Source organism: Pseudoflavonifractor gallinarum, assembly GCF_014982855.1.
Classification (GTDB): Bacteria; Bacillota; Clostridia; order Oscillospirales; family Oscillospiraceae; genus Pseudoflavonifractor_A; species Pseudoflavonifractor_A gallinarum.
This window is the reverse complement of sequence record NZ_JADCKF010000002.1, coordinates 229,534-286,274: the sequence shown is the minus strand read 5'-3', so window position 1 is coordinate 286,274 and position 56,741 is coordinate 229,534. Positions and strand designations below refer to the sequence as shown.

Here is a 56,741-nt window from a genome sequence, read left to right as displayed (position 1 = left end):
ATACTCCTCCATGCGTCCCTTCTCCCGGGAGAGCTTTTCCACCATCCCGTGGAGAATGTTGGCACGGGGATCGGACAGGGAGTAGACCGCGTGGCCCATGCCGTAGATCAGGCCGGACTTGTCAAAGGCCCGCTTGTCCAGCAGGGCCCGGAGATAGGCCCGCACCTCGTCCTCGTCCTTCCAGTCCCGGACCACCTGCTTCATGTCCTCAAACATCTGGATGACCTTGATGTTGGCGCCGCCGTGCCGGGGGCCCTTCAGGGAGGCCAGGGCGGCTGCGATGCAGGAATAGGTGTCGGTCCCCGAGGAGGTGACCACGTGGGTGGTAAAGGTGGAGTTGTTGCCGCCGCCGTGCTCGGCGTGGAGCATCAGGCAGATGTCCAGCACGTGGGCCTCCCAGTAGGAGTAGGCCGAATCGGGCCGCAGGAGGGCCAGGATGCTCTCGGCGGTGGAGTGCTCGGGCTGGGGGGCGTGGATGTACAGGCTGCTGCCGCTCTTGTAGTTGTAGGCCTGATAGCCGTACACCGCCAGCATGGGAAAGACCGCCAGCAGCTGGAGGCACTGGCGCATCACATTGGGCAGGGAGATGTCGTCGGCGTCCTCGTCATAGGAGGCCAGGTTGAGCACGCTCCGGGCCAGGGAGTTCATAATGTCCCAGCTGGGGGCCTTGAGGATGATGTCCCGCACAAAGTTGTTGGGCAGAGTGCGGTAGTAGGAGAGCTGCCCGCGGAACTCCCGGAGCTGGGCCTCATTGGGCAGCTGGCCCAGCATCAGAAGGTACGCCGTCTCCTCAAAGCCGTAGCGCCCCTCCTTCAGCACGCCCTGTACCAGGTCTTCCACATTGATGCCCCGGTAATAGAGCTTGCCCTCACAGGGGACGCTCTCACCGTTGACCACCTGCTTGGCCACAATATCAGAAATCTCTGTCAGACCGGCCACGACGCCCTTGCCGTTCAGGTCTCGCAGACCGCGCTTGACGTCATAACGCACGTAGTCATCCGGGTTGATGCAACTATTCTCTTGGGTCAGGGCCGCCAAGCGCCGGATCTCTTCGGTCACGACGCCGTAATTCGGATTGCTCGCCATACAAAAACCTCCATTCTATGCGCACTTTTTCCACGGCACCATACACTTTTGCCTCCTATGGCGCAATTGTTTGAGATCTATTGTAGCATGAAAATGTTACCATATTATGAATGGTCCTGTAAATTTTCCTGCAAAACCGTTTTACCGCCCCGCCGTCTCCTCCAGGCCGAGAAAGTCCCGGATCTCCTCCATGCGCTCCATGGCCTGGTCATAGCCGGACTGCCAGAGGGCGCGGATCTTGTCCACATCCCGCTCCACCCGGGAGAATCCACGGGTGTCCTCGGGGGCCAGCAGCAGGACCTTTCCCTCCCGCTCCAGGCGGAAGAGCTCCTCCCGGTCGGCATTGTAGGTCTCGGCCCGGCGGCGCATGGTCTCGCAGAAATGGGGATACTTGTGATAGCGCAGGTCGATGAGGGGCTGGAGCTTCTCCGGCTGTCGGCGGTAGCTCCGCTCCCGGGTGAGGACCACCACCACCCGGTCGCATCCCTGCTGGAAGGCCCGCCGGAAGGGGATGGCGTCGGCCGCCCCGCCGTCCAGGCACTTGATCCCGTTCAGCTCGTAGATGGGAAAGAGCAGTGGCATGGCGCAGGTGGCCTGTAAGAGCAGGAACTGGTCGTCCCGGCGGGGGACCTCCAGGTACTCGGGCCGCCCGGTCTCCAGGTTGGTGACCACCGCCTCGGCCTTTCCGGGCCAGGCGGCAAAGGTCTCATAGTCAAAGGGGACCAGGCGGTTGGGAATCTCCTCATAGGTAAAGCGCAGGCCGAAGTAGCAGTGGTTGCCCGGACGGAGGAGGTTGCGCTTGCTCATATACCGCTTATCGTTGGCATAGCGGGTCAGAATCTCCAGATTCCGCCCGAACTGCCCCGAGAGGTAGCTCACCCCGTAGGCGATCCCGGCGGAGACCCCCACCACATAGGAGAAGTCCACCCCGCCCCGCAGCAGGCCGTCCGTCACGCCGCTGGAGAAGATGGTGCGCAGCGCTCCGCCCTCCAGCACGATTCCCGTTTTCATGGTTTCATTCCTTCTTTCTATCCCACGGCTGGGACCGTCCTACAGACGGCAGAGGTCTGGCCCGGGGGCCCTTCCCTCCGGTGCTGTCCATCCCAGTAGGACAGCGCGCCCACCAAAAGTGCCAGCAGCACCAGGACCAGGACGATTTGAAGACTCTGCCGTTGTTTCATGAAGTGTTCCCCCTTCTTTTCTTACATCCGCCGGGTGCGGAAACAGAAGGTCAGCGCAAAATAGATCGCCAGATAGAGGGTGATGCACGCGCCGGTGGAGGCCCCCACCTGATAGGAGGTCAAGAGCCCCGCAATTCCGGCCGCCAGGGCGCCCACCACCGAGAAGAGATGATACTGCCGCAGGTTCCGGGCCAGATTCCGCCCCGCCGCCGCGGGCAGCACCAGAAGTGAGTTGATGACCAGCAGGCCCACCCAAGTCATGGACACCGTCACCACCACGGCGATGGCGGCGGCAAAGAGGCTCTCCTGCCAGAACACCCGGATGCCCCGGCTGTCGGCCAGGGCCGGATGGACCGAGGCCAGCATCAGCTGGTTGAAGGAGCACACCCACAGCACGACCACCACCAGCAGGATGGCCGCCAGGAGGCCGATCTTTCCCGGCTCCACGCTCAGGATATCGCCCACCAGCAGGGCGTTGAATTTGGTAAAGCTTCCCCCGCCCAGGGTGGCGATGAAGATGCCCAGGGCCACCGCCGTGGAGGAAAAGACCCCGATCACCGTGTCGCTGGCCAGGTTGGTGTGCCGGCGGACGTAGGTAAACAGCACGGCAAAGATCACCGCAAAGACCACCGCGCACCACATGGGCTCGGCCAGACCGCACAGGGACCCGATGGCGATCCCGGTAAAGGCCGAGTGGCCCAGCGCGTCGGAGAAGAAGGACATCCGGCTCTCCACCACCATCGTGGAGAGCAGGCCGAAGAGGGGCGAGATCACCAGGATGGCCAGCAGCGCGTTTTTCATGAAATACATGCTGTCCGGCTGGGCCCACTCAAAGGGGAGCAGCTCTACCAGAGCATACCACAGCTCCATGTTACATCCCCTCCTTTCGCAGATCCAGATGGAATACCTCCCGGAACTCCGGCGAGGTGAGGACCTCCCGGGGCGGGCCCACCCGCAGCACGCTGCTCTTGAGGAGGACCACCTTGTCGGCAAACTGCTCCAGGGTGGCAAAGTCGTGGGTGGAGAGGAGGATGGAGAGATCATAGCTGCGCCGGATCTCATCCAGCATGTCCAGGAGCTGCCGCTCCCCGTCGATGTCCACGCCGGAGAGGGGCTCGTCCAGGATCAGGATGTGGGGCAGCGGCTCCAGCGCCAGGGCCAGCAGCACCCGCTGGAGCTCACCGCCCGAGAGGGCCCCCAGGCGCTTGTCGATGAGGGAGGCCCCGTGGACCCGCTCCAGACAGCCGCGCACCCGCTCCCGCAGCCGGCGGGGTGTGGGCAGAAAGACCGGCCAGTCCGAGATGGCCGCCGCAAAAAAGTCCAGCACGCTCACCGGGTCCCCCCGGTCAAAGCTGGGGCTCTGGGGCACATAGCCGATGAGGGGGCGGGTCCGGCTCCCGCCGGCCTGCTGGAAGTCGATGCTGCCGGTGTGGCCGATCTGCCCCAGGATGGCCCGGAATAGAGAGCTCTTTCCCGCGCCGTTGGGCCCGATGAGGGCCACGATCTCCCCGCAGTGGAGGTGGAAGCTCACGTCGTGGAGAATGGAGTCTCCGCCGATGTCCACCCCCAGCTTGTCCAGCCGGAGACAGCAGGCGCCCGTGCACCCCTCTCCGGCATTCTGATGTTTCTGTACGCTCATGCAAGTGCCTCCAAAATGGTCTCAAGATTGGATTCCATGGCCTCCAGGTAGGGGTCCAGGCCGCTCCCCTCTCCGCTCATGATCATGGTGAGGGGGGCGCTGGTCACCCCTGTCTCCCGGGAGAGCGCCCGGGCCGTGGCGTCCGAGCCGTTGACCTCGGTGAAGACCGCCGGGATCTCCTCGGCGCGGATGAGCTCCACCAGCTCCTTGAACTCCCGGGCGGAGGTCTCGCTCCCCTCCTCCTCCTCAATGGCCTTGAGGATGTGCAGGTCAAAGGCCTCGGCAAAATAGCCAAAGCCGTCGTGGAAGGTGATGAGCTCCCGATTGGTCAGGCCGGACAGGGTCTCCCGCCCCTCCTCCGCCAGAGCGCACAGCTTCTCCTGGGCCGCCTGGGCGTTGGTATAGTAGGTCTCGGCATGGTCCGGGTCCCACTGGGCCAGGGCCTGGGCGATGGTCCCGGTCATCACGGCGGCCCGCTCCGGGTCCATCCAGATGTGGGGGTCATACTCGCCGTGGTCATGGCTCTCGTGTTCCTCGTGGACATGGCCCTCCTCGTCCTCGTCCAGGTGGCGCAGCTCCACACCGGCGGAGCAGTCCACCACCGGCGTTCTGGACGCGGCCACGGCATCCGCCATGAAGTCCTCCATCTCCACGCCGTTTTCCAGGATCAGGTCGGCCCCGTCCAGGGCCTTCATGTCCCGGATGGACAAGGTATAGTCATGGAGACAGCTCATGGGCTGATTCACCACCGGCACCACCCGGATCTCCTCCACGCCCTCCGCCACCGCGGAGGCAAAGCAGTAGACCGGCCAGGTGGTGGCCGCTACGGTGGGCAGATCCTGCTTCCCCTCCCCCGCAGGCGCGCAGGAGGTCAGCAGGAGTGCGCAGGCCGCCAGGCCTGCCAGGTAAGTTTTTTTCACGCAAGCACCTCAGAATCTAGGTCTTATAGGGAATTATAGGGATTTATAACACTTTATTATATCCTATTTGCCCGGATTTGTAAAATCCTGATTTAGGGTCCAAATATGCTCCAACAGGTGCACTCAAGTCATATTTTACGATATAAAAAAACCACAGATACAGGATCACTCCCCATATCCGCAGTTCATTCTTCGTCTAAATATTCCAATATATCTTCTACTTTGCATTGAAGTAATTTACATAACTGGTTTAATGTGTGTGTAGATATATTCTCACCACGCTTCATAGCATAATAATTCGATAAGGGAAATCCCATTTTTCCCAAACGATAGGATGTGATCCCCTTTTCCTTCATTGTCCGAAATAACGGTTCATAGCTGATCATCTACCAGTACCTCCTATTACTATGAAGTATAGGAGGTATGTGCGATTTTTAATATATACGATAATTCATATATACGATTATTGACATATATTTTTAAACTTGGTATACTGAACCCAAATGTGGCGAGAAAAGAAATGCTGAGCTGTATGTTTGTCTGGTAATATTGGAGTTATTTTCATGCCACAAGATGCAAAGTAAAGGAGAAGAGAACATGAAAAGAGTTTTAGCCGCTATCCTTTCCCTCGTCATCGTGATGTCCTTCGCCGCCTGCGGAGATTCTTCCGGTGGAGAAATCAAAGACGCTTCCTCTGTTACGACTGGAAACAGCGGTGCAGAAGCACAGCCGAGCGAGCAGGCAGGAAAAACGGAGCCGGAAGAAGTGACGATTCCTGAAACGGTACTTCTGGAGGAATCCGGAGTAAAAATCACAGCAAAAAGCCTCGAAATGGACGGAATCTTTGGACCGGAGATTAAACTCCTTATTGAGAACAATTCCGGTAAAGACTTAACCTTTCAATGTAAAAATGCCTGCGTGAACGGATACATGGCAGAAACGATGATGTCTGTGGATGTTGTGAATGGCAAAAAAGCCAACGACAGTTTAATTTTTGCGGCATCAAGTTTTGAAGCCTGCGGTATTGATGCAATCGCTGATATGGAGATTGCATTCCACATCTTTGATACGGCCGAATGGGAGACCTACCTCGATACCGATGCAATCCAGCTTAAAACTTCCATCGCGGATACTTATGAATACACTTTTGACGACAGCGGCAGTTTAGCCTATGATGGAAATGGTGTAAAAATTGTCATCAAGGGCCTTGCAGAGGATGAATCCATCTTTGGCCCAAGCATCGTAGTTTATATGGAAAACAACAGCGACAAGGATATCACGGTGCAGACCAGGGACGTATCCATCAACGGTTTTATGGTGAATGCTATGTTCTCCTGCAATGTGGTTGCAGGAAAGAAAGCGGTGGATACCATCACATTTATGGAATCCGATCTGAGTGAAAACGACATCACGGCAATCAATGATGTGGAATTGTCGTTCCATGTGTTCGACTTCGAGAACTGGGAAACCATTGTGGATACCGAAGTTGTGAATATTACTTTCTGAGGACCATGTGAAGAGAACCTCCACGAGGCATTGAAAATCTCGTGGAGGTTTTTATCTGTACCCCTTCCGATTTGGAACATAGAATTCCCATTTCATCGAAATCAGTCTAAATGGTAAAAGGGCATTTGCAATTTCCTCCCCCGTTGTCTCGGGGCGCGATCTGTGCTACAATAGCAACGATTGTTCGAGTGCAGACAGGAGGGGTCCCCCATGTCCTATAAACTGGAGATGCTCCAGGCCTATTTTGGATACCGCGGCTTTCTTCCCGGCCAGGAGCGGGCGGTGGACGCCCTGCTGGAGGGGCGGGACGTGCTCTCCATCATGCCCACCGGCGCGGGCAAATCCCTGTGCTTCCAGCTCCCGGCCATCATGCTCCCGGGAGTGGCGCTGGTGATCTCCCCCCTCATCTCCCTGATGAAGGACCAGGTGGGGAGCCTGGTGCAGGCCGGCATCCCGGCGGCCTATCTCAACCGCTCCCTCACCGAGCGGCAGTATGCCCTGGCCCTGGAGCGGGCCTGGCAGGGCCGCTATAAGATCATCTATGTGGCCCCCGAGCGGCTGGAGAGCCCCGGCTTTCTCCGCTTCGCCCAGCAGGCCCAGATCTCCATGGTGGCGGTGGACGAGGCCCACTGCGTCTCCCAGTGGGGCACCGACTTCCGGCCCAGCTATCTGAAGATCCCCGCCTTTCTGGATTCCCTGCCCAAGCGCCCCGCCCTGGGAGCCTTTACCGCCACCGCCACCCCCGAGGTGCGGGAGGACATCCTGCAAAAGCTCTCCCTCCAGGACCCGGTGACCACCACCACCGGCTTTGACCGGAAAAACCTCTATTTCGAGGTGCGCCATCCCCAGAACCGGAAGGACGAGCTCCTCTCCATCCTCCTGCGGCGGCAGAATGAGAGCGGCGTGGTCTACTGCTCCACCCGCAAGGCGGTGGAGGAGGTCTGCGCCTTTCTCCAGGCCCACGGCGTGGCCGCCACCCGCTATCACGCCGGACTGAGCCCCGAGGAACGGCAGGCCAACCAGGACGCCTTTGCCACCGACGAGTGCCCCGTCATGGTGGCCACCAACGCCTTCGGCATGGGCATCGACAAATCCAACGTCCGCTATGTGGTCCACTACAACATGCCCCTGGATCTGGAAGGGTACTACCAGGAGGCGGGCCGGGCCGGACGGGACGGCAGTCCCGCCGACTGCATCCTCCTGTACAGCGGGCGGGACGTGATCACGAACCGCTACCTCATCGACCAGTCCCAGGCCCCCGAGGGGGTGGAGGAGGAGGCCCTCTCCGCCCTGCGCCAGCGGCAGATGGACCGGCTCAAGACCATGACCTTCTACGCCACCACCAACGACTGCCTGCGCCATTTCATCCTCCGCTACTTTGGGGAGGAGCCCCCGTCCCCCTCCTGCGGCCACTGTTCCAACTGCACCGAGGGATGGGAGGATGTGGACATCACCAAGGAGGCCCGGGCCATCCTCTCCGCCGTGGATGAGTGCGGCGGGCGCTTCGGCGTGACCACCATCGCAGACCTTCTCTGCGGCCGGGAGAACGAGCGCACCCTCCGCTGGGATCTGGACCGGCGGCGCTCCTTCGGGCTCCTGTCCCACCGGAAGGTGGAGCAGGTCAAGGCCCAGATCCGCCACCTGGTGGACCAGGGGTATCTGGCCCTCAGCGACGGGGACTACCCCGTCCTTTCCCAGGGTCCCCGGGCCCGGGAGCTCTCCGCCGGAAGTACGCAGGTCACCATGCGCATGAAGGCCGGACAGTCCCGTACCGCCCGCCGGGAGCGGCCTCAGCCCCTCCCCGGAGGACCGGTGGACGAGACCCTCTTCCAGAACCTGCGGGCCCTGCGGGGAGAGCTGGCCCGGAAAAAGAGTCTGCCCGCCTACGTCATCTTCACCGACCGCACCCTGCGGGAGATGGCGGCCCGCAAGCCCGCCACCCTCTCCGAGATGGAGCGGGTCCCCGGCGTGGGCAGCCACAAGCTGGCCCAGTACGGCAAGCAGTTCCTGGCCGTCATCCAGGGAAACCACACCTGACGCAAAGAGGCCGCGAAACCGTTGTTGGTTTCGCGGCCTCAGACTGTCAAAATAACGTGTATTTCTGCGATTTGTGCTGCAAGAGCCTCGCAGAGTTCCGCCGTCCACAGACGGCGGAAGAGGGTCAAATCGTGTTTTCCGGCGGCGTGTACGTCGGAAAACACTCTTCTCAGGCCACAAGTGTGCGAGCGAAAGCGAGTGCGCGCCGAGGCCTGCATCCCCTCGAAAAAATGCAAGCATTTTTGAGAAGCGTGTCGAACTTGTTCGACACGCTGAAGGCCGCCGCGAAACCAAAATGGTTTCGCGGCGGCCTTTCCATTGACACGCGCTTAACGGCCCTTTCCGGGCTTGGCGTTCTTCTTGCTCTTGGGTTTGGCCCAGCCGGCCTTTCGCTTGGCGTGGGACTCGTTGTGCTCCACCCGGAGGCCCGCCTGCTTGAGCTTGGGCTTGCCGCCCCGGCTCTTCTCCCCGGCGCGGCCCTTCCCGGCGCTCTTCCGGCCCTCCGGCGGTCCGCCGGCAGGCGCTCCGTGGACGGGACGGAGCAGGCACTCCTTCCCATAGCCGATGAGATCCTCCCGGCCCGCCTTCCGCAGGGCCTCCAGTACCAGGGGGCGCTTGTCCGGGCGCTTCCACTGCATGAGCGCCCGCTGCATGGCCTTGTCGTGGGGATCGGTGGGAACATAGACCGGCTCCATGGTGCGGGGATCGATGCCGGTATAGTACATGCAGGTGGACAGGGTGCCCGGCGTGGGATAGAAATCCTGGACCTGCTCGGGCTGGCGTCCGGTCTTGTTGAGCCACTCGGCCAGCTTCACCGCGTCCTGAAGGGTACATCCCGGATGGGAGGACATGAGGTAGGGCACCACATACTGCTCCTTGCCGTACTTCTGGTTCAGGCGGTCGTACTTCTGCTTGAACTTCTCATAGACCTGGATATGGGGCTTGCCCATATAGTCCAGCACGCCGTTGACGCAGTGCTCCGGGGCCACCTTGAGCTGGCCGGAGACATGGTGCTTGACCAGCTCGGCAAAGAACTCCCCGTTCTTGTCCTCCAGCATATAGTCAAAGCGTATGCCCGAGCGGATGAAGATCTTCTTGATGCCCGGGATGGCGCGCAGCTCCCGCAGGAGCTTTAAATAGTCGCTGTGGTCAGCGTCCAGGTTGGGGCAGGGCGTGGGGGCCAGACAGGCCCGCTTTTTGCACAGGCCGTGCTCCAGCTGCTTGGCGCAGGAGGGGTGGCGGAAGTTGGCGGTGGGGCCGCCCACGTCGTGGATATAGCCCTTGAAGCCCGGATGCTTCGTGAGCATCTCCACCTCCCGGATGACGCTCTCATGGCTGCGGGAGGTGATCATCCGCCCCTGGTGGAAGGCCAGGGAGCAGAAGTTGCACGCCCCGAAGCAGCCCCGGTTGTGGGCCACCGAGAAGCGCACCTCCTCGATGGCGGGCACGCCGCCCATGGCATCGTACATGGGATGGGGCTCCCGCACATAGGGGAGCTCCGCCACCGCGTCCAGCTCCGCCGTATTCAGGGGCATGGCGGGCGGGTTGGCGATGACATAGGCATCCCCGTGGCGCTGGACGATGGCCCGGCCCCGGATGGGGTCGTGCTCCTCATACTCCACCTGGTTGGCCAGGGCGTAGGCCCGCTTGTCCCGGGCCACCTCCTCAAAGGAGGCCACCTCCACCTTGGGATAGGCGCACGCATCGGCGCTGCGGGCCAGGAAGCAGGTGCCCTTCACATCGGTGATGGAGGAGATGGGCTCCTTTTTCGCCAGCCGCCTGGCGATCTCCCGGGTAGCCCGCTCGCCCATGCCGTAGGTCAGAAGGTCGGCCTGGCTGTCCACCAGGATGGAGCGGCGCACCTTGTCCTCCCAGTAGTCGTAGTGGGCATACCGGCGCAGGGACGCCTCCAGGCCGCCGATGATGAGGGGGATGTCCCTAAAGGCCTCCCGCACCCGGTTGGAGTAGACGATGGTGGCCCGGTCGGGACGGCGTCCGGCCTGATTGCCGGGGGAATAGGCGTCGTCGTGCCGGCGGCGCTTGGCGGCGGTGTAGTGGGCCACCATGGAGTCGATGTTGCCCGCCGAGAGGAGCACTCCCAGCCGGGGACGCCCCATGGCGGCAAAGGCGTCGGCGCTGTGCCAGTCGGGCTGGGCCAGCACGGCCACCCGGTAGCCCTCCGCCTCCAGCACCCGGGAGATGATGGCCGGGCCGAAGGTGGGGTGGTCCACATAGGCGTCGCCAGTGATGACCAGAAAGTCATACCAGTACCAGCCGCGCTCCACCATTTCCTCTTTGGATACGGGTAAAAACTGATTCATAAAAACCTCGTCTTGTCTTAAAATGGGCCCCGTCAGAGGAGCCCTCCCCGGGCGTCCGGACGATAGCCGATGTATTTTTCCATCTGATCCAGACTCCCCCGGTGTCCGGGCTGAGCCGCGATGGTGCGGAAGCCGTGGCGGTCATAGAACCGCCGGGCCCGCTCATTTTTCGGCGCGCACAGCAGGCGCAGCCGGTCCCGGCCCATGCCCCGGTAGACCGACACGGCCTGCCCCAGGAGCTGGGGGGCCAGCCCCTTCCCCCGCCGCTCGGGGGCCAGGGCCAGGAAGCGGATGTGGCCCGCCCCCTGGGCCTCATCCCGGGCGAGGTCCAGCTGTACCATCCCGGCCGCCTCCTCCCGCAGCATAGCCACGCTCACCGCCCGGGCATCCCGCCCGGCCCACTCCAGCGCGTCCCGGAAGAAGGCTCCCGCGTCATAGCCGGACTCGGCGCCGTACAGCCCGGTCCAGGTCTCCCGGTGGAGGGAGCAGTAAAAGGCCTCATCCGCAGCGGTGAGGGGACGGAACCAGAAGTTGGCGTCCCCCATGGTGTTGCGCACGTCCTTCCACCACCGCTGGCGGGCCAGGGTGGAGCACTCCTCCGGCAGGTGGGAGTTGTCGTTCTGGAAGAGGAGCTCCATCCGCTCTCCCTCCACCCGCAGGGCGGTCACGCCGGTGTTGTCGCAGTGCCCCAGGGAGGGCATCTCCTCCACCGGCACCCCCAGCACCTCGGCCTGGAGACAGCGGATGATGTCCCCGTGGCAGACCACGGCCACCTGTTCGCCCGGATGCCGGGCGGCAATGTCCAGGATGGCGGCGCGGATGCGGCGGCGGCCCTCCTGCCGGGACTCGCCCCCCTCGTTCTTCCACCCGGGGTCACAGGTGCTGTACCGGAGATAGTGCTCCGGCTGGAAGTGGGCCACCTCGCCCCAGGTGTGGTCCTCCCACACGCCCATGGAGAGCTCCCGCAGGTCGGCCCGGGTCTGGAGCGCCAGCCCCTTGGGGCGGTAGATGGCCCCGGCGGTCGTCTTGGTGCGGAAGAGATCGCTGGAGTACACCGCGTCCACCGGAATGTCCCGGAAGCGCTCCTCCAGCGCGGCGATCTGGCGATAGCCGTTGTCGGTGATGAGGGAATCATACCAGCCGTGGATGCGGCGGTAGAGATTCCCCTCCGCCTCGGCGTGGCGGACGATATACAGTGTACAAGCCATGGGACTCCTCCCCCTCTCTCAGTCTCTCCGGCCTCAGAGCCGGTATGCCTCCAGGGCACGGTGGACGGCGTCCTCAAAGCTGCCCGCCGCGCCCCAGTCAAAGCGGAACAGGCCCTCGCCCCCGCCCCCGCCGGCACAGTGGACCTGCGTCACGTCGGTTCCGGCAAAGTCGTCCAGCACCACGGTGAGGGTGAGGCGGTTGCCCGCCCGCCAGTAGTGCTTCTCGTAGACCAGCACCACGCAGGTCCCGCCCTTGGGATGGGGGACCTCATACCGGTCGATGAGCTCGCCGGTGATGCTGCCGGTGACGGCGGCGTGGACCCGGTCGATGCACTCCTCCAGGCTCAGGGATACATAGTAGTGGTCCTCCATGTTCCGCGCCTCCTCTCCGCGTCTTACCAGGGCTTTACGCCGCCGGTGAGCTCCGACACGGCGGAGAGTCCCTGCCTGGCGGCGATCTCAGCCAGGCCGTCCCGCACCTTGAGCGGGGCGTAGGGATCGGCAAAGCAGGCGGTACCCACCGCCACGGCGGTGGCGCCGGCCAGCATCATCTGGGCCGCGTCCTCGCCCTTGGAGACGCCGCCCATGCCCAGCACGGGGATCTTGACGGCGTTGGAGACCTCCCACACCATGCGCACCGCAACGGGGAGCACGGCGGGACCGGACATGCCGCCGGTGTTCATCTTCAGGATGGGGCGGCGGGTGTTCACGTCGATCCGCATGCCCCGCAGGGTGTTGATGAGGGAGAGGGCGTCCGCCCCCGCGCCCTCCACCGCCCGGGCGATCTCGGTGATGTCGGTGACGTTGGGGGAGAGCTTTACCATCACGGGCACCTGCCCGGCGTGGGCCTTGGCCACCTCGGTGACCTCGGCGGCCAGCTCGGGCCGGGTGCCGTAGGCCAGGCCCCCCGCCTTTACATTGGGGCAGGAGATGTTGACCTCGATCATATCCACCCCGGCCTCGGCCAGCTTCTCGCACATCACGCCGTACTCCTCGGGGCTGTTGCCCGAGATGTTGGCGATGACCTTCACGTCATACTGCCGCAGGAAGGGGAGCTCAGTGGCGATAAAGGCGTCCACACCGGGGTTCTGAAGGCCCACGGAGTTGAGGATGCCCATAGGGGTCTCGGCGATGCGGGGACCGGGGTTGCCCTCCCGCCGGTGGAGGGTCAGGCCCTTGGCGCAGATGCCGCCCAGTTCCGAGAGGTCATAGAACTCCCCGTACTCCCGGCCGAAGCCGAAGGTACCGGAGGCCACCACCACCGGGTTTTTCATGGTCATCCCGGCCAGGGTGACCGACAGATCCACATTATGCATCCCAGTCCACCTCCTTGGAATCAAACACCGGGCCGTCCTTGCAGGCGTGCTTGCGGGTGCCGTCCTTCATGTCGCACACGCACACCAGGCAGGCGCCCACGCCGCAGCCCATCCGCTCCTCCATGGAGACCTGGCAGGGCACGCCGAACTCCTCGGCCACCTTCGCCACGTTGCGCAGCATGGGCTTGGGGCCGCAGGCCAGCACCGCGTCGTAGTTTTTGTCCTCGCTCAGCTCCTGGCGCACCAGGGCGTCCACAAAGCCGTGGTAGCCCAGGGAGCCGTCGTCGGTGGCGACGAGCACCTTGGCGCACTCGTCCTGGAAGCAGTTTTGCAGGATGACCTTGTCCGCCGACCGGCCGCCCAGGATGGCGGTGGAGCGGCCCTGGGTGTACTGGGCGCAGCCCCGCATGGGGGGGATGCCGATGCCGCCGCCCACCAGCAGGTAGCGGCCCTCAGGCCGGACCTGGAATCCGTTGCCCAGCAGGCCCAGCACATCCAGGGTATCTCCCACCTGGCGCTCAGAGAGCCACGCGGTGCCCTCGCCCCGCACCTCAAAGGCGATGGCCAGGGTGTCCTCCGGCTCGTCCTCCATACAGGAGCACACCGAGATGGGACGGCGCAGCAGCAGGCCGTCGCCGCACTTCACATGGACGAACTGGCCCGGTCCCTTGCAGGAAGTGCGCACCATGTCGCCCACCTCCAGGACCATATACACCGCGTCCTGGTTGAGCCACTCCTTGGATACAATCTTACACTTGCGTTCCACTTTCATTGGTATCACGCCCTTGTCTCTTCTATGTTATGTTCATGGATCGGCGGAAAAGAGCGCCATCACGTGCCCGCAGGCCGGGCAGTACCAGGCGTCGGGACAGGTCTGGCTCTGCATCCCGCTGATGACGGACAGCTGCTTCCCCACGGCGGGCAGGATGGCGCCCAGTCCGCGCTTCTCGGATGCCTTCCGGGGATACCATGTGAGGGTGGTCCGGCTGCTCATAAATCCCCCCAGCGTCCGGAGCTTCACGCTCCCGGGCTCCATGGCTCTGTGACAGATGGGACATTCCATATGCACACGCTCCTTCCGCAGAATGGCGCTCTCTTTGCCTCTTTATTCGATGGTGATGAAACGGCAGATGTCGTCCCGCATGGCGATGGCGGCGTTGCGGGCGGCCTCCTGGTAGTCCTCGCCGTTGTGGCCCGTCTTCTTCCAGGCGCAGATGATGCCGCGGGAGGAGTTGACGATGGCGCCCTTGCCGCCCTGGTGGAAGGCGTACTGCACATCCTCGGCGGTGCCGCCCTGAGCGCCGTAGCCGGGCACCAGCAGGAAGGTGTGGGGCATCCGGGCACGGATCTGCCGCAGCTCCTCGGGATGGGTGGCGCCTGCCACCGCACCGGCCATGGTGTAGCCGTACTTGCCCTCGGTGCCCGCGCCCCACTTCTCGATGAGGTCGGCCATCAGACCGTAGACCGTGTCGTTCTCCCCGGCGGAGACGTTCTGCAGCTCGCCGGAGCCGGGGTTGGAGGTCTTGACCAGCACGAAGCAGCTCTTTCCATACTCCTTGCAGGTGTTCAGGAAGGGATTGACGCTGTCGGCGCCCATGTAGCCGTTGAGGGTCACACAGTCGGCGTCAAACACGGTGCAGCTCTGCTCGCCCACCTGAGTGGCGCCCAGCCAGCCGTCGCTGTAGGCCTCCGCGGTGGAGCCGATGTCGCCCCGCTTGATGTCGGCGATGACGTACATGCCCTTCTCCTTGGCGTAGCGGATGGTGCGCTCCATGACCTCCATGCCACGCCAGCCCAGGCGCTCATAGTAGGCGCTCTGGGGCTTGACCGAGGGGACGATGTCGCACAGGGCGTCGATCAGGCCCTTGTTGAACTGCCAGATGGCCTCGGCGGCGCCGGCCAGGGTCTCGCCGTGGGCGGCGTAGGCGGCCTTGCGGATGTGCTCAGGCACATACTCGGGCTTGGGGTCCAGGCCGGCCACGGTGGGGTTCTTTACCGCAAGGATCTTCTCCTGAAGTGCATCAAAAGACATGTGAATGTTCTCCTTCTGTTCTATTTTCTCTCTTCCGGGGCGGGATCTGCCGGGCTTACGCGTCCTGGTAGACGATCTTCCCGCCCACGATGGTATACTTTACCTTGCCCTTGAGCTTGTGGCCGCTGAAGGGCGTGTTGCGGCCCTTGGAGGCAAACTGCTCCGGGTCCACCGTCCACTCCTCATCGGGATCGAAGATCACCATGTCGGCGTCCCCGCCGATGGCGAGACGGCCCTTGTTGATCCGCAGGATGCAGGCCGGGTTCAGGGTCATCTTCCGCAGGATATCGGACAGGGGCATGTGCTTGGTGTGGTAGAGGTAGGTCAGGGTCACGCCCAGAGCGGTCTCCAGGCCCACCATGCCGCTGGGGGCCTCCTCCAGAAGGCGGGCCTTCTCCTCGGCGGAGTGGGGGGCGTGGTCAGTGGCAATGGCGTCGATGGTGCCGTCCTTGAGGCCCTCAATGATGGCCTCCACATCGGCGCGGGTGCGCAGAGGGGGATTCACCCGGGCCATGGCTCCCTGCTCCAGCACCTCGTCCTCGGTGAGGGAGAAATACTGGGGGCAGGTCTCACAGGTGATGTGGACCCCCTTCTTCTTGTAGCGGCGCACGATGGCCACCGCCTTGGCCGTGCTGATGTGGCAGATGTGGACGGCTGCGCCGGTCTCCTCCGCCAGCATGGCGTCCCGGGCCACCATGATCTCCTCCGCAATGGCGGGACGGCCGGGCAGACGCAGCTGCCGGGAGACCCGTCCCTCGTTGACGGCATAGTTTTTCACCATGTCGGCGTCCTCGCAGTGGGAGAGGACGGTCAGGTCCTGCCGGTGGGCCAGGATGAGGGCGTCCCGCATGAGATTGGCGTTCTGCACCGGCATCCCGTCGTCCGAGAGGGCCACCGCGCCCGCCTGCTTGAGCTCCTCAAAATCGGTGAGGGCCTCGCCCTTCTCCCCCTGGCTCACCGCGCCGATGGGCCAGACGTTGACCCCGCAGGCCTCCTCCGCCTTGCGCTTGACATAGGAAATCTGCTCCGCGCAGTCAATGGCCGGACGGGTATTGGGCATACAGGCCACCGAGGTAAAGCCTCCCCGGGCGGCCGCCCGGGTGCCGGTCTCGATGGTCTCCTTATACTCCTGTCCCGGGTCCCGCAGGTGGACGTGCATATCCACCAGGCCGGCACAGATGGTCAATCCGCGGGCGTCCAGCACCTCGGCCTCCGGATCACGGATGTCGCTGCCCAGGACCGCGATCTTCCCATCCTCGACCAGGACGTCCATGACGCCGCCGATCCCGCTCACCGGGTCCACCAGGCGTCCCTGTTGAATCAACAGCTTCACGCCATCACTCCTTTCTCATGATCAGTATCCCGTTTGATACCATATTAATCTGGTCGTTTGAACATAGAAAAAGGGACCAGGTTCCTCCCCCGCCCCTTGCTCCGGACCGCCCCTGGGGGCCGCATCCGGTTCCTGTCTGAATGAAGGTCCTCCGGGCGCACCATCGCCCGGAAATCCATTTTTATTATACCGTGACTTTCAGGATTTAGCAACGCATTTTTGCTGGTTTTCGGGAAGAATAACAGCAGACTCAAGTAAGGAGGTAAACCATATGAATCATCATCCCGTTCTCGGCGGTATGGGCCTGATGGGCCTGGGCATGGTGGCCGGCGCCGCACTGAGCATGGCCATGGCTCCCAAGAAAAAGGACCTCAAGCGCACCGCCCGCAAGGCTATGCGCAACATGGGAAATCTGGCCGACGACCTGTCCAGCAACATGGGATTTTAAGGGACCGTACACCGCGTTCCCCCATCCCGTTCTCCTGTCTCTGCGCCACTGGGACCGCTCGGATGCGAGCGGTCCCAGTTTTCTGTTTCGGCCCGTTCCTCCAGATCAGCCTCACCGCCCTCTTGACATAGATAGATGATCTATCTATAATTTTATGTAGATAATCTATCTATCAGGGAGGAATGCATATGCCCCGGGAAAAGCACGGTCCGGGCGGGCTGGGTATGCTGCTGCTGGCCCTTCTGGCCGGACAGGACATGTACGGCTATCAGATGATCGAGGCCCTCCGCCTGCGCTCCAACCAGGTCTTTGCACTCAAGGCGGGGACTCTCTATCCCCTGCTCCATACCCTGGAGCAGCAGGGCTGGGTCAGCTCTTACGACGATGGCGCGCCGGGGAGCCGGGTGCGCCGCTACTACCGCATCACCCCCCAGGGCCGCGCCGCCCTGGAGGAGCAGAAATCCGAGTGGAATGCCTACGCCGACGCGGTGCGGGGCGTACTGGAAGGAGGTGCCCTGTGTGGAGCGTGATGTGATCCGGACTTACCTTCACTCCGTAGGCCGGGAGATCCGCTGGGGCCGGGCCCGCACCTATCTCCTCCGGGAGCTCTCCGACCACATTGCCGACCAGGAGGGGGACTTCCTGGACCAGGGGCTCTCCCCGGAGGAGGCCGCCGCCCGGGCGGTGGAAGAGATGGGGGACCCGGTGGCGGTGGGTCGGGAGCTGGACCGCCTGCACCGGCCCCAAACCCGCTGGGAGATCGTCCTCTTTCTGGTGGGAATCGTGTTTGTGGGCCTTGTGCTGCACGGATTTACCAACTCGCACTTTTACAATGGGCCGGAGCAGTATCTGGGAATCTCCCTGGGCCTCTTGGGCATGGGGGCGGTCTGGCTGTGTGACTATCCCCGCCTGCTGCGGAAGGGGCGGCGGTGGGTCCCCCTCTGCTTCCTGCTGCTGGTCCTGGCCTTCGCCGCCGCGTGCCTCACTGCCCCGCTCTCCCGGTCTGCCCTCCCCGGCGCACCCGGGCGGTGGCTCCTCTACCTCTTTCTCTTTGTCCCCCTCCTCTTTGCCGCCTGGCTCAGCGCCCGGCCCGGGCGGGGCCTCCCCTCCCTCCTCCTCTGCCATCCGGTGATGCTCCTGGGGGCGCTGGTCCCCGCCCTCTTTCCCGCGCTGGAGGTCTGCGCCATCCTCTACGCCTCCATGCTTCTGGTCCTGACCGCCGCCGTCTGGCAGGGGTTTTTCTCCCTGAAGCGCCGGACCGGCCTGCTGGCAATCTGGGTACCCCCGTGCCTCCTGACCGGGGCCTTCTGCCTCCGGCACGCCGCTCTCTTTTCCCAGCGCTTCCAGACCTTCCTGCACCCGGACCGGGACGGGGCGGGCTATCTGTACGCCACCCTCCGCTCCCTGCGGGACAGCCTCTCCCTCTTCCAGGGGACGGATACCGGCTACCGGGTCACCGCCCTCTACCACGATATAAGCCTGATGCTGGCCAATCTGGCCTCCCGGATGGGGAGCGTGGTGTTCTGGGCGGCTCTGCTGTGCATCCTGCTCTTTTTCTTCCTCTGCGCCCGCCGCATTCTGGCCCTGCAAAGTGCCTCCGGCCGCCTGCTGGCCTGGGCGGCCCTGTGGCCCCTGTTCTTCCAGGGCATCCTCTACTGGCTGGGCAATCTGGGGTGCAGCCCGCTGTCCAACGTCCTCCCCCTCCCCTTTGTCTCCTACGCGCCCGCCGGGCAGATCCCCTCCTTCCTCCTGGCAGGGGTGCTCCTGTCGGTGTTCCGGATGGACACCCTGGCCCGGGAGGGACCCTTCCCAACCCGGCTCACCCCCCGCTCCCATGCCGCCTCCATCCCGCTGCCCGGGGGACGGCTCCACATCGAATACCGGGCAAACTAAAAAGCGGTCCCGCCTCCTGTTTGGGAAGCGGGACCGTCTCGGTCTATCGATCAATGGTATTCCTGCGCTTTGTACTGTAAACGCCTCGCAGAGTTCCGCCGTCCGCAGACGGCGGAAGAGAGCCAAATCGTGTTTTCCGGCGGCATGTACGTCGGAAAACACACTTCTCAGCCCACAAGCGTGCGCGCATCCGCGCGTGCGACGCAGGGGGCTGCATCCCCTCTCAAAAATGCCTGCATTTTTGAGACGCGTGTCGAACTCGTTCGCCACGCGAAAACGGGACCGCTGCTTTTCTCTCAGGTCAAATGATGGGTTTTCATCCGCTTGCGGCCAAAGGCACAGACCCGGCCGTCGGGCTCCTCCGTCTCCACGGCGCAGTGCTCCACCTGGGTCAGCTCCTCGGGCGTCTCGTGGCACACGCCGCGGGACTCGGCCATCCCCGCGGTGCGGACCCACTTGGGATCCATGGAGTCCCGCAGGCCGTCCCCGATAAACTGGAGGCAGAACACCGTCACCACGATGCAGATGCTGGGCGGGATCCACACCCAGGGCTTTCCCGCGAAGACCACGGGATTGGTGGCATACTGGATCATGTTGCCCCAGGAGGCCTGGGGAGTCCGGATGCCCACGCCCAGAAAGCTCAGGCTGGACTCGGACAGGATGGCACGCCCCACCCGCAGGGCCAGCGCGGCCCACACCGGGGCCACCGCGTTGGGCAGGACGTTCCGCCGCAGGATGGTGGCGGTGCTCCCGCCCAGCGCCCGGACCGCCAGGATATACTCCTTCTCCCGGATGGAGAGGGTGTTGCCGTAGACCAGCCGGGCGATGGAGGTCCACCCCAGCAGTCCGATCACCAGAATGATGTTCCACACCGACGCGCCCACCATGGCCACCAGGCAGAGCACCAGCACGATGCTGGGAAAGCTCTGGACCACGTCGGCACAGCGCATGATCCAGAATTCCCACGCGCCCCGGCGGTATCCGGCCAGCAGCCCCAGGGGGACGCCCACCGCCACGCTGATCCCGGCGGCGGCAAAGCCCACCAGCAGGGAGATCCGCCCGCCGCAGACCAGCCGGGCAAACAGATCCCGGCCCACATCGTCCGTGCCCAGCCAGTGGGCCGCGGAGGGGGCCGCCCAGAAGCCTGCGGAGCGGTCGGTCACATTGGGCTCCAGCCCCATCAGGGGGGGCAGAAGGAGCACGCACAGGATCTCAGCCACCAGGATGCACAGCCCGGCCACCGCCCGGCGGTCCTGGCAAAACCGGCTCCAGATGCCGGCCATTCCTCCCCGCCTCATCCGCCGCACCTCCCATACCGGACCCTGGGGTCTACCAGTCCGTAGACCAGGTCCAGCAGCAGATTGGTGCACAGCACGGTCAGGGCGATGACCACCGTCACGCCCATGACGATGGTGAAATCCCGGTTATTGATGGCCGAGAACATGAGGCTTCCCATCCCCGGCCAGCCGAAGACCCGCTCCACCACCACCGAGCCGCCGATGATGTGGGGGATGTGGCTGAGCACGGTGGTCACGATGGGGATAAGGGAGCCGCGGAACATATGGCGCACCATGACCACCCGCCCCCGCAGCCCCTTGGCCCAGGCGGTGCGGATATAGTCCTCCCCCAGGGTCTCCAGGCAGGCTGAGCGGGTCTGCTTGACCAGCTCTCCCATATTGCTCACGCAGATGACCGCCGCGGGCAGGATCAGATGCCGCAGCAGGTCGGGCAGGGTGCCCGTGCTCCCGGTGGTATACATCCGGGCCGAGGGGAGCCAGCCCAGCGTGATGGAGAACACGTAGACCGCCATCAGGCTGAGCAGGAACCCGGGCACTCCAAAGCTCACCATGGCGCACCCGGAGGCCAGCTTGTCCCAGAAGGAGCCCGGCTTCCAGGCCGCCGCCACCCCCAGGGGGATGGCCAGAGCCACCGCCAGGACCACGCCCGTCCCCGTCAGGATCAGGGAGGGGACCACCCGCTGTCCGATGGTCTCGGCCACCGGACGGCCGGTCTGGTAGGAGCTGCCCAGATCTCCCTGGAGCAAGTCCCCCAGCCAGTGGCCATAGCGCACCAGGAAGGGCTGGTCCAGGCCCAGCTGGGCCTCCAGCGCCGCCCGGTCCGTGTCGTTGAAGGAACTTCCGTCCCCCATCAGGTCGGCGATGGTCCCCGGCCCCAGATGGAGAAAGAGAAAGACACACAGTGTGATCCCAAAAAAGACCGGGATCACCGTCAAAAGCCGCTTGCGGATATAATGTAGCACGATTGTTTCCTCCTACACTTCCGGCTCCCCGGTGGGGGAGCATAGAGCCCGCAGGCTCTTACGGAGGTTTTCCAAATTTCACCGCCGGGCGTCTGGTCCGGCCGTCAGTTCTTGACCCACTCCCACACATTCTCGTTGGAGAAGCTGGCTGCGGTGTACTCGATGCCGCTCACCGTGGGGGACTCCACATGGAGGGCCGTCCCGAACCACAGGGGGATGAAGGGACGCTCCTCCGCCATCCAGTCCTCCAGCGCCTTCACGGCCTGGGTGCGGGCATCGGGGTCGGTCTCCTCCTTCACCGCCTGGATGAGGGCCGACACCTCGCTCAGGTCCTGGACGTGGAAGATGTTGTTGTTCTCGGTGAACCGGCTCTCCACGAACCACAGGGGCAGAGCGCTGGGGGTATGGCTGGCGATGCCCATGTCATAGGTGCCGTCCGCCATGCCGGAGAACATGGTGGCGGAGTCCACTGTCTCAATGGTGATGGTGATGCCGGCCTCGGCCAGCTCCTGCTGCATGAGGGCGGCGAGACCCGCGCGGTTGGAGGCGCAGGCCAGGGTATAGGTGGTCCCGTCATACCCGGCCTCGGTCAGCAGCTCCTTGGCCCCCTCCACGTCGTAGGGGGTGTTGTAGTCTCCGGCGTAGCTGGCGCAGGTGGGCAGCACCGAGGTGCCGGTGACCGTGCCGTATCCGCCGGTGGACTGCTCGCTCAGCAGCTCCTTGTCCAGGGCCAGCTCGATGGCCCGGCGGATGCGGGCATCCGAGATGGTCTCGTTGTTGAGCATCAGCTCATAGAAGGTGTTGGGCACCGTGCCCTCCTGCACGGTCAGCCCGGCCTCGGTGGCGGCGGGGGCGGTGTCCGCCGTGACGCTGCCGCCGATGCCGTAGTAGTCCAGATCCCCGGCGATCAGGGCGGTGAGGAGGCTGGACTTGTCCATCACCGTGATGACCAGCTGGTCAAAGCCGGGCGCGCCCAGCTGGTAGTCCGGATTGGCCTCCAGCGTCAGGGTGCTGCCCGCCACCTCGGAGACAAATTTGCACGGGCCGGAGCCGATGGGGGCCTTCCACAGGTCCAGCTCCATCACCTGCGACGGGTCGGTCCCCTCCAGCAGATGGGTGGGCAGGACGTAGAACTCCCGGTTCTTGTCCAGCAAAAAGTCCTCGGGCGTGGTCACGTTCTTGAAGGTCAGCTTCAGCGTGGTGTCGTCCAGGGCCTCCGCGCCCAGCTTCTCCCCCGCCACGGCGGCGCCGGTGCTGTCGGTGCCGGCCAGCACGGCGAAGGCCGAGCGTCCCAGGGCGGGGCAGTCGGGGTTGGTCACCAGGGCGATGCTGTCCACCCAGTGCTGGGCCGTGACCGGCGTGCCGTCGTGGAAGGCGGCCTTCTCGTCCAGGTGGAAGATCACCGCCAGGCCGTCGTCGGCGCTCTCCCAGGACTTGGCCGCTCTGGGGGTCAGGGTGCCGTCGGCGTGGACAAAGACCAGCCGGTCGTAGATCTTATCGTAAATCATGCGGGAGTAGTTGCTGCCCGAGGGGCTGTTGTAGGGCATGAGCGAATCCCACGGGTTGGAGAGTCCGTAATTGATCACAACAGGCTGTGCAGAGTTCTGCTCTTGGGTCGGCGCGGGGGAACCAGAGGGCGCAGAGGAGTCAGAGGGCGCGGAACCGCAGGCGGTCAGGGTGCCGGCCACAGCCAGGGACAGCGTCAGTGCAAGCAGTCTTTTCACGATTCAGGATACCTCCAGATCTTTTTTACGTCCGTTCTTCCCGGCGGAAGAGGGGGCGCTTTGTCAAAAACGTGCCGTCATTCCACGGTCACCGATTTTGCCAGGTTGCGGGGCTTGTCGATGTCGCACCCGTGCATCAGGGCCACGTAATAGGCAAACAGCTGCATGGGCACCACCTCCAGGGAGGGGAGCAGCATGGGATGGGCCGCGGGCACCGTGAGGGTGTGGTTGACCGCCTCCGACATGGGCTTCTCAAAGCCCTCCATGGTCAGGCCCAGCACGTCGGCCCCCCGGCTCTTGACCTCCACCACGTTGCTCATGGTCTTTTCAAAGAGGGGGGCGTATCCGGCCAGGGCCACCACCAGGGTCCCGTTTTCGATCAGGGAGATGGTGCCGTGCTTGAGCTCTCCGGCGGCGTAGGCCTCCGAGTGGAGATAGGAGATCTCCTTGAGCTTGAGGGAGCCCTCCAGCCCCACCGCATAATCCAGGTTGCGGCCGATGAAGAAGACCGAGGGGTGGTTGAAGTACAGGGAGGCCAGATACTGGATCTGCTCCCGCTGCTCCAGGACCTTCTCCAGCAGCTCGGGCAGCCCCTCCAGGGCGGCCACGGCGGCGGCATACTCCGCCTCGGGAATGGTCCCCATCTGCCGGGCGGCGTACAGGGCGATCAGATCCACCAGGGCCAGCTGGGTGGAGTAGGCCTTGGTGGTGGCCACCGCGATCTCGGGCCCGGCCCAGGTGTAGAGCACCTCGTCGGACTCCCGGGCGATGGTGGAGCCCACTACATTCACCACCGACAGGACCCGGGCCCCTCTCCGTCTGGCCTCCCGCAGGGCGGCCAGGGTGTCGATGGTCTCGCCCGACTGGCTGATGACCAGGGCCAGGGTCCGGCTGCTCACGATGGGGTCGCAGTACCGGAACTCGGAGGCCAGGGCCACCTCCACCGGCTTGCGCAGCAACTTTTCCAGAATGTACTTGGCCGCCACGCCCACATGGTAGGAGGAGCCGCAGGCGATCACATAGATCTTGTCCAGACCGTGGAGATAGTCCGCGTCCAGCTCCACCCCGTCCAGGACCACTTCCCCGTTCTGGATGCGGGGGGAGATGGTGTCCCGCACCGCCTTGGGCTGCTCCAGGATCTCCTTGAGCATGAAGTGCTCATATCCGCCCTTTTCGGCGGCGGAGATCTCCCAGTCCACCTGGTGGTGCTTCTTTTCCACCGGGCGGAGATAGGCGTCGTACACCCAGCAGTGGTCGGGGGTGAGCTCGGCGATCTCCCCGTCGTCCAGGTAGCAGACCTCCCGGGTGTGGCGGATGACCGCCGTCACGTCGGAGGCCATGAGGTGGAATCCCTCCCCAAAGCCCAGGATGAGCGGGCTGTCCTTCCGGGCGGCGATCAGCCGGTCGGGGCAGTCGGCGCACAGGATGCCCAGGGCATAGGCCCCCTGGATCCGGTGGAGCACCTTGGTGACCGCGTCCAGAATGTTGCCGTCATAGTAGTATTCCAGCAGCTGGGCCACCACTTCCGTGTCGGTCTGGGAGACAAAATGCACGCCGGTGGACTGGAGAAATTCCTTGATCTCGGCATAATTTTCGATGATGCCGTTATGTACCACCGCAATGCGGCCGTTCTGGCTCATGTGGGGGTGGGAGTTGACATCGGAGGGCTCTCCGTGGGTGGCCCAGCGGGTGTGCCCCAGGCCAATGCTCCCGGGCATGCCGCCGGCGGCCTCCACCTGGTCGGCCAGCGCCTGGATGCGGCCCTTGGTCTTGATGACCTGGAGGCCCCGCTCCGGGTGATAGACGGCCACACCGGCCGAATCATATCCCCGGTATTCCAGACGGCGCAGACCGTCCAGCAAAATGGGCGCCGCTTCCTCTTTTCCTGCAAATCCTACGATTCCGCACATAATAGTTCCCCCAGCCTGTCTCGTGCATTTTTTAACATACTAACAAGTTTAAAAATCGTTCCTAAACTATACCCGTTATTATATCACATCTTTTAGCGTCGTAAAGTCCCCGATTCCGGAGGGCGGCGCCCCCTTCCGGAACATCCTTTACTATTTCCTGACGTTTCCTCCCGTTTGTGAAAAAAAAGCATGCTTTTCATACCAAACGGGCGAACAAAAAATTTATTCCTCCGGCAAACGCCTCGGATGCTCCTCCACCAGGATGATGTCCTCTCCAAAGCGGCGCACGCTCTCCCAGGAGAAGAGCCGGTCCTCCCGCCGCCCCAGCAGGCCAAACAGCCGCAGGCGGCCCGGCACCACCAGGGCCCGGATCCGGCCGGTGTCCAGCTCTACCTCCACATCACCCACGAATCCGTACCGCGTCCCGTCGTTGATGCTGATGATCTCCTTGCACCGAAGGTCGGCAATACGCTGTTCCATTGAGATCCCTCCATTCGACGCGCGCTCTCCGCGCTTGTGCTGTCATCTTATGCGCGGGGCAGCTTGTACTATGAGGGATTCTGGAGGAATCTGCGGGGACGAAACAGGGCCCGGAAGGGAGCGCTTCTCCCCTCCGGGCCCTCCGGGTTTACAGGCGCACGGTGTCCCCCGCTTCCCAGAGGACCGCCACGGGGGGAAAGGACTCTCCCCACCGCTCCAGGCTGCGCACCACCAGCTTGCGCATGTGCAGCTTGTCGTCCTCCTGGAAGGGGATGTGGTCGATGACCACCCGGCGGGGCCGGACCCCCTCCAGCACCACGCTGCGTCCGGAGGGATTCGTGAGAAAGAGGGGATTCACCACCGCCGTATCCACCTCCACCCCGTCCAGCATGGTGGCGAAGTAGTCCCGGTCGTAGTTGGAGTCCCCCAGAAAGAGGACCTTCTTCCCGGCCAGGTCGAAGAGGAAGCACTCGTGCTCCACCTCCTCAAACTCCTCCGAGGCGTGGAGGGAGCGGAAGGCCGTCACCCGGATCCCGCTCACCAGCGGATAGGTCACGCTGCGGTACTCGGGAAGGCGCAGCTCCTGCACCGGCGCGGCCCGCTGAGTGAGCCAGCTGCGCAGGGCGGACACGTCCTCCCGGTCGATCCCCGGTCCCCCGTTCCCGGCGGGCAGGAAGAGCTTCTCCACCCGGTTTCCCTCCAGGAAGCGGATGGTCTCCCGGCCGGAAAAGTGGTCGATGTGCAGATGGGTATAAAAGAGCCAGCGGATCCCGTCCCAGGGGGGCGCGCCGGCCGCCAGTGCCGCCAGCGTCTCCGGGGCGACCGGGCTGAAATCGTGGGCGCGGCTGTCGTGGAGTCCGTCCACCAGCAGCTTTTCCCCCCGGGAGGTCAGAAGCACCCCCGCGTTGGCCGTGAGGCGGAGCTCCACCGGCTCCTCCCCCTCCCACCACTGCCGGGGCGCCGGCCGCGGGAGCGGCCCCTCCGGCGGCAGGTCCCGCTTGGACCGGACGGCTGCCATCAGCGGTATTCCCGCACCCGGAAGCGGCGGTCGGACACATGGCCCGCCCGGACAAAGACCGCGTCCTCGCCCATGAGCTGGCCCATCTTATCCTTCTGGCCGCCCAGCCAGACCTGATCCAGGTTGTGGTAGGCCTCCTCGCTCTCCCAGAAGTAGAGGGAGGTCACCTCCCCCTCGTGGTCCTTGCTCACCCAGGTCTCGGCCCCCAGGAAGCCGGCCCGGTGGGAGAGGGGCTCGGAGAAGATCTCCTGTTCCAGCTCCAGATAGCGCTCCACCTGTCCGGGGGCGATGCGGAACACCAGCTCCTCGATGAACTGGGGCTTGTCATAGACTTTGAGTTCCATGGTAATTCCTCCTTCAATGGTAGGCAAAGGCCCCTCCGCGCTGCTGCACGGAGGGGTCTGGCGTGTCGGACACATCCGACACGCCTCTCAAAAATGCAAGCATTTTTGAGAGAGAAATGCAGTCCGCTGCGCGCACGCGCTGACGCGCGCACACTTGCAGCCTGAGCGGAGTGGTTTCCGACGTACACGCCGCCGGAAACCACGATCCCATTCCATTCCGCCGTCTGCGCACGGCGGAACTCTGCGAGGCGCCGCTGCGCGGGGGCAAATGCGCCGTTTTCCGGACGGAGCCTTATTTCTTTTTCTTGGCGGGGGCGCTGTGGATGCCGCGGCCCAGAGTCAGGGTCAGGGCCTCCTCAAAGGCCTCGGACAGGGTGGGATGGCCGTGCATGGTGTTGGCCACCTCTTCCACGGTGAACTCGCCGCGCATGGCCAGGGCCGCCTCGGTGAGCAGGTCGCTGGCGTTGGGGCCCACGATGTGGACGCCCAGGATGCGCTGCTTGTCCTTGGACACGATGACCTTGATCATGCCCTCGGCGTTGTTCATGGTGAGGGCCTTGCCGTTGCCGGAGAACTGGAACTTGCCCACCTCGTACTCCAGGCCCTTCTCCTTGACCTGCTCCTCGGACATGCCGACGCTGGCCACCTCGGGGAAGGTGAACACGGCGCTGGGCACCAGGTCATAGTCCACCCGGGCGTCCTCGCCGGCCATGCGCTCCACGCAGACCTTGCCCTCGTCGGAAGCCACGTGGGCCAGCATCACGCCGCCGATCACGTCGCCGATGGCGTAGATGCCCGGGACGTTGGTCTGGAAGTTCTCATCCACCTTGACGCCCTTGCGGTCGTAGGCGATGCCCAGGCCGTCCAGGTTCAGGCCCTCGATGTCCAGCTCGCGGCCGGTGGAGACCAGCACCTCGTCGCAGGGCAGGCTGCTCTTGGTGCCGTCCTTGTCCACGGTGACGGAGAGGCCGGAGCCGCTCTTGCTGATCTCCTCCACCTTGGTGCCCACCATGAACTGGATGCCCTTCTTCTCCAGCAGCTTCTGGAGGCGGTCGGTGATCTCCTTGTCCATGTTGGGGATGATCTTGGGCATAAACTCCACGATGGTGACCTCGGCGCCGAAGGCCTTGTAGATGCCGGCAAACTCGATGCCGATGACGCCGCCGCCGATGATGACGATCTTACCGGGCACGTGGTCCATCTCCAGCGCCTCCTTGCTGGTGAGCACGCCGGGGTTGTCGATGCCCTTGATGGGAGGCTTGGAGGCCTTGGAGCCGGAGGCAATGAGGATGTTCTTGGTCTCCAGCACCTTGCCGTTGACCTCCACCTTCCCGGGGGCCAGGATCTTGGCGGCGCCCTTCACCAGCTCCACCTTGTTGGCCTTGAGCAGGAACTCCACGCCGCCGGACAGGGTCTTGACCACCTTGGCCTTGCGGGCCTGGACCTTCTTCATGTCGATGTCGTAGCCCTTGACCGAGATCCCGAACTCATCGGCGTGCATGATCTCGTCCACCACCTCGGCGTTCTTGTACAGGGCCTTGGTGGGGATACAGCCGTAGTTGAGGCAGGTGCCGCCGCAGGCGTCCTTCTCCACAATCGCAGTCTTCATGCCCAGCTGGGCCGCACGGATGGCGGCCACATAGCCGCCGGGGCCGGCGCCGATGACAACCAGATCGTAATTCATGTTTCTTTCCTCCTAATTTTCATGAGGACAAATTCCGCGGGGCCTTCCCCGCCGGACGGTGTCCCGATGGCGCTGTGCGCCTTGGACGAATGGTTTCAGTTTAATACTTGTAGGCGGAGAGGTCGGTCTCCTGCTTGACGTTGTAGCGGATCTTCTGACGGGTAAAGAGGAAGTTGCTCTTGTGGGTACCCAGAGAGATGAGATCGGCGTGGGGGTGATCCAGGTGGCCGTAGGAGATGAAGGAGCCGGGGGTGGTGGTGCCGCCCACGAAGACCATGGAGTAGTTGATGAAGTACTCATCCAGCATCTGCTCCTTGAGCATGTAGGCGCAGTAAGAGGGAGACTCCACGCACAGCTTCTCCAGGCCCAGCTTCTTGAGGACGTACATCATCACATGGCCGTCGGGGTTCTTGCCCTCGCCGGTAACGATGACGGGGACCACGTCGTAGTCCCGGTCCAGGGGAGCCAGCTCCGCCTTGTCCACATCCTCCTTGCAGGTGAAGGGGCCGTAGACCACGTGCTTGAGGGGGGACTTCTTCTGGATGTAGTCCAGTCCGTCGGGACCGGTGGCGATGACCATCTTCAGCTCCTCGGCGGGGTCGACGTCGAAGGTGTAGTGGTCGAAGGGGATGTCGGTGGCGTCAAAGGAGACCACCACGCTGACCGGCTGATGCTTCTTGCCCAGGTGCTCCCGGCGCTGACGGGTCAGGTCCTCGTCGTAGACGTGGCAGGTGATGCCGGGCTCCTTGGCCAGGGTGTTGGCGCCCACGATGATGCCGTCGGCATAGGAGCGCAGCACGTTGAGCACCCAGAAGTCACCCAGGGAGCCGTCGGGATCCAGGAAGTTGTTCTTGGCCACCAGGGGGCCGGAGGGATTGTCCTGATAGGCCATCTTACCATCGGAAGAGAGCACGATGGAGGAGAAGGTGTAAGGACGATCCGCGGGCGCCTTGGGGAAGTAGATGTCGGTATAGTAGTCGTGGACGTCGGGCAGGACCTCAGTCTCGGCGGAGTCGGCCTTGAAGGACTCCAGCAGCTTCTCGTCCCGGAAGACCACGTTGATCTTCAGATTTTCCTTCGGGGTCTGGAAAAAGAACAGCTTATTCATGGTTTTACTACCTCCCACCAGATCAAATGTGCATCAGGGGCATCTTCTGGCCCCACTGGACGTTGCCCAGGCCGGACTTCTCCACCAGCTTGGTGCCCAGACGCTGGGCCTCGCGGATGACCTTCTCCTCATCCACCGTGGTCATATGGCCGTTCTCCATGACCACCTTGCCGTCGATGACCACCGCCTTGATGTTGTCAGGGCTGCAGGCATAGGTCAGGGTGCTGACCGGATCATACACGGGGGCGGACCAGGGGCTCAGAGGATCGAAGAGGATGAAGTCGGCCTTCTTGCCGGCCTCCACGGAGCCCAGCTCGCTCTCCCGGCCCAGGGTGCGGGCGCCGCCCAGGGTGGCCAGCTCCAGCACGGTGGAGGCGGGCATCAGGGAGGGATTGCAGTGATGGACCTTCTGCATGAGGCTGGCCGCCTTGATGACCTCCAGCATATTCTGGGTGTCGTTGCTGGCCGAGCCGTCGCAGGCCAGGCTGACCGTGATGCCCTTCTCCAGCATCTCGGGGATGCGGGCCACGCCGGAGGCCAGGACCATGTTGGAGTTGGGGTTGTGGGAGACCTTCACGTCGTACTTCTTGAAGGTATCCAGGTCCTCGTCCTTCATATACACGCAGTGCACGGCGATGAAGTCGGGGCCCAGGACGCCCAGCTTCTCCAGGTGGGGGATGGTGTCCTCGCCGTACTGCTCACGGGAGAAGGCATCGTCGTCGGGGGTCTCCACCAGGTGCATGGTGATGGGCATGTGCAGCTCGTTGGCGGTGCTGCGCATCTCCCGGAAGCCCTCGTCAGTGTGGTCCCAGATGATGCCGGGGGCCATGCACACGCTGATGCGGGAGTGGTTCTGATACTTGGTGTTCAGACGGCGCACGTCGTCGAAGAAGTCCCGCTCGGTCTCCACACGGGGGCAGGCGATCTCAGGCGGGAAGGAAGCCACGTTGGTGAAGGCGCGGCCCAGGACGCCGCGGATGCCGATGTCCTCAAAGGCCTGGGTCACGCAGTCGTCCAGCCCGGCGATGGGGTGGGCGTACATATAGTCCAGAATAGTGGTGGTGCCGGAGCGGATGCCCTCCATGCAGCCCAGCAGGGCGGCATAGTAGACGGTCTCCTCGTCGAAGTTGTGCAGGGCCACCCGCACAGAGCTGTTGAGCCAGTCGATGAGGAACTTGTCCCGGCCCAGACCCTTGAGCATGGTCTGGAAGAGATGGGAGTGGGTGCTGATAAAGCCGGGGAAGACATACTTGCCCGCGGCGTCAATAACTTTGTCGGCCTGATACTGCTCCAAAAGCGCATCGGTTCCAACCGCCAGGATCTTGTCTCCCTCCACCGCGATGCAGGCATTGGGAATCACTTCCCGCTTGGCATTCATGGTGATGAGGTAGGCATTTTTGATAATGAGGTCAATCTGCTTCATAGCGACGATCCTTTCCGTTTCGTATACATGCGGGGATGCCAATCTAAGCCGGATAGACAGCAGGCGGCCAACCGCAGTTTGGGTTGGCCGCCGCCGGTTCGGTTCAGTGAGCGGAAGTACTCACGTCAATATCAGTGGGTGGTCGTCAGCCATTCCGTGGGGCGTGTCTTACAGCCACTTGAAGTCCTGCAGGCCGGTGATGACCTCCTGGAGGAAGCGGGCCGCGGGCGCGCCGTTGATGACACGGTGGTCGTGGGTCAGGCTCAGGTTCATGACGGAGCCGGGATAGAAGCCGCCGTCCTTCACCATCATTTTCTCCAGGATCGCGCCAACACCCAGGATGGCGCCCTCGGGAGCGTTGATGATGGGGGTGAAGTAGGTGATGCCGAACATGCCCAGGTTGGTGATGGTGATGGAGGCATTGCCCAGCTCATCGCTGTTGAGCTTGCCGGCCTTGGCGCGCTCGGTCAGATCGGCCAGCTCCAGGCAGATGGTGCGCAGGTCCTTCAGGTTGGCGTCCCGGATGACGGGCACGATCAGGCCGTCGGGGATGTCCACAGCGCAGCCGATGCTGATGCGGGCAGTGGTCTTGATGTGGTTGGCGTCGGCCACGGTCATACGCATGGCGGGATGGTTCTCCAGAGCCTGGGCCACGGACTTGATGAGCATGGCGGTGTAGCTGAGCTTCACGCCGGCGTTCTTGTACTTGCCCTTGATGGACTTGTACACCTTCACCAGGTTGGTCACATCGGCCTCGGTGGCGATGGTGATCTGGGCGGAACCCTGGAGGGAGTTCATCATGCCCTTGCACACGGCGGACTGCATGGGAGTCATCTTGGTGATGACGTCACCCTCGGCGCAGGGCGCGGTGTTGTAGACCTGGGCGGGAGCGGCGGCAGGAGCCGGAGCGGCCGCGGGCGCGGGGGCCACAGGAGCCGCGGGGGCGGCCACAGGGGCGGGAGCCGCAGCGGGCGCGGGAGCGGCGGGAGCAGCCACCTCGGAGAGAGGCTTGCCGTACTTCTTCAGGTCGTCGATGGTGATCATGCCCAGCAGGCCGGTGCCCTTGATGTGGGCGTAGGCCAGGCCCTTCTCCTCGGCGATCTTCTTGGCGCGGGGGGTGATCTTCACATCCCCGGCGGGAGCGGCGGGCGCGGCGGCGGGAGCCGCAGCGGGGGCAGCGGCAGGAGCGGCCTCAGCGGCGGCAGGAGCCGCGGCGGGGGCGTCGCCGTCCACGGGCTCATCCATGCTGTCGGCGATGAGGCAGATGGTCTCGCCGCAGGGGATCTCGTCGTCCACCTGAGCGATGATCTTGCGGATCACGCCGTCGCAGGGAGCCTCGCCGGTGTTGGTGATCTTATCGGTGCTCACTTCCACCAGGGCGTCGCCCTTCTTCACGGAGTCGCCCTCTTTCACGAGCCACTCGCCGATGATGCCGGTCTCCATGGAGAGGCCGAACTTCGGCATACCGTATTTCGTAATCATTATCGTATCCTCCCCTTAATATTCCATAACCTCGCGGATGGCCTTGACCACGTCGTCCTGCTGAGGCATGACGTAGTCCTCCAGATCCGGAGAGAAGGGCATGGGAGAATCCAGACCGGTCACGCGCTTGACGGGACCGCGCAGGTACTCGAACACGTCCTCATTGATCATAGCGGAAATCTCAGCAGCCCAGCCGCCACACTTGACGCCCTCCTGGGCGATGACCAGACGGCCGGTCTTGGCGACGGACTTCTGGATGGTGTCCTTGTCGTAGGGGAAGACGGTGCGCAGGTCGATGATCTCGCAGCTGACGCCCTCCTTCTCCATCTCCTCGGCGGCCTTGTGGGCCTTGGCCAGCATGGTCTGGGTGGCCACGATGGTCACGTCGCTGCCCTCGCGCTCGATCTCGGCCTCGTAGAGGGGGATCTCGTACATCTCCTCGGGCACCTCGCCCTTGACGTTGTACAGAGCCTTGTGCTCCAGGAAGAGCACGGGGTTGTCGCTCTTGATGGCGGAGATCAGCAGGCCCTTGGCCTCATAGGGGGTGGTGGGGCACACGATGACCAGGCCGGGGGTGTTCATGAACCAGGACTCCACGCAGGCGGAGTGATGGTAGGCGCAGCGGATGCCGCCGCCCTGGGGGGCGCGGACGGTGATGCCGCAGTGGGCCTTGCCCTGATACATGTAGTTCAGCTTGGCGGCGTTGTTGGTGATCTGGTCAAAGCCGACGCCCAGGAAGTCAGCGAACATGATCTCGGGCACGGGCTTCAGGCCGCAGACGGCGGCGCCGCAGGACAGGCCCAGGATGGCGGACTCGGACAGAGCGGTGTCCTTGATGCGGTCAGGCCACTTGGCCCAGATGCCCTTGGTGATACCGAAGTCGCCGCCCATCTTGGCTACGTCTTCGCCCAGGACGAACACGCGCTCGTCCTGCTCCATGATCTGATGCAGGGCCTCGTTGATGGCCATGCCGTAAGAAAGCTTCTTTCCTCTGCTCATCTCGTCTCCACCTCTCTGTCAGCATAAGTGTAGGTCGTAGCGGTCTCGATGCCGGGATAGGGGCTCTCCAGAGAGAACTTCAGCATCTCCTGCACGTGCTCCTCTTCCTCGTCCTCGATCTTCTTGATGTCGGCCTCGGAGATGCCGCGCTCCAGCATGGTGTTGCGGCACAGCTTCACAGGATCGCGATCCTTCCAGGCCTGGACCTCCTCCTCGGGACGGTAGGCGGCGGGGTCGCCGGCGAAGTGGCCCTGCCAGCGGTAGGTGTCAAACTCCAGCAGAGTGGGGCCCTCACCCTTGCGGGCGCGCTCCACAGCGGCCTCGACGGCCTCCACGACGGCCTCGATGTCGTTGCCGTCCACGAAGAAGCTGGGCACCTCGTAGCCCTCGCCCCAGGTCTTCAGGCGCTTCTGGGGATGAGCCTCGGTGTACTTGGTGGAGATGGCGTACTGGTTGTTCACCAGGCAGTAGATGATGGGGAGCTTCCAGGTGGCGGCCATGTTCATGCTCTCATGGCAGGTGCCCTCACCCAGGGTGCCGTCGCCCATGAACACGGCGGTAACGGCGTCGGTGTGGTTGTAAACAGCGTTAAAAGCGGTGCCCAGGCAGGTGACCATGGTGGAACCCTGGATGCCGTTGAAGCCCATGTTGCCGCAGTCCAGGTCGTTGACGTGCATGGAGCCGCCGCGGCCGTGGTTGATGCCGGTGGCCTTGCCGAAGATCTCGGCCATGACCAGCTTGGGATCGGTGCCGCACAGGCAGATGGCGCCGTGTCCGCGGTGATCGGGGAACTTATAGTCGGTCTTCTTCAGGCAGTCCACCACGCCGGCCTGGCAGGCCTCCTGGCCGATGCTCAGGTGTACGAAGCCGGGGACGGTGCCGTTGGCGGCATAGGTCTCGATGACCTCCTCAAAGCGGCGGATCATGACCATGTCACGATACAGCTTCAATAATCTTTCATTCGAAAGTGCCATCTTGTTTCCTCCTATTTATTGAAATTAGTAGTATGTATCACAAACGGATTCACCTAAAAAATTTTAGGTGACGCGCTGAGATCCCTTAGTTCAGGAAGCTGCGCTCCAGCGCCTCGTAGTTGATCTCGCCGGCGCAGTAGGCCCGGCCGGTGTTCACGTTGTGGATCTGAATCTTGCCCACGGAATGGACATCGTGGTCCACATAGAAGAAGTCGCAGCCGGCATCCTTGAACACGTCCTCGAAGAGCTCGCCGTAGTTGGGGGAAGAGGTCTTGCCCGCCAGCTGGTGGATGACCTTGGCGATGTCCTTGTCCTCGGCGTCCACCCACACCTCGATCTCGCTGCCGTAGATGAGAGCATCGTTGATGCGGCCCATGGTCTTGAGCTCATCCTTCACCACCGGGGCGATGGGGGCCTTGCCGCGGATCATAACGATCTGGGCGGGGTCAAAGTGCTTCTCGAACATCTTGTGGCAGGTCTGCTCCAGCATCCGGGCGGAGACCTGGATGGAGGCGGCCACACAAGTGCTGGGAGACATCAGGATGTAGGTGTCCTCCGGCTTGACATGGCAGGCGTTGGCCACTTCCAGGGCGATCTCGTTGGAGGGATACTTCACATCCTGGATGCACAGGACCGCCTTGTCATAGTCGTCCTTGTAGTCGGTCATCTCAAAGTACCAGTCGGAGGCCACGTGGGCGATGCCGCGGGCGGGACCGGAGCCGATGGTGGCGAACTCGCCCTCCCCCAGCTTCCAGCCGGCGATCTGAGAGCCCAGGCAGGCGATGAGGGGCTGCTCGATAAAGACATTGACGGCGGCAAAGCTGTACTGGTCATTCAGCTTGAAATCACTCAGGCTGACCACGCCCAGGTCTCCGATGCACGCCCGGGTGAAGAGGACGCCGGCCTGCCAGCTGCCCCGGCAGTTGAGGCCCAGGTCGATGACGGTAGCGCCGCAGTCCAGCTTGACCACCTTGCAGCCCAGAGCTTCCGCGTTCTCCAGCAGCTCCTCCACCACTTTCATGGCGCGCTGATTCGTACTGACCATCTTGTTTTACCTTCTTTCTGTCTTATTTTTTATTCCGTTCTTATGCTTTCTTTCCGAATACGTCGATGGCGGCGCCCATGATGGGAGCGGCGGCATCGGAAGCCAGGAAGCAGACCACCTTGGACACCTCGTCCACCTGGAGCATCTCGTCCAGCTTGACGGTGACGGCGGGGTCGCTGTCGATGCGCTCCCGGGTGTGCTCGGTATTGGTCATGCCCAGATAGATGGCGTTGACGTTGATGTTGTAGTTCTTGACCTCCTCCGAGAGGATCTGCGTCAGGGAGACGATGCCGCCCTTGGAGGCCGCGTAAGCCCCGAAGCCGGGGAAGAACAGCTTGGCGCCCGACGAGCTGATGTTGATGATCTTGCCGTAGCGCCGCTCCACCATGCCGGGGAGCACTGCCTTGATGCAGTAGAAGGTACCATTCAGATTGGAATTGATGTGTTTGTCCCACTCCTCCATGCTGGTGTCCAGCACCGAGAGGGAGCGGTGATACGCGGCGTTGTTCACCAGGATGTCCACGCCGCCCACTTCAGCGAAGATGCGCTCAAAGCTGGCCTTCACCTGGTCCCGGTCGCCCACGTCGCAGCCCAGGGCCAGCGCCCAGCCGCCCTCGGCCTTGATCTCCTCGGCCACCTTCTCCACCTTGGAGAGGGTCCGGCCCAGCAGGACCACCTTGGCACCCTGGCGGGCAAAGTCCTTGGCAAAGCCTGCACCCAGGCCCTGTCCGGCGCCGGTAACGACGGCAACCTTTCCTTCAAATTCCATGGTATCAGCTCCATTTCCATTCATTTGGGGCGTCTCGGAAGGGAGACGGAACCCTCCGTCCCTCTTCCGAAACGCCTCGAAATCGAGGCGTTTCGATGCTGCTTACTGGGGAAGACCCGCAAGCACCACCTCTTTGCGCAGAGGCAGGTCATGGTAGTCGCCCTCCACCGCGTTGGATACCGCGTTGGCAATGGCGGCCGGTGCGGGGACCACGGAGCACTCGCCGATGCTCTTGCCTCCGTAGGGGCCGGTCTCCTCCGGTTTATCCACAAAGCCGATCCGAATGGGCGGCATTTCGGTGGACGTAAAGATGTGATAGGTGCGGAAGGTGCCGTTCTTTACCTTGCCCTTCTCGTCCCGGTCGATGCTCTCGCACAGCGCATAGCCCAGGCCCATCTGGATGGCGCCCTCGATCTGGCCCTCCACCGACATGGGGTTCAGGGGAGTGCCCACATCGTGGACCGCCACATAGTCCAGCACCTTGACCTCGCCGGTCTCGGTGTCCACCTGAGTCTTGACGAAGTGGGCGCCGTAGGAGACCGCCATGGCCTGGCTGGCGAAGGTCTCGGCCACCACCAGATCCCGCTGGTTCTTGTGGTGGGCGTGGTGGGCCAGGTCCGCCATGCTGGCGGAGCGGTCGGGGTAGTTCAGGCTCCAGGCCCGTCCGTCGTGGAACACGATCCGGTCGGGATCCTCGGGCAGCACGTCGGCCGCCTCCTCCAGGAGCATCTTCTTCAGGCTGTTGGCTGCCTTCACCGCCGCCGCGCCGCTGACGTAGGTGCCGCGGCTGGAGTAGTTGCCCAGATCCCACAGGGTGGCGTCGGTATCGGCCTGGATGTACTCGATGTCGGTCATGGGGATGCCCAGGACCTCGGCCACCAGCTGGCCCTGGAGGGAGACCGAGCCGTTGCCCATATCGCAGCAGCCGCTGGAGAGGATCACGGTGCCGTCCTCATTCATCCGCAGGATGATGCCGGTGGTGTCGGGATGGACGCCGAACACGCCGTTGCCGTGGGCGGCCACTGCCATGCCCACGCCGATGCGGTAGCGTCCGTTCTCCTTGCGGGAGGCCTCCTGCTCTTCCAGGGCCTTCTTCCAGTTGAAGATCTCAGCGCCCTTTTCCACACAGGCCTTGGCATAGGTGTTGCCCAGAGGCGTGTTGTTGCGCAGGTCCATGCCCTGCTCCCCCTTCAGGTTCTTGAGGAGGAACTCGGTCAGGTCCATGCCCAGCTCTTTGGCGATCTTGTTGAACTGACGCTGCTGGGCGAAGAACTCCTGGGGCGAACCGAAGCCGCGCATGGCCGCGCCGCAGGTGCAGTTGGTGTAGACCTCGGTGGCCTTGAAGCGGATGTTGGGGGTGTCCATGATGCGGAAGAGCTTGCCGCCCATGGCCCAGGCCACGCTGGAGGTGCCGCCGGCGAAGGCGCCGGCATTGATGACCACGTTGAAGTCCTGGGCCACGACGGTGCCGTCCTTCTTCACGCCGGTCTTGAGGTAAACGATCATCTGATGGCGGCTGTGGGAAGAGGGAATGTCCTCCCGCCGGGTGTAGACCAGGCGCACCGGGCGGCCCGTCTTGATGGACAGGAGCGCCGCCACGTGCTCCACGATCATGTCGATCTTGCCGCCGAAGCCGCCGCCGATGGCGGAGGCCACCACACGGACCCGGCTCATCTTCAGCCCGAACAGCCGGGAGAGGTTGACCCGCACCGCGAAGGCGTCCTGGGAGGGAGACCAGACGGTGAGCTTGCCGTTGGCGTCGTAAGAGGCCAGGGCCGCGTGGGTCTCGATGGCGCTGTGGTGGATGGCGGGCAGGCTGTACCGGTCCTCAAAGACCAGGTCGGCCTCCTGCATGCCGGCATCCACATCGCCCTGGTTCAGGTTGACCACCTCGGCGATGTTGCCGCCCTCGTGGATGGGATAGGCGTCCTCCTTCATGGCCTCTTCCGGGTCGATGTAGAAGGGCAGCTCCTCATACTCTACCTTGATCAGTTTGAGAGCCTTCTCCGCGATCTGCACGGTGTCGGCGGCCACCGCGGCCACCTTGTCGCCCACATAGCGGACCACCTGGTCGAAGATGCGCTCGTTCTTGCTCTCGTCGATGTTCTCGCCGCAGCAGTTGAAGGGAATGTCGGGGGCGTTCTTGTAGCACACCACCGCACGCACGCCGGGCAGGGCTTCCGCCTCGCTGGTGTCGATGCTCTTGATCCGGGCGTGAGCCACGGGGCTGAAGAGCACCTTGGCGTGCAGCATATGGGGCATCTTCATATCGGCTACGTACTTGAGCTGACCGGTGACCTTGACCTGTGCGTCCCGCACGGGGAGGCGGCTTCCAATCATTCCGTTGGTAGGAGTTTCACAGCTCATATGTTTTGCGTCCTTTCCTGTATCCTCGTTAAGCGTTGCGCATGCGCTCGGCGGCCAGCCGGATGGCCTCCACGATCTTCACATACCCGGTGCAGCGGCACAGGTTGTTGGAGATCGCGGCGCGGATCTCCTCCTCAGAGGGATCCAGGTTCCTGTCCAGCAGAGCCTTGGCCGACATCACCATGCCCGGCGTGCAGTAACCGCACTGGACCGCGCCGGCATCGATGAACGCCTGCTGGATGGGATGGAGCTCCGGACCGTTGGACAGGCCCTCGATGGTCCAGATGTCCTTGCCCACGGCCTTAGGGGCCAGCACCAGGCAGGAGTTGACCGCCTCGCCGTCGATGATCACCTTACAGGCACCACAGTCGCCGGTGTTGCATCCACATTTGGCGCCGGTCAGGTCCAGGACCTCACGCAGAACATAGAGCAGCGTCCAGTTTTTCTCCACCTGGACCGACTTGACTTCTCCGTTGATTTTCAGTTCAATGGATTCCATAGTTACCCGTTCTCCTTCATAAGTCTTATTAATGGTTCCCTGGCCCTATTATACCGAATCTCATCGGAAATGTCACGCAGTCTTCATATCTCTTTCGCCTGTTTTTTTGAAAAAAACAACCAAACTTCAGGGTCTGTTTTTGGCAGATCGGGCAAGGGCGGTTTCCCGCCCCTGTCCCGCCCGCCGGAACCGGTACAAAATGCTTACTTCTTGCCGCTCTTCTGGGTCTGGGCGGCCACTTTGGCCTCGGCCTCAGCCTCCAGGCGGGCGTTCTCGGCGGCCTGCTTGGCCTCGAACTCCTTGTCCGCCTTGCTGCGGGGCAGGATGATGTTGAGGACCAGAGCGGTCATGGCGGTGCCGGGGATGCCGGTGATGAGGGTCAGCACGGTGGAGGGCAGGAAGCTCAGGCTGGCGGAAGCGGCGCTGCCGCCGATGCCCACCACGATGGCCATGGCCAGGATGGTGATGTCACGCTTGCTCATACGGCTCATGCCGATCACGCGGATACCGGAGGCCGCGATGGTACCGAAGGAAACGAAGAGCACGCCGCCCAGGACGGGGTAGGGAGTCAGAGCCAGGATCTGGGCGAACTTGGGGAAGAAGGCCAGGATGCCGATGATGATGCCGCCGGCCAGGGTGACGAAGCGGCTGCCCACACCGGTCATGGTGATGATGCCCACGTTGGGGGAGCCGGAGATCACGGGCAGGCCGTTGAACAGGGCGGCAAACACACTGCCCAGGCCGTCGCCGCTGACGGCGCGCATGAGCTCTTTCTTGGTGGGCAGGCGGTCCTCCACGCCGGAGACCACGCCGGTGGTGTCGCCGATGTTCTCCATGACGGTGGCGATGTGCACGATGCACAGGGTGATGATGGCGCTGAAGTTAAAGCCGAAGCCGAAGTTCACGGGCTTGGGCAGAGCCAGCCAGGAGGCGGTGCCCACGCTGGCGAAGTCCACCAGACCCAGCACCACGCACAGGACGTAGCCCACGACGATAGCGATCAGGATGGAGCAGGACTGGACGAAGCCCTTGGTGAAGGAGTCCAGCACCAGAGTGAGAACCAGAGTAAAGAGAGCGATGCCCACGAAGAGCCAGATCTGAGGCTCATTGGCGGGGTCCGCGGAGTTGTTGACCATGTAGCTGAAGGCGCTGCCCATCAGGCACATACCGACGGCCAGCACGGCGCTGCCGGTCACCACGGGGGAGAAGAAGCGATGCAGATACTTGACCGCCAGAGGGCCGAGTACGGTCAGCGCGATGGCCGCCACAAAGGAGGATCCGAACACCGTGCCGATGGGCATGTCCTTGGAGAGGGCCACCATGGGAGCGATCAGGGTGTAGCTGCCGCCGGTAACGATGGGAAGACGGGCGCCCAGAGGGCCGATGCCTACCGACTGGATGATGGTGGCCACGGCACAGATGAGCATGGCACACTGGACGACCAGGGCGGTATCCTGGCTGTTCATGCCCATGCCGGTCGCCAGCATCAGTGCGCCGGACAGCGTGCCTGCGAAAGCGGAGAGCACGTGCTGGAACGCAAGGGGAATGGTCTTTACAAGGGTTGGCTTGTCGTTGATTCCATACTTGAGGTTTTCCATCTCGAATCCACCTTCTTTTGGATTTACAGAACGCCGAGAGACAGGATATATAACACCTTATTTCATATCTTCCGCAATAACACTCATTTCACTGGGGTTCCCGGCTGGGGTCACCGCGTCTGAATCATCTCTCCTTGGTCTTTTGTAGTACTAAGGTCAGTATAGACCGCTCCGTCTAATATGTCAATTTTATTTATGGATTTCCCTCATTTTTATTAATTCTGTATAATATGCTAAATTTCAAATGCTAATTTTACTTTTTTATGTTCCGCTTCTATCTCTTTTCATTCACTTTATATGACTTTTTAGTATATTAGTACTACCAAATATTTTTTTGAGCCTCTTTCTTCGGCACTTTCACAAAGTAGAACGAACGGTTTTGCAGGGTCTTTCCTTCTATTCTGCATTTCTTCCATTTACAAAAATCAATTTTTTCGCTACACGAACCTTCCGATTGTCTATTTTATCTTATTTTCCGGTTTCATTTTTTCTTTTTTTCGTTTATTTGAATATAGTCTTGCATTCAACAGGTCCGGGAGGTATAATAAGGATGTTTCTCAGGCGAATTAAACTTTGTTGGACGTGGTACTAGATGGATGATCAGTTGCATATCCTGCGGGTAGACAATAAGCAGCTCTCCTATAAAACAAAGCGTGCGCTCTTGGATCTCATCCGCACTTCAAGTCAGGACAACGCCCCTTTCAAACTTCCCAATGAGGACGAGCTCTCACGCCGGCTGGGCATCAGCCGGAATGTGCTGCGTGACGCGCTGGCCTCTCTGGAGGAAATGGGTGTGGTCACCCGTCGGCGCGGAAAGGGTACCATTGCCAATCCGCAGCTGGCCGACAACGCGTTCCGGCTGGATACCGCTCCGGAGCTCTTCCGCTCCATGGAGGAGGCCGGCTACCACCCCCGGATCGAGTCTCTGAACCTGGGCTTCGTGTTCCAGAACGACCCCGCTTTCGGTCCGGAGTCTACCTCTTATTTAAATACCGAAAAACTGGGCTGGATCGACGGCGTCGTGGCCGCCTACTGTACCGACCACATCGACGGGCGTTTTGCCGAGCCCGCCCGGGATTCCATCTTCAAGCTCCAGAACATGGGGCACTATCAGTTCCTGGAGCAGTACTGCCACACCACCATGGCCTACACCCTCTCCCACATCGACGCGGTCATCCCGCCCCCCGCTGTGATCGAGCTGATGCACCTGGGCGAGCACGAGCCAGTCCTTCTGATGGACGACTATGTCTATAACTACGACCATGAGATCGTGGCCCACTCCACCATCTATTTCCGCAGCGGGTTCCTGGACCTCAAGTTCCTGCGGAAAAACTGGTAAGGCCGCCTTACCGGCTGGAAATCCCCCCGATCTGACCCTTTGTGAGGGTACGTCAAACCTGTTTTACGATGCGATGACTCTGTAACAGATTTGACGTGCCCTCTTCTTTTTTTGTCTTTTCTGTTTCTTTTTTATTTAAACTGTATAGTCTTATGATGTTATAATGTATTTCTTTTGTGTAATATTCCATTGCGATTCCCGCGTTTTTTTGCCCGATCTTTCCTTCTTTTTTATAGAATAATGCTCTATTTTAAGTTTCTTCTTTTTCATAATCTACACACCCTTTCGTGAGATTTGTCAAAATTATATTGACTTTACCAGGCTGTCTTTATATAATCATCATAAGTTGTATGTAGTACAAAGGACTTGTACCTCTGTCTCTGCATCTGCGATCTGCTGGAAAGCCTGTCTACCGTGTCCCTGCGGTTCTCCGGCGCTTCGAACGGAAAAGCTCGTGTTCCCATCGGCAAACAAACCAATCCGAAAGGAGCCAGAAAATGAACGTTGTAGAAATGCATGGCATCTGCAAATACTTCGGGAATTTTTGTGCCAACAAGAACATCGAATTTACCCTGAAGCAAGGCGAAGTCCATGCGCTGCTCGGCGAAAACGGAGCCGGTAAGTCCACCCTGATGAACATCCTTTACGGCCTTTACGCCCATGACGAAGGACATATTCTCATCAACGGGGAAGAAGTTCACATGTCCAGCCCCAGCGTGGCCATTCAGCACGGCATCGGCATGGTGCACCAGCACTTCATGCTGATCCCCCAGCTCACCGTCACGCAGAACATCTTCCTCGGCATGGATAAAGAGACGGGTATCGTCCACCACATCAAAGAGCTGGACAAAAAGGTCCAGGAGCTCAACGACCGGTTTGGCTTCAACGTCAATCCCCAGTCCCTGATTTGGCAGATCCCCGTTGGCGTGCAGCAGAAGGTGGAGATCCTCAAGGTCCTGATGCGTCAGGCCAAGATCCTCATTCTGGATGAGCCCACCGCTGTTCTGACTCCCAACGAGGTGGAAGAGCTCTTTACCTCCATCCGGATGCTGGCCGACAGCGGCTATTCCATCATCCTCATCACCCACAAGATGAGCGAGGTTATGACCTACGCCGACCGCGTCACCGTCATGCGTCTGGGCGAGGTGATCGGCTCGGTCAACGTCAAGGACACCACCGAGGAAGAGCTGGCCCACATGATGGTGGGCCGCGACGTCCATCTGGAGCGGCAGATCGAGCCCAAGGAGCCCGGCCGGCCCCTGCTGGAGATCGACCATCTCCGCGTCAAGAACGACAAGGGCCTGCCCGCGGTGGACGGCATCTCCTTCGCGGTCCACGCCGGTGAGATCGTCGGCATCGCCGGCGTCGACGGCAACGGCCAACTGGAGCTGGGCGAGGCCATCGTCGGCGGACGCAAGATCGAGGACGGCGACATCCGTCTGGACGGCGAGTCGGTCACCAAGGCCAACATCCGCCGCCACCTGGATCTGGGCCTGGCCCACATCCCGGACGACCGCCTCACCAAGGGTCTGGTCCTCCAGTTCCCCATCAAGCAGAACCTGATCATGGGCACCCAGCGCAAGGCCCCCTTTGCCCACGGTCTCATGGCCGACAACCACGCCATCACCAAGCACGGCGTCGAGATGGTGGAGGCCTTTGATATCCGTCCCCACGATCCCGAGTATCTGGCCGGCGGCCTCTCCGGCGGCAACCAGCAGAAGGTCATTCTGGCCCGCGAGGTCTCCCGTGACCCCAAGGTCATGCTGGCCATCCAGCCCACCCGCGGCCTGGATATCGGCGCCATCGAGTTCGTCCGCTCCAAGCTGGTGGAGGAGCGCGCCAAGGATAAGGCGGTCCTGCTCATCTCCACCGACCTGGACGAGATCCTCTCCCTCTCCGACCGTATCCTGGTCATGCACGGCGGGCGCGTCATGGGTGAGGTCTCTCCCGATGTCGACGTCAGCATTCTCGGCCTGATGATGGCCGGTAAGAGCCAAGAAGATCTGAAGGCGGAGCAGCACGCTGCCGCAGGAGGAGGCGTCCAAGGATGAAAGAAAAACTGACGGGACTGTTACAGTCCATCTGGAAACCCCTGGTGGCGGTGTTCTTCGCCGTCATCTGCAGCTGGCTGCTGCTGACGGCCTTCGGCTATCCGGCCAATGAGGCCTTTGTCTCCCTGTGGGACGCCACCTTCGGCAATCTCCGCGTGTTCGGCAACACCCTGAACAAGGCCTGTCCCCTTCTGTTCACCGGTATCGCCGTGGCCATCGGCAACCGCGGCAGCGTCTTTAACATCGGCGCAGAAGGTCAGTTCATCATGGGCTGTACCGCCGCCACCTGGGTGGGCATCACCTTCACCTATATGCCCGGTATCCTCCTGATGATCCTCATGGTTCTGGCCGGTGCGCTGGCCGGTGCCGCCTGGGCCTTCATCCCCGGTCTCCTCAAGACCAAGTTCAGCATCTCTGAGATCATCACCACCATCATGTTCAACTACATCGCCCTCCAGCTGGTGGGCTATCTGGTCCGCAACCCCATGCGCGACCTGAGCCAGGCCGAGCCCCAGTCCTACACCATCGCGGAGCAGGGCTTCATGCCTTACCTCATCGCCAAGACCAAGCTGCATCCCGGCTTCCTTTTCGGCTGCATCGCCGCTGTGGTCATCTTCATCCTGCTCTTCAAGACCTACTTCGGCTATGAAGTGCGCGCCGTGGGCTACAACTCCACCGCGGCCAAGTACGGCGGCATCAACGTCAGCCGCACCATGATCTCCACCATGCTCATCTCCGGCGCTCTGGCCGGCATGGGCGGCGCGTTCGAGGTGGCCGGCTCCGCCCACTACCTCTACGAGAAGATCTCCAACGGCTACGGCTACACCGCCATCGCCGTGGCCATCCTGGCCAACAACAACCCCATCGGCGTCATCCTCAGCTCCCTGCTCTTCGGCTTCCTGGCGTCCGGTTCCACTGCCATGCAGCGCAACATCGGCGTCTCCTCTTCCTTCGCTGACATCGTGCAGGGCATCATCATCATCTTTGTCGCTGTGGCCGCGGTCAGCCGCGTGAAGAAAAAGCGTACCGCTCCGGCCCGTCCCGGTAAAAAGCCTGTTTTGAAGGAGGCGAAGCAGTAATGGATCTCTCTTCTTTCCTCGCTGCGACGATTCGCATGGCCATTCCCCTTCTGATCGCTGCTCTGGGCCTGGTGGTCTCTGAGCGCGCCGGCCTCATCAACATCGGCGTGGAGGGTACCATGCTTACCGGTGCCTTTGCCGCCTTCGCCGTGGCCTACTACACCAACAACTACTGGCTGGGCATGCTGGCCGGTATGCTGGCAGGCTGCTTCATGACGCTGATCTTTGCGGTGGCCTCCATCCGCTTCAGGGCACCCCAGGTGGTCATCGGCTGCGCCATCAACATGCTGGGCTCCGGCTTCACCGCCGTTTTGTTCCGCAAGATGTTCTTTGACGCGCAGACCGGCGGCACCCAGGTCACCCCCTTCCCTCCCATCCAGATCCCCGGCCTCTCCAGCATCCCCTTCATCGGTGAGGTCTTCTTCCAGCACAACATCATCGTCTACATCGGCTTCATCTTGGTTCCGGCCATCTGGTTCCTGATGAACCGCACCTCCATCGGCACCCGGATCATCGCCGTGGGCGAGCATCCCAAGGCGGCCGACAGCCTGGGCATCAACGTCTTCACCACCCGCTATGCCGCCACCCTCTTCAGCGGATTGCTGATGGGTATGGCCGGCGCCTACCTGGCCATCGCCCAGTCCAACACCTTCCAGGTGGACATGACCGGCGGCAAGGGCTACATCGCCATGGCCGTGGTGGTCCTGGGCAAGTGGAAGCCCGGCGGCGTGCTTCTGGGTGCTCTGATCTTCGGCGGCTCCAATGCCCTGCAGATGACCCTCCAGAACGCGGGCCTCAACATCCCCAACAACCTCATCCTGATGGTGCCCTACATCGTCACCGTTCTGGCTGTTCTGGCCGCCTGCAAGAAGAAGGCCGTGGACGCCAGCGCCAAGGGCGTGGCCTACGAGAAGGCGTAAGCATTCCCATCCAAGCACCCTTCCTCAGCAGAATGTATGGATCCTATTTGATCACGTTTTATCCCATTCCGTAACCAAAACCATTGGTTTTAAAAACATTTTATTGGAGGAATGAACATGAAAAAGCTGATCCCTTTGATCCTGTCCGGCGCGCTCCTGCTCGGTACTGCTGCCTGCGGCGGCGGCACCGCCACCACTCCTGAGGGCAGCACTCCTCCCGCCGAGGGCGGCAGCGAGGCTTCCGACGTGAAGATCGGCATCCTGATCCCCGGCTCCCCCACCGACGGCGGCTTCTCCCAGCAGGGCGCCGAGGCCGGCAAGAAGCTGGAGGAGAACTACGGCTACGAGGTGGCCACCGTTGAGGCCGGCACCGCCGACGTCATCAAGTCCGAGGCCGAGACCATGGCCGCTGAGGGCTACAAGATCGTCTTCGGTCACGGCGGTCAGTGCTCCGCTCCCTTCGCTGAGATCTGCGAGGACTATCCCGACACCTGGTTCGTCACCTTCGGCGGCACCGAGATCCGGGACAACCTCTTCCCCGTGTGCATGTGCGCGGAGGAAGGCACCTATGTGCTGGGCGTGGCGGCCGGTATGATGACTCAGACCGACAACATCGCCTTCACCCTGGGCGGCGACTACCCCGCCTACACCAAGACCACCATGGGCTTCGCCCTGGGCGCCAAGAGCGTCAACCCCGACCTGAAGATCCAGGAGGCCGTCCTCAGCTCCCCCGACTCCAACGAGTGCTATGAGACCACTATGAACCAGATCAAGAGCGGAGCCGACTTCATCCTCTCCAACTCCAACGAGGGTCAGGCCGGCGCCATGAAGGCCGTGGGCGAGAGCGAGAACGTCTACACCTTCGGCTGCCTGGGCAACTTCTTCGACATGGCTCCCGGCAAGGTTCTGGGCAACATCATCGGCGACTACAACGTGGGCTATGACGAGGCCACCAAGGCCATCATGGAAGGCACTGCTGAGGCCGAGATCATGTACCTGACCATCGCCAACGGCTGTGTGTCCGTGGAGTGGAACCCCGACATCCCGCTGCCCGAGGACGTGCAGGCTGCCGTGGATCAGGCCTACGAGGACATCAAGAGCGGCAAGATCGACGTTCCCAACGAGTATGAGCAGGACGCTGCCAAGGAGCAGCTGGCTGCCTACAACTAACCTCTGCTTTTCCAACGCGATCCTTTGAACTTCGCATTATCTCCTCACCGAATATACGAGGAGGGCCGGCGCAGCTGCGCCGGCCCTTTTTCGTTTTCCACCCTCTATCTCAACTGATGAAAGGAGCCTTTCCCATGAAGCCACGTGTGGTACTGATCGGCGGCGGTCTGATGTCCGCCGCGGCGGCAGCGGCTCTGGCCCGGGCCGGACATCCGGTCACCGTGCTGGAAAAGGGCGAACTGGCCTGCGGCGCCTCGGGCGCCAACCTGGGGCAGCTCTCCCTCTTCGACCGCATCGAGCCCTGGCACTATGCCCTGGCCTGCGAGACCTTTGAGGAGTTCTCCCACCTGGGAGAGACCATCGAATACGACTGCTCCGGCGGCGTGGTGGTCCTCCAGGATGAGGCCCAGTACGAGGGGGCCCTCCCCGTCTGCGACGCCCTGCGCCGCCTGGGCGAGCCCGCCCGCATCCTGGTGGGAAAGGAGGCCCGGGAGGTGGAGCCCTTCCTGGACGACACGGTGATCCACAGCGTGCTCCACTGCCCCCATGAGGGCAAGCTCAACCCCCTGCTCACCACCCTCCACTACTACCGCCAGGCCGAGGACGCCGGGGCGGAGATCCGCCTCCACACCTGCGTGACCGGATTTGAGACCTGCGGCGACACCGTCACCGCCGTACAGACCAACCAGGGCCGGGTGGAGGGCGACCTCTTTGTCAACGCCGCCGGCGCCTGGAGCCTGGATCTGGCCGGGATGCTGGGGCTCTCCATCCCCCTGGGCTACCACCGGGCCACCGCCTTCGTCTCCCAGCCCGTTCCCCCCTGCATCCGGGGTCCCATCGTGGGCGGCGAGATGTTCCTGGCCCACCGGGACATGTCCCTGCGCCGCCACATCGGTCTGGGCGGCGTGCAGACCGCCCACGGCAGCGTCATCATTGCCCAGGCCACCGAGACCTCCGGGGTGGACAGCCGGGAGGTCACGCTCCCCGGCCTGTGCCTCACGGCCCGCACCTTCCTGGACCACTTCCCCACCCTGGGCGACCTGGAGATCGTCCGGGCCTGGGCCTGCGTCACCCCCTTCACCCACGACGGGCTCCCCATCTTCGGCTTCAGCCGCTCCTTCCCCAACCTCTTCCACTTCACCGGCTTCAAGGGGGCCTTCTCCATCGCCCCCGCCGCCGCCCGCGTGCTGGTGCGCGCCCTGGACGAGGGCTTCGTGTGGGAGGGCGACGCCTTCTCCCCCGACCGTACCGTCTCTGCCCTTTGAAAGGAGGAATTTTGATGCATCGGATCCAACAACATCCCATCCTCTCCGTGGAGGAGCGCCCCGTGGTCCACATCACGGTGGACGGCACCCCCATCGAGGCCCGGGAGGGAGATACCATCGCCGCCGCCCTCATGGCCAACGGCATCCGCACCTTCCGCCACACCGCCCGCTATCACGAGCCCCGGGGCCTCTTCTGCGGCATCGGCCAGTGCACCGACTGCGTGATGGAGGTGGACGGAAAGCCCAACGTGAAAACCTGCATCACCCGGGTCCGGGAGGGCATGACCGTCCGCACCCAGGAGGGAAATGGAGGGAGCGCTTCATGAAACACTATGATGTGATCGTGGTGGGGGCCGGACCCGCCGGTCTGGGAGCCGCCATCGAGGCCGGACGGCAGGGCGCCAAGGTCCTCCTGCTGGATGAGAACGACCGCCCCGGCGGCCAGCTTTTCAAGCAGATCCACAAGTTCTTCGGCTCCCGGGAGCACTACGCCGGGACCCGGGGCTTCGCCATCGGCCGCCAGCTGCTCCAGGAGGCCGAGGAGGCCGGGGTGGAGATACACCTGGGCCGCCGGGTGTGGGGCATCTTCCCCGACGGCAGCGTCACCGCCGCCAACGACACCGAGAGCGTCCGCTACCAGGGCTCCTACCTCATCCTGGCCACCGGCGCCTCGGAGAACGCCCTGGCCTTCCCCGGCTGCACCCTCCCCGGCGTGATGACCGCCGGCGCGGCCCAGACCTTCGCCAACGTCCACCACGTCCTGCCCGGGCAGAACATCGTGATGGTGGGCTCGGGCAACGTGGGCCTCATCGTCACCTATCAGCTCCTCCAGGCGGGGGCCAACGTCAAGGCCATCCTGGAGGCCGCCCCCAAGCTCTCCGGCTACGCCGTCCACGCCGGAAAGGTCCGCCGGGCGGGCGTGCCCGTCCTTCTGAGCCACACGGTCACCCGGGCCATGGGCGACGGCTCCCTGGAGGCCGTGGAGATCGCCCAGGTGGACGAGCACTTCGCCCCCATCCCGGGCACCGAGCAGGTCATCCCCTGCGACACCCTCTGCCTGGCCGTGGGCCTCACCCCCCGGGTGGAGCTGGCCGACGTGAGCGGGTGCGACCTGGTCTGGTCCGGACCCCTGGGCGGAAAGCTCCCCCGCCACAACCGGCACATGGAGAGCAGCCGCTCCAACATCCTGGTGGCCGGCGACCTGGCCGGCATCGAGGAGGCCAGCACCGCCCTGGACGAGGGACGCCTGGCCGGCACCCGGGCCGCCTACCGCCTGGGCCTGCTGGACGTGGGGACCTACGAGGGCCGCCGGGCCGAGATCCAGGGCCGCCTGGACCGGCTGCGCCAGGGACCCTTTGGAGAAAAACGCCGCCGCGCGAAAGAGGAGGTCTGGAAGGCATGAAACAGGAACGCGATATCGTCTGCCGCTGCGAAGAGGTGACCCGGGAGGAGATCATGGAGGCCATCCGGCTGGGGGATGACTCCCTGGACGCCATCAAGAAGCGCACCCGGGCGGGCATGGGCTTTTGTCAGGGCCGCACCTGCAAGCGCCTCATCGCCCAGATTTTAAGCGCCTATTACCACCTGCCAGTGGACCAGTTTCTCCCCGGCAGCATCCGTCTGCCCATCATGCCCATCCGCCTGAGTCTGCTGGCCGAGACCGTGGACGGCGCGGTGGAGAGCGAGGAAGGAGGAGAGGTCCATGCGCCGGATTCTCATTGACTGTAAGGAGCACATCCCCTGCAACCCCTGTCAGTTCGCCTGTCCCACCCATGCCATCGTGGTGGGAGAGGACATCACGGAGCTCCCCCACGCCGACTCGGAGAAGTGCGTGGGCTGCGGGGCCTGCGTGGCCGCCTGCCCCGGTCAGGCCTGCTTCCTGATCGACCCCGACTTCAGCGAGAGCGAGGCCACCATCGACTTTCCCTATGAGTACCTCCCCCTCCCCCCGGTGGGGCTGGAGGTGGAGGCCCGGAACAACCTGGGCGAGACCCTGTGCACCGGGCGGGTGGTCAAGGTCCTCTCCCTCACCGCCTACGACCACACCAACCTGGTGCGCATGGCCGTCCCCAAGGACCTGGTCCAGCAGGTCCGGGGCATGAAGCCCTGGCGGGGATAAGAGCCGCTTGTCGAACCAGTTCGACAAGCTTTCTCAAAAATGCAAGCATTTTTTCGAATGGGATGCAGGCCGCTGCGCGCACTTCGTCGGGTCAAAGTCCGCACCGTTCACCCCGGCCTGACGGCCAGGGTTCACTCCGCTCCCTTGCCCCTCCTCTCCCAAACAAACCCGCTTCGCTGGGCTTCGTTTGGGTTCCCGGCTCGCGCACTGGCGGCCTGAGGGGAGTGTTTTCCGACGTACATGCCGCCGGAAAACACGATCCCACTCTATTCCGCCGTCTGCGGACGGCGGAACTCTGCGAGGCTCTGAGCGCCAAAGAGCCAGAACTCTGTGTTTCAACACACTTGAAGCGCCCCGGTCGGTGCCGGGGCGCTCTCTTTTTGCGCATCTGGCCCAAAGGCCTGCGGGCTTCCCAGGGCGCTTTTTGTCTATTCCTGCGTTTGACTCTTCTCCATTCTCTGTGCTAATATGTTTCAGGAAATCGGTTACATGAGAAAAAAGGAGAAAGATTTATGAAGAAAGTTCTGACCCTGTTCCTGGCGGCCCTCCTGTGGGCCGGTCTGGCGGGCTGCACGGCGGGCTCTGCCGCGTCCTCCCAGCGTCCCGCCTCCCCCTCTGCCGGAGTGGAGTACCCCTCCCAGACCAAGGTGGGCTTCCTGCTGCCCGGCGACCCGGCGGAGGACCGCTTCTCCGGCGTGGCGGACAAGGCCGCCCAGGAAATCAAGGCTACTTACGGATACAGCGTGAAGGTGGAGACCGCCTCCACCGACGAGGCCATTTCCGCCGCGGCCCAGGCCATGGCGGAGGAGGGCTTCGCCATCATCTACGGCCACGGCGGCCAGTGCGCCGCCCCCTTTGCCGCCCTGTGTGAGCAGTACCCCGACACCTGGTTCGTGACCGTGGGCGGCGACCAGGTGAAGGACAACCTCTTCCCCATCACCATGTGCGCCGAGGAGGGTGCCTATCTGGCCGGCGTCCTGGCCGGTCTCACCACCGAGAGCGGCATTCTGGGCGTGAGCCGCAGCGCCGACTATCCCGCCATCAACAAGACCACCAACGGCTTCATCCTGGGCGCCAAGAGCGTCAACCCCCAGGTGGAGATCCTGGAGACCGTTCTGGACGGTCCCGACGGTGAGGCCGCCTATGCCGCCGTACAGGAGCAGCTCGCCGCCGGCGCGGACGTGATCTTCAGCAACACCAACGAGGCCCAGCCCTCCGCCCTCCAGGCTGTCCAGGAGAACGGCAAAGCCCGCGCCTTCGGCATGCTGGGCAACTACACCGAGTACGCCCCGGAGCAGCTCATGGGCAACGTCCTGTGTGACTATGTGGAGGCCTACCGCCAGGCCACCGAGGCCATCATGGCCGGCACCATCACCGAGTCCGCCCCCATGTTCATGACCACCGGCAACGGCTGCGTGAACTTCTACTGGAACGACGCCGTCAAGGCCCAGCTTTCCACCGAGGCGGTCCAGGCGGTGGAGGACACCTTCCTGGCCATCAAGTCCGGCGAGATCCAGGTGCCCAACGAATTTGAGCAGGATCAGATTTCTTTCTGAGCTTGAACCCTGCCGCAAAACAGAATCCCCCGTTCCGCCAGTCGGCGGAACGGGGGCTATGTATTGCTGTATGTTGGAGGCACAGAGCCTCGCAGAGTTCCGCTGTCCGCAGACGGCGGAACAAAGTTTGATCGTGTTTTCCGGCGGCGTGTACGTCGGAAAACACTCCTCTCAGGCCGCAAGTGTGCGAGCCGGGAACCCAAACGAAGCCCAGCAAAGCGGGTTTGTTTGGGAGAGGAGGGGCAAGGGAGTGAAGTGAGCCCTGGCCGCAAGGCCAGGGGGAACGGTACGGACTTTGCCCCGACGAAGTGCATGCGGCGGCCTGCATCCCCTCGAAAAAATGCTTGCATTTTTGAGAAGCGTGTCGAACTGGTTCGACACGCAAATCCCCCGTCCCGCCAGTCGGCGGAACGGGGGATTTTTTCTCACACGAGATGGGATTCTTACTTCAGGTTGGCCTTGAGGGCGTCGATCCGGTCGGTGCGCTCCCAGGTCAGATCCAGGTCGGTGCGGCCGAAGTGGCCGTAGGCGGCCAGCTTCCGGTAGATGGGCTTACGCAGCTCCAGGTCCCGGATGATGGCGGTGGGACGCAGGTCGAAGGTCTTTTCCACCGCCTCTTCCAGGGCCAGGTCGGAGACCTTGCCGGTGCCGAAGGTGTCCACCCGGATGGAGACCGGCTCAGCCACGCCGATGGCGTAGGCCAGCTGGACCTGGCAGCGGCTGGCCAGACCGGCCGCCACCACGTGCTTGGCCACCCAGCGGGCGGCGTAGGCGGCAGAGCGGTCCACCTTGGTGGGGTCCTTGCCGGAGAAGGCGCCGCCGCCGTGGGGGGCGCTTCCGCCGTAGGTGTCCACGATGATCTTGCGGCCGGTGAGGCCGGAGTCGCCCTGGGGACCGCCGATCACGAAGCGGCCGGTGGGGTTTACGTAGATCTTGGTGTTCTCGTCCAGCAGCTCAGCGGGGATGGTGGGCTTGATGACCAGCTCGATCATGTCCTTGCGGATCTGCTCCAGGCTGGCCTCGGGGCCGTGCTGGGTGGAGAGGACCACTGCGTCCACCCGGACGGGCTTGTTGTTCTCGTCATACTCCACGGTGACCTGGGTCTTGCCGTCGGGGCGCAGGTAGTCCACCAGGCCCTCCTTGCGCACCGCGGTCAGGCGCATGGCCATCTTGTGGGCCAGGGAGATGGCCAGGGGCATGAGCTCGGGGGTCTCGTCGCAGGCATAGCCGAACATCATGCCCTGGTCGCCGGCGCCGTTGGTCAGGTCCTCGCCCTGGCCGCCCTCCTTGGCCTCCAGGGACTGGTCCACGCCCAGGGCGATGTCGGCGGACTGCTCGTCGATGGAGGTGATGACGGCGCAGGTGTCGCAGTCAAAGCCGTACTTGGCCCGGTCGTAGCCGATCTCCCGGATGACCTCCCGGGCGATCTTGGGGATGTCCACATAGCAGTGGGTGGTGATCTCGCCCATCACGTTGACGAGACCGGTGGTGACGGTGGTCTCACAGGCCACGCGGCCCATGGGGTCCTGCTCCAGAATGGCGTCCAGCACCGCGTCGGAGATCTGGTCGCAGATTTTGTCGGGATGTCCCTCGGTCACGGATTCCGAAGTAAAAAGTCGCTTTGCCAATTTGATTCCTTCCTTTCCAAAATACACGCCTTGCCGAGAACGGGAACCACAAAAAAGCGCTCCGCCGGACGGCGGAGCGCATGGAGTCTTGTTGTCCATCCTCATCTTTCGATTTACACCGCCGGATTTGGCACCTTTCCTTCCCGCGTGTTACGGCGTTCAGGCAGGTTGCCGGGCTTCATAGGGCCGTTCCCTCCACCTCTCTCGATAAGGCTATTCAGTTGGTACAAGGTATTCTATCCTCTTTGCCGAAACTTGTCAAGAGTCAATTCCAACTATATTGCTGGGATTTATGCCTTCCAGCCGTTGAGATAGGCCCGCTGGTCCTCGGTCAGGGCGTCGATGTGCAGGCCCATGGCGGCCAGCTTGACCCGGCCGATCTCGTCGTCGATGGAGTCGGGCACGTTGTAGACCTTCTTCTCCAGCTCGTCCCGGTGCTTCACCAGCCACTCCAGGGCCAGGGCCTGGACCGAGAAGGACATGTCCATGATCTCGGCCGGGTGGCCGTTGCCCGCCGCCAGGTTGACCAGGCGGCCCTCTCCGATGACGTTGAGCACCCGTCCGTCGGGCAGGGTGTAGCCCTCGATGGAGTCCCGGCGGATCTCCCGCTTGACGGCCATGGCGGCCAGGGAGGCCACGTCCACCTCGCAGTCGAAGTGGCCGGCGTTGGTGAGGATGGCGTTGTGCTTCATCTTCTCAAAGTGGCGGGGGGTGATGACGTCCTTACAGCCGGTGACCGTGACGAACACGTCGCCCAGGGCGGCGGCCTCGTCCATGGTCATGACCCTAAAGCCGTTCATGGTGGCGTCCAGGGCCTTGAAGGGGTCCACCTCGGTGACGATGACGTTGGCCCCCATGCCGCTGGCCCGCATGGCCACGCCCTTGCCGCACCAGCCGTATCCGGCCACCACCACGGTCTTGCCCGCCACCACCAGGTTGGTGGTGTGCATGATGGCGTCCCACACCGACTGGCCCGTGCCGTACTTGTTGTCGTAGTAGTGCTTGGCCTTGGCGTCGTTGACCGCCATCATGGCGCAGGGCAGGATGCCCTCCCGCTCCCGGGCCCGCAGGCGGAGGATGCCGGTGGTGGTCTCCTCACAGCCGCCGATCAGGTTCTCCCCCAGGTCGGCGCACTTCCCGCCCAGCAGGTGGATGAGGTCGCCCCCGTCGTCCACCACCAGGTGGGGCTTGAAGCGCAGGGTCTCAATGAGATGGGCCTCATACTCCTCCGCCGTGGCGCCGTGGATGCCGAAGGTCTCCACCCCCATGCTGTCCAGCCCCGCGGCCACGTCGTCCTGGGTGGAGAGGGGGTTGGAGCCGGTCAGGCGCACCTCCGCCCCGCCCTTCTGGAGCACATAGCCCAGATTGGCGGTCTTGGCCTCCAGATGGACGGATACGGCCACCCGCAGTCCCGCAAAGGGGCGCTCCCGCTCAAAGCGGGCCTCGATCCCGCCCAGGGCGGGCATGAAATCCCGCACCCACTGGATCTTCCGGCGGCCGGACTCGGCCAGGGACCTGTCTTTTACGATGCTCATGGGGACATGACCTCCTGTTTGTGATGGTATGTTTTCCTTTGGAATGATTATAGCAGACTGCCTGTCAAAAGAAAACCCCGCGGACCGGAGGGTCCGCGGGGCAGAGTGTGTCCGATTAGCCCAGGAAGAACTGGCTGACGCTGATGACCAGACCGCAGAACACGATGGACACGGTGGAGACCAGCTTGATGAGGATGTTCAGAGAGGGGCCGGAGGTATCCTTGAAGGGATCGCCCACGGTGTCGCCGATGACGGCGGCCTTGTGGCAGTCGGAACCCTTACCGCCGTGCTTACCGGACTCGATGTACTTCTTGGCGTTGTCCCAGGCGCCGCCGGCGTTGGACATGAACACGGCCATGGCGAAGCCGGTGACGGTCACGCCGCCCAGCAGGCCCACAACGGCCTCCACGCCCAGGATACAGCCGGTGACGATGGGCACCACGATGGCCAGCAGAGAGGGAACCACCATCTCATGCAGGGCGCCGCGGGTGCACAGGTCCACGCAGGAGGCGTAGTCGGGATCGGTCTTGCCCTCCATGATGCCGGCGATCTCCTTGAACTGACGGCGGACCTCCACCACGATGGACTGGGCCGCACGCTGCACGCCGCTCATGGTGAGGGCAGCGAAGATGAAGGTGAGCATGGCGCCCACGAAGATGCCCACCAGCACGGCGGGGTTGGTGAGGGCCAGGTCGATCTCTCCGCCGATCTTGCCCTTGACCACGTCCACATAGGAGACCAGCAGGGCCAGAGCGGTGAGGGCGGCGGAGCCGATGGCGAAGCCCTTACCGGTGGCGGCGGTGGTGTTGCCCAGGGAGTCCAGGGCGTCGGTGCGGTTGCGGACCTCCTCGCCCAGGCCGCTCATCTCAGCGATGCCGCCGGCGTTGTCGGCCACGGGGCCGTAGGCGTCGGTAGCCAGAGTGATGCCCAGGGTGGAGAGCATGCCCACCGCGGCGATGCCGATGCCGTACAGGCCCTTATTGAAGAGCTCGGCATAGTCGGCGGAAGAGGTGGACAGGGAGCCGCCGGCGGCCAGGAAGGAGACAATGATGGCGATGCCCACGATGACCACAGGAGCGGCGGTGGACATCATGCCCAGGGAGATACCGCCGATGATGGTGGTGGCGGCGCCGGTCTCGGTGGAGTCGGCCAGCTTCTGGGTGGGCTTGTAAGTATCAGAGGTGTAGTACTCGGTGAAGTAGCCGATGGCGCAGCCGGCCACCAGACCGGCCAGGATGGCCACATAGACGCCCATGCTGCCCAGGATGAAGTAGGTCAGAGGAGCGGCCAGGATGGCGGCCAGGATGGCGGCGGTGTAAGTGCCCTTGCGCAGGGTGCCCAGCAGGTCGCGCTGGCTGGCGCCCTCTTTGGTGCGGATGAGGAAGGTGCCCAGGACGGAGCAGATCACGCCCACCACGGCGATGGCCACGGGCAGGAGCATGGCGTTCCAGGCCTTGTCGGCGCCGGCATAGGCG

At 63.0% G+C, this 56,741-nt stretch carries 52 protein-coding genes and 1 riboswitch (2 of these 53 only partly in view); of the genes, 16 read left to right on the top strand and 36 right to left on the bottom strand.

All coding sequences use genetic code 11. The features are described 5' to 3' along the window. The 7 genes from INF37_RS03365 to INF37_RS03335 form a co-directional block, all read right to left on the bottom strand. On the bottom strand, positions 1-1,086 hold the 5' portion of the coding sequence (locus tag INF37_RS03365; RefSeq protein ID WP_193536399.1) for a citrate/2-methylcitrate synthase. It extends 282 nt beyond the left edge of the window; 1,086 of the gene's 1,368 nt are visible here — the first part of the coding sequence; it begins with the start codon at positions 1,084-1,086; its stop codon lies off the left edge, out of view. 141 nt (positions 1,087-1,227) lie between these two features. Continuing rightward, positions 1,228-2,097 carry a patatin-like phospholipase family protein gene (locus tag INF37_RS03360; protein ID WP_186962835.1) on the bottom strand — a complete coding sequence of 290 codons (870 nt, stop codon included), beginning with the start codon at positions 2,095-2,097 and terminating at the stop codon, positions 1,228-1,230. Between the two features lie 17 nt (positions 2,098-2,114). Continuing rightward, the gene (locus INF37_RS03355; protein WP_193536397.1) at positions 2,115-2,267 is read right to left on the bottom strand and encodes a hypothetical protein; all 153 of its coding nucleotides are present in this window, start codon (positions 2,265-2,267) and stop codon (positions 2,115-2,117) included. A gap of 21 nt (positions 2,268-2,288) precedes the next feature. After that, positions 2,289-3,137, bottom strand: coding sequence for a metal ABC transporter permease (locus INF37_RS03350; protein ID WP_101693584.1), 849 nt, complete (start codon positions 3,135-3,137; stop codon positions 2,289-2,291). Position 3,138: 1 nt separating this feature from the next. Beyond that, positions 3,139-3,906: a metal ABC transporter ATP-binding protein gene (locus tag INF37_RS03345; RefSeq protein WP_193536395.1), complete on the bottom strand. Its 768-nt coding sequence runs from the start codon at positions 3,904-3,906 to the stop codon at positions 3,139-3,141. Further along, on the bottom strand, positions 3,903-4,826 hold the full coding sequence (locus tag INF37_RS03340; RefSeq protein ID WP_328821016.1) for a metal ABC transporter substrate-binding protein: 924 nt from the start codon (positions 4,824-4,826) through the stop codon (positions 3,903-3,905). The genes INF37_RS03345 and INF37_RS03340 overlap by 4 nt, the downstream gene beginning before the upstream one ends. A gap of 185 nt (positions 4,827-5,011) precedes the next feature. After that, on the bottom strand, positions 5,012-5,212 hold the full coding sequence (locus tag INF37_RS03335) for a helix-turn-helix domain-containing protein (protein WP_186962837.1): 201 nt from the start codon (positions 5,210-5,212) through the stop codon (positions 5,012-5,014). A gap of 211 nt (positions 5,213-5,423) precedes the next feature. Here INF37_RS03335 and INF37_RS03330 point away from each other — a divergent pair, with 211 nt between their 5' ends. Together INF37_RS03330 and recQ are read left to right on the top strand one after the other, a co-directional pair. After that, on the top strand, positions 5,424-6,332 hold the full coding sequence (locus INF37_RS03330; protein WP_193536393.1) for a hypothetical protein: 909 nt from the start codon (positions 5,424-5,426) through the stop codon (positions 6,330-6,332). A gap of 210 nt (positions 6,333-6,542) precedes the next feature. Further along, the gene (gene recQ, locus INF37_RS03325; RefSeq protein ID WP_193536391.1) at positions 6,543-8,369 is read left to right on the top strand and encodes a DNA helicase RecQ; all 1,827 of its coding nucleotides are present in this window, start codon (positions 6,543-6,545) and stop codon (positions 8,367-8,369) included. A 329-nt stretch (positions 8,370-8,698) separates the two neighbouring features. Here the strand turns inward: recQ and INF37_RS03320 are convergent, their stop codons facing one another. From INF37_RS03320 to INF37_RS03285, 8 genes are read right to left on the bottom strand one after another with little or no spacing between them, the layout of a single operon-like run. Then, on the bottom strand, positions 8,699-10,690 hold the full coding sequence (locus tag INF37_RS03320; RefSeq protein WP_193536389.1) for a YgiQ family radical SAM protein: 1,992 nt from the start codon (positions 10,688-10,690) through the stop codon (positions 8,699-8,701). 32 nt (positions 10,691-10,722) lie between these two features. After that, positions 10,723-11,898, bottom strand: coding sequence for a bifunctional histidine phosphatase family protein/GNAT family N-acetyltransferase (locus tag INF37_RS03315; protein ID WP_193536387.1), 1,176 nt, complete (start codon positions 11,896-11,898; stop codon positions 10,723-10,725). 33 nt (positions 11,899-11,931) lie between these two features. Then, on the bottom strand, positions 11,932-12,270 hold the full coding sequence (locus INF37_RS03310) for a DUF6054 family protein (protein WP_186962843.1): 339 nt from the start codon (positions 12,268-12,270) through the stop codon (positions 11,932-11,934). A gap of 23 nt (positions 12,271-12,293) precedes the next feature. Continuing rightward, complete coding sequence (locus tag INF37_RS03305) at positions 12,294-13,214, bottom strand: dihydroorotate dehydrogenase (RefSeq protein ID WP_101693592.1); 921 nt, start codon at positions 13,212-13,214, stop codon at positions 12,294-12,296. After that, positions 13,207-13,986, bottom strand: coding sequence for a dihydroorotate dehydrogenase electron transfer subunit (locus tag INF37_RS03300; protein ID WP_101693593.1), 780 nt, complete (start codon positions 13,984-13,986; stop codon positions 13,207-13,209). The genes INF37_RS03305 and INF37_RS03300 overlap by 8 nt, the downstream gene beginning before the upstream one ends. A 33-nt stretch (positions 13,987-14,019) precedes the next feature. Then, the gene (locus tag INF37_RS03295; protein ID WP_193536385.1) at positions 14,020-14,277 is read right to left on the bottom strand and encodes a PF20097 family protein; all 258 of its coding nucleotides are present in this window, start codon (positions 14,275-14,277) and stop codon (positions 14,020-14,022) included. A 42-nt stretch (positions 14,278-14,319) separates the two neighbouring features. Next, on the bottom strand, positions 14,320-15,246 hold the full coding sequence (gene pyrF / locus INF37_RS03290; protein WP_193536383.1) for an orotidine-5'-phosphate decarboxylase: 927 nt from the start codon (positions 15,244-15,246) through the stop codon (positions 14,320-14,322). A 55-nt stretch (positions 15,247-15,301) separates the two neighbouring features. Continuing rightward, positions 15,302-16,579: a dihydroorotase gene (locus INF37_RS03285; RefSeq protein WP_193536381.1), complete on the bottom strand. Its 1,278-nt coding sequence runs from the start codon at positions 16,577-16,579 to the stop codon at positions 15,302-15,304. 271 nt (positions 16,580-16,850) lie between these two features. Here INF37_RS03285 and INF37_RS03280 point away from each other — a divergent pair, with 271 nt between their 5' ends. The 3 genes from INF37_RS03280 (at position 16,851) to INF37_RS03270 (ending at position 18,920) form a co-directional block, all read left to right on the top strand. Then, complete coding sequence (locus INF37_RS03280; protein WP_180956924.1) at positions 16,851-17,027, top strand: hypothetical protein; 177 nt, start codon at positions 16,851-16,853, stop codon at positions 17,025-17,027. A gap of 188 nt (positions 17,028-17,215) precedes the next feature. Then, complete coding sequence (locus tag INF37_RS03275) at positions 17,216-17,557, top strand: PadR family transcriptional regulator (RefSeq protein WP_193536379.1); 342 nt, start codon at positions 17,216-17,218, stop codon at positions 17,555-17,557. Further along, entirely contained in the window at positions 17,547-18,920 is a 1,374-nt protein-coding gene (locus INF37_RS03270; protein ID WP_193536377.1) for a permease prefix domain 1-containing protein, read from the top strand. Before INF37_RS03275 ends, INF37_RS03270 begins: the two co-directional genes overlap by 11 nt. Before the next feature lie 296 nt (positions 18,921-19,216). Here INF37_RS03270 and INF37_RS03265 read toward each other — a convergent pair whose 3' ends face one another. The 18 genes from INF37_RS03265 to INF37_RS03180 form a co-directional block, all read right to left on the bottom strand. Beyond that, positions 19,217-20,218: an ABC transporter permease gene (locus tag INF37_RS03265; protein WP_193536374.1), complete on the bottom strand. Its 1,002-nt coding sequence runs from the start codon at positions 20,216-20,218 to the stop codon at positions 19,217-19,219. Then, positions 20,215-21,180, bottom strand: a complete 966-nt coding sequence (locus INF37_RS03260; protein WP_193536372.1) for an ABC transporter permease — start codon at positions 21,178-21,180, stop codon at positions 20,215-20,217. The genes INF37_RS03265 and INF37_RS03260 overlap by 4 nt, the downstream gene beginning before the upstream one ends. Before the next feature lie 104 nt (positions 21,181-21,284). Then, positions 21,285-22,904 carry an ABC transporter substrate-binding protein gene (locus INF37_RS03255; RefSeq protein ID WP_193536370.1) on the bottom strand — a complete coding sequence of 540 codons (1,620 nt, stop codon included), beginning with the start codon at positions 22,902-22,904 and terminating at the stop codon, positions 21,285-21,287. A 77-nt stretch (positions 22,905-22,981) separates the two neighbouring features. Then, positions 22,982-24,814, bottom strand: a complete 1,833-nt coding sequence (gene glmS, locus INF37_RS03250) for a glutamine--fructose-6-phosphate transaminase (isomerizing) (RefSeq protein WP_193536368.1) — start codon at positions 24,812-24,814, stop codon at positions 22,982-22,984. A gap of 222 nt (positions 24,815-25,036) precedes the next feature. Continuing rightward, positions 25,037-25,294 carry a YlmC/YmxH family sporulation protein gene (locus INF37_RS03245; RefSeq protein ID WP_101693603.1) on the bottom strand — a complete coding sequence of 86 codons (258 nt, stop codon included), beginning with the start codon at positions 25,292-25,294 and terminating at the stop codon, positions 25,037-25,039. 148 nt (positions 25,295-25,442) lie between these two features. After that, positions 25,443-26,312, bottom strand: a complete 870-nt coding sequence (locus INF37_RS03240) for an MBL fold metallo-hydrolase (RefSeq protein WP_193536365.1) — start codon at positions 26,310-26,312, stop codon at positions 25,443-25,445. Next, positions 26,312-26,656, bottom strand: coding sequence for a TIGR03792 family protein (locus tag INF37_RS03235; RefSeq protein ID WP_101693605.1), 345 nt, complete (start codon positions 26,654-26,656; stop codon positions 26,312-26,314). Before INF37_RS03235 ends, INF37_RS03240 begins: the two co-directional genes overlap by 1 nt. A 292-nt stretch (positions 26,657-26,948) precedes the next feature. Further along, positions 26,949-28,340, bottom strand: coding sequence for a dihydrolipoyl dehydrogenase (lpdA, locus tag INF37_RS03230; RefSeq protein ID WP_193536363.1), 1,392 nt, complete (start codon positions 28,338-28,340; stop codon positions 26,949-26,951). A gap of 100 nt (positions 28,341-28,440) precedes the next feature. Further along, positions 28,441-29,448: a dihydrofolate reductase family protein gene (locus tag INF37_RS03225; RefSeq protein WP_101693607.1), complete on the bottom strand. Its 1,008-nt coding sequence runs from the start codon at positions 29,446-29,448 to the stop codon at positions 28,441-28,443. A gap of 22 nt (positions 29,449-29,470) precedes the next feature. After that, entirely contained in the window at positions 29,471-30,871 is a 1,401-nt protein-coding gene (locus INF37_RS03220; protein WP_101693608.1) for an amidohydrolase family protein, read from the bottom strand. A gap of 168 nt (positions 30,872-31,039) precedes the next feature. Next, positions 31,040-32,353, bottom strand: a complete 1,314-nt coding sequence (locus tag INF37_RS03215; protein ID WP_186962856.1) for a dihydrolipoamide acetyltransferase family protein — start codon at positions 32,351-32,353, stop codon at positions 31,040-31,042. Positions 32,354-32,368: 15 nt separating this feature from the next. Next, positions 32,369-33,352, bottom strand: coding sequence for an alpha-ketoacid dehydrogenase subunit beta (locus INF37_RS03210; protein WP_101693610.1), 984 nt, complete (start codon positions 33,350-33,352; stop codon positions 32,369-32,371). Beyond that, the gene (locus tag INF37_RS03205) at positions 33,349-34,326 is read right to left on the bottom strand and encodes a thiamine pyrophosphate-dependent dehydrogenase E1 component subunit alpha (protein WP_101693611.1); all 978 of its coding nucleotides are present in this window, start codon (positions 34,324-34,326) and stop codon (positions 33,349-33,351) included. The genes INF37_RS03210 and INF37_RS03205 overlap by 4 nt, the downstream gene beginning before the upstream one ends. A gap of 85 nt (positions 34,327-34,411) precedes the next feature. Next, positions 34,412-35,371 carry a methenyltetrahydromethanopterin cyclohydrolase gene (gene mch / locus INF37_RS03200; RefSeq protein WP_101693612.1) on the bottom strand — a complete coding sequence of 320 codons (960 nt, stop codon included), beginning with the start codon at positions 35,369-35,371 and terminating at the stop codon, positions 34,412-34,414. Between the two features lie 40 nt (positions 35,372-35,411). Continuing rightward, positions 35,412-36,140, bottom strand: coding sequence for an SDR family NAD(P)-dependent oxidoreductase (locus INF37_RS03195; RefSeq protein WP_101694009.1), 729 nt, complete (start codon positions 36,138-36,140; stop codon positions 35,412-35,414). A gap of 102 nt (positions 36,141-36,242) precedes the next feature. Continuing rightward, entirely contained in the window at positions 36,243-38,507 is a 2,265-nt protein-coding gene (locus INF37_RS03190) for a xanthine dehydrogenase family protein molybdopterin-binding subunit (RefSeq protein ID WP_193536361.1), read from the bottom strand. Positions 38,508-38,535: 28 nt separating this feature from the next. Beyond that, positions 38,536-39,006 carry a (2Fe-2S)-binding protein gene (locus INF37_RS03185; protein WP_193536359.1) on the bottom strand — a complete coding sequence of 157 codons (471 nt, stop codon included), beginning with the start codon at positions 39,004-39,006 and terminating at the stop codon, positions 38,536-38,538. Positions 39,007-39,209: 203 nt separating this feature from the next. Beyond that, positions 39,210-40,604, bottom strand: a complete 1,395-nt coding sequence (locus INF37_RS03180; RefSeq protein ID WP_193536357.1) for a uracil-xanthine permease family protein — start codon at positions 40,602-40,604, stop codon at positions 39,210-39,212. 592 nt (positions 40,605-41,196) lie between these two features. Between INF37_RS03180 and INF37_RS03175 the strand changes: the two genes are divergently transcribed. The 11 genes from INF37_RS03175 (at position 41,197) to INF37_RS03125 (ending at position 52,103) form a co-directional block, all read left to right on the top strand. Next, on the top strand, positions 41,197-41,943 hold the full coding sequence (locus INF37_RS03175) for a GntR family transcriptional regulator (protein WP_101693616.1): 747 nt from the start codon (positions 41,197-41,199) through the stop codon (positions 41,941-41,943). Positions 41,944-42,440: 497 nt separating this feature from the next. Then, positions 42,441-43,994: an ABC transporter ATP-binding protein gene (locus INF37_RS03170; RefSeq protein ID WP_193536355.1), complete on the top strand. Its 1,554-nt coding sequence runs from the start codon at positions 42,441-42,443 to the stop codon at positions 43,992-43,994. Then, the gene (locus tag INF37_RS03165) at positions 43,991-45,073 is read left to right on the top strand and encodes an ABC transporter permease (protein ID WP_101693618.1); all 1,083 of its coding nucleotides are present in this window, start codon (positions 43,991-43,993) and stop codon (positions 45,071-45,073) included. The genes INF37_RS03170 and INF37_RS03165 overlap by 4 nt, the downstream gene beginning before the upstream one ends. Further along, the gene (locus tag INF37_RS03160) at positions 45,073-45,993 is read left to right on the top strand and encodes an ABC transporter permease (RefSeq protein ID WP_101693619.1); all 921 of its coding nucleotides are present in this window, start codon (positions 45,073-45,075) and stop codon (positions 45,991-45,993) included. Before INF37_RS03165 ends, INF37_RS03160 begins: the two co-directional genes overlap by 1 nt. 117 nt (positions 45,994-46,110) lie before the next feature. After that, the gene (locus INF37_RS03155; protein WP_193536353.1) at positions 46,111-47,163 is read left to right on the top strand and encodes a BMP family lipoprotein; all 1,053 of its coding nucleotides are present in this window, start codon (positions 46,111-46,113) and stop codon (positions 47,161-47,163) included. A 134-nt stretch (positions 47,164-47,297) separates the two neighbouring features. Beyond that, positions 47,298-48,428, top strand: a complete 1,131-nt coding sequence (locus INF37_RS03150) for an NAD(P)/FAD-dependent oxidoreductase (RefSeq protein WP_193536351.1) — start codon at positions 47,298-47,300, stop codon at positions 48,426-48,428. Between the two features lie 14 nt (positions 48,429-48,442). Then, a complete protein-coding gene (locus INF37_RS03145) occupies positions 48,443-48,754 on the top strand; it encodes a (2Fe-2S)-binding protein (RefSeq protein WP_101693622.1) in 312 nt (103 codons plus the stop codon). Continuing rightward, on the top strand, positions 48,751-49,830 hold the full coding sequence (locus INF37_RS03140; protein ID WP_193536349.1) for an NAD(P)/FAD-dependent oxidoreductase: 1,080 nt from the start codon (positions 48,751-48,753) through the stop codon (positions 49,828-49,830). Before INF37_RS03145 ends, INF37_RS03140 begins: the two co-directional genes overlap by 4 nt. Next, positions 49,827-50,150, top strand: a complete 324-nt coding sequence (locus INF37_RS03135; protein ID WP_101693624.1) for a (2Fe-2S)-binding protein — start codon at positions 49,827-49,829, stop codon at positions 50,148-50,150. The genes INF37_RS03140 and INF37_RS03135 overlap by 4 nt, the downstream gene beginning before the upstream one ends. Then, positions 50,131-50,547, top strand: a complete 417-nt coding sequence (locus INF37_RS03130) for a 4Fe-4S dicluster domain-containing protein (protein WP_193536347.1) — start codon at positions 50,131-50,133, stop codon at positions 50,545-50,547. The genes INF37_RS03135 and INF37_RS03130 overlap by 20 nt, the downstream gene beginning before the upstream one ends. Positions 50,548-51,059: 512 nt before the next feature. Next, positions 51,060-52,103: a BMP family lipoprotein gene (locus INF37_RS03125; RefSeq protein ID WP_193536345.1), complete on the top strand. Its 1,044-nt coding sequence runs from the start codon at positions 51,060-51,062 to the stop codon at positions 52,101-52,103. Positions 52,104-52,546: 443 nt separating this feature from the next. Here INF37_RS03125 and metK read toward each other — a convergent pair whose 3' ends face one another. The 3 genes from metK to INF37_RS03110 form a co-directional block, all read right to left on the bottom strand. After that, positions 52,547-53,731: a methionine adenosyltransferase gene (gene metK / locus INF37_RS03120; protein ID WP_101693627.1), complete on the bottom strand. Its 1,185-nt coding sequence runs from the start codon at positions 53,729-53,731 to the stop codon at positions 52,547-52,549. 98 nt (positions 53,732-53,829) lie between these two features. Then, a riboswitch (SAM riboswitch) is annotated at positions 53,830-53,945 on the bottom strand. A gap of 76 nt (positions 53,946-54,021) precedes the next feature. Continuing rightward, the gene (locus INF37_RS03115; RefSeq protein ID WP_101693628.1) at positions 54,022-55,266 is read right to left on the bottom strand and encodes an adenosylhomocysteinase; all 1,245 of its coding nucleotides are present in this window, start codon (positions 55,264-55,266) and stop codon (positions 54,022-54,024) included. A 115-nt stretch (positions 55,267-55,381) separates the two neighbouring features. After that, positions 55,382-56,741 carry the 3' portion of a sodium-translocating pyrophosphatase gene (locus tag INF37_RS03110; RefSeq protein WP_235964170.1) on the bottom strand. Its footprint extends 764 nt past the window's final position, so only the last 1,360 of its 2,124 coding nucleotides appear in the window; its start codon lies off the right edge, out of view — the gene reads right to left on this strand; the stop codon is at positions 55,382-55,384.

Excerpts from the sequence above, each read along its gene's own strand:
- INF37_RS03175 (WP_101693616.1), top strand. The coding sequence starts at position 41,197 with ATGGATGATCAGTTGCATATCCTGCGGGTAGACAATAAGCAGCTCTCC.
- INF37_RS03305 (WP_101693592.1), bottom strand. The coding sequence starts at position 13,214 with ATGCATAATGTGGATCTGTCGGTCACCCTGGCCGGGATGACCATGAAA.
- INF37_RS03310 (WP_186962843.1), bottom strand. The coding sequence starts at position 12,270 with ATGGAGGACCACTACTATGTATCCCTGAGCCTGGAGGAGTGCATCGAC.
- INF37_RS03320 (WP_193536389.1), bottom strand. The coding sequence starts at position 10,690 with ATGAATCAGTTTTTACCCGTATCCAAAGAGGAAATGGTGGAGCGCGGC.
- INF37_RS03335 (WP_186962837.1), bottom strand. The coding sequence starts at position 5,212 with ATGATCAGCTATGAACCGTTATTTCGGACAATGAAGGAAAAGGGGATC.
- glmS (WP_193536368.1), bottom strand. The coding sequence starts at position 24,814 with ATGTGCGGAATCGTAGGATTTGCAGGAAAAGAGGAAGCGGCGCCCATT.
- INF37_RS03315 (WP_193536387.1), bottom strand. The coding sequence starts at position 11,898 with ATGGCTTGTACACTGTATATCGTCCGCCACGCCGAGGCGGAGGGGAAT.
- INF37_RS03330 (WP_193536393.1), top strand. The coding sequence starts at position 5,424 with ATGAAAAGAGTTTTAGCCGCTATCCTTTCCCTCGTCATCGTGATGTCC.
- INF37_RS03190 (WP_193536361.1), bottom strand. The coding sequence starts at position 38,507 with ATGAGCTGTGAAACTCCTACCAACGGAATGATTGGAAGCCGCCTCCCC.
- INF37_RS03245 (WP_101693603.1), bottom strand. The coding sequence starts at position 25,294 with ATGGAACAGCGTATTGCCGACCTTCGGTGCAAGGAGATCATCAGCATC.
- pyrF (WP_193536383.1), bottom strand. The coding sequence starts at position 15,246 with ATGTCTTTTGATGCACTTCAGGAGAAGATCCTTGCGGTAAAGAACCCC.
- INF37_RS03300 (WP_101693593.1), bottom strand. The coding sequence starts at position 13,986 with ATGAAAGTGGAACGCAAGTGTAAGATTGTATCCAAGGAGTGGCTCAAC.
- INF37_RS03225 (WP_101693607.1), bottom strand. The coding sequence starts at position 29,448 with ATGAATAAGCTGTTCTTTTTCCAGACCCCGAAGGAAAATCTGAAGATC.
- INF37_RS03280 (WP_180956924.1), top strand. The coding sequence starts at position 16,851 with ATGAATCATCATCCCGTTCTCGGCGGTATGGGCCTGATGGGCCTGGGC.
- INF37_RS03125 (WP_193536345.1), top strand. The coding sequence starts at position 51,060 with ATGAAGAAAGTTCTGACCCTGTTCCTGGCGGCCCTCCTGTGGGCCGGT.
- INF37_RS03360 (WP_186962835.1), bottom strand. The coding sequence starts at position 2,097 with ATGAAAACGGGAATCGTGCTGGAGGGCGGAGCGCTGCGCACCATCTTC.
- INF37_RS03165 (WP_101693618.1), top strand. The coding sequence starts at position 43,991 with ATGAAAGAAAAACTGACGGGACTGTTACAGTCCATCTGGAAACCCCTG.
- INF37_RS03170 (WP_193536355.1), top strand. The coding sequence starts at position 42,441 with ATGAACGTTGTAGAAATGCATGGCATCTGCAAATACTTCGGGAATTTT.
- INF37_RS03215 (WP_186962856.1), bottom strand. The coding sequence starts at position 32,353 with ATGATTACGAAATACGGTATGCCGAAGTTCGGCCTCTCCATGGAGACC.
- lpdA (WP_193536363.1), bottom strand. The coding sequence starts at position 28,340 with ATGAATTACGATCTGGTTGTCATCGGCGCCGGCCCCGGCGGCTATGTG.
- INF37_RS03240 (WP_193536365.1), bottom strand. The coding sequence starts at position 26,312 with ATGGCAGCCGTCCGGTCCAAGCGGGACCTGCCGCCGGAGGGGCCGCTC.
- mch (WP_101693612.1), bottom strand. The coding sequence starts at position 35,371 with ATGGTCAGTACGAATCAGCGCGCCATGAAAGTGGTGGAGGAGCTGCTG.
- INF37_RS03210 (WP_101693610.1), bottom strand. The coding sequence starts at position 33,352 with ATGAGCAGAGGAAAGAAGCTTTCTTACGGCATGGCCATCAACGAGGCC.
- INF37_RS03130 (WP_193536347.1), top strand. The coding sequence starts at position 50,131 with ATGCGCCGGATTCTCATTGACTGTAAGGAGCACATCCCCTGCAACCCC.
- INF37_RS03185 (WP_193536359.1), bottom strand. The coding sequence starts at position 39,006 with ATGGAATCCATTGAACTGAAAATCAACGGAGAAGTCAAGTCGGTCCAG.
- INF37_RS03155 (WP_193536353.1), top strand. The coding sequence starts at position 46,111 with ATGAAAAAGCTGATCCCTTTGATCCTGTCCGGCGCGCTCCTGCTCGGT.
- INF37_RS03140 (WP_193536349.1), top strand. The coding sequence starts at position 48,751 with ATGAAACACTATGATGTGATCGTGGTGGGGGCCGGACCCGCCGGTCTG.
- INF37_RS03205 (WP_101693611.1), bottom strand. The coding sequence starts at position 34,326 with ATGGCACTTTCGAATGAAAGATTATTGAAGCTGTATCGTGACATGGTC.
- INF37_RS03145 (WP_101693622.1), top strand. The coding sequence starts at position 48,443 with ATGCATCGGATCCAACAACATCCCATCCTCTCCGTGGAGGAGCGCCCC.
- INF37_RS03150 (WP_193536351.1), top strand. The coding sequence starts at position 47,298 with ATGAAGCCACGTGTGGTACTGATCGGCGGCGGTCTGATGTCCGCCGCG.
- INF37_RS03275 (WP_193536379.1), top strand. The coding sequence starts at position 17,216 with ATGCCCCGGGAAAAGCACGGTCCGGGCGGGCTGGGTATGCTGCTGCTG.
- INF37_RS03160 (WP_101693619.1), top strand. The coding sequence starts at position 45,073 with ATGGATCTCTCTTCTTTCCTCGCTGCGACGATTCGCATGGCCATTCCC.
- INF37_RS03350 (WP_101693584.1), bottom strand. The coding sequence starts at position 3,137 with ATGGAGCTGTGGTATGCTCTGGTAGAGCTGCTCCCCTTTGAGTGGGCC.
- INF37_RS03295 (WP_193536385.1), bottom strand. The coding sequence starts at position 14,277 with ATGGAATGTCCCATCTGTCACAGAGCCATGGAGCCCGGGAGCGTGAAG.
- INF37_RS03355 (WP_193536397.1), bottom strand. The coding sequence starts at position 2,267 with ATGAAACAACGGCAGAGTCTTCAAATCGTCCTGGTCCTGGTGCTGCTG.
- INF37_RS03235 (WP_101693605.1), bottom strand. The coding sequence starts at position 26,656 with ATGGAACTCAAAGTCTATGACAAGCCCCAGTTCATCGAGGAGCTGGTG.
- INF37_RS03195 (WP_101694009.1), bottom strand. The coding sequence starts at position 36,140 with ATGGAATTTGAAGGAAAGGTTGCCGTCGTTACCGGCGCCGGACAGGGC.
- INF37_RS03180 (WP_193536357.1), bottom strand. The coding sequence starts at position 40,604 with ATGGAAAACCTCAAGTATGGAATCAACGACAAGCCAACCCTTGTAAAG.
- INF37_RS03135 (WP_101693624.1), top strand. The coding sequence starts at position 49,827 with ATGAAACAGGAACGCGATATCGTCTGCCGCTGCGAAGAGGTGACCCGG.
- INF37_RS03115 (WP_101693628.1), bottom strand. The coding sequence starts at position 55,266 with ATGAGCATCGTAAAAGACAGGTCCCTGGCCGAGTCCGGCCGCCGGAAG.
- recQ (WP_193536391.1), top strand. The coding sequence starts at position 6,543 with ATGTCCTATAAACTGGAGATGCTCCAGGCCTATTTTGGATACCGCGGC.
- INF37_RS03345 (WP_193536395.1), bottom strand. The coding sequence starts at position 3,906 with ATGAGCGTACAGAAACATCAGAATGCCGGAGAGGGGTGCACGGGCGCC.
- INF37_RS03265 (WP_193536374.1), bottom strand. The coding sequence starts at position 20,218 with ATGAGGCGGGGAGGAATGGCCGGCATCTGGAGCCGGTTTTGCCAGGAC.
- INF37_RS03220 (WP_101693608.1), bottom strand. The coding sequence starts at position 30,871 with ATGAAGCAGATTGACCTCATTATCAAAAATGCCTACCTCATCACCATG.